This window comes from Mycobacterium sp. (assembly GCF_032159565.1).
Taxonomy (GTDB): domain Bacteria; phylum Actinomycetota; class Actinomycetes; order Mycobacteriales; family Mycobacteriaceae; genus Mycobacterium.
Map to the genome: position 1 here is coordinate 1 of NZ_JAVHWR010000142.1, position 55115 is coordinate 55115.

Here is a 55115-nt window from a genome sequence, read left to right on the forward strand (position 1 = left end):
GCGGCTCCTGCACCTGGCCCACACCGACCTGCCCTGGAGCACCACCATCGCCGACCCCACACCCACAACCTGCCGCGGCGCGGCCACCCCGACCGCACCCGACCTCGAACCGGTTATCGGTCAGGCAGCCCGGCTACACACCGACGTGCTCACCGACCACCTGCGCGACGCTCTCACCCGTCGGAGTGCCCTCCTGCGCGAGCATCAACGCGCAAATGACACGCACCGCGCGGCCAGCTGGATGCGCAGCCGCGAACGCTCCGCCGCCGACAACCTTCCCCCCGACCATGATCTGGGTCTGTAAATCCGCTACCACTAGGCCTGATTTTGGCCTGGTGGCAACAGAATTCAGGCGGGCTTGGAAGTCGGCGCTAGTCACCTATAGATGCCAATGATCGACTTCATGCACAGCTATGGGCAGGTGCGCCATGTTCGTGCCGGTACCACACAGGCGCATGCGAGCGCAGGGCCCCGCAGTGATTCACGATGAATCACCCGACGGAGTATCGCGTCTGAGATGTCGCGACGGGTATCGCAGCCAATGCTGCGGCTGATATTGCAGCCAGCGTCGCGGCAGACAGCACAGCGCGCTAACCCGCGAGCTGCACGAGGAGACCGGCCTGGTGATCACCGCCGCCCATGCGCCGCTGCTATTGGGTCCAGACGGTCGCTTTCCCCAGTACGCAGGAGCACGGCTATGCGGAGCTCGGCTGGAAAGTACTCGCTAAGCTGGTGGCATCAGAGCTGGCGACAAAGACCGACTCGGACGTGATCCAAGTGATCGCTGAACATGCCGCTCTGGGCGAACAAGCCACTGATGAGGGAGGGCCGAGCGTTGGCTCAGAAGGCGACGCCTGAACCAAAGGGATGGGCCGACGTTCGCAAGGCGGCTGCGCAAGCAGCAGTAAAGGCGAGCGAGAAGACCGGACGTCCGGTCGATGAACGTGTGAAGAAGCTCGCCGAGAGCTGACCGAATCCAGCCCCAAGTCAACTGACCGGATGCGCCTCCGTGATGGAGCCCTCGGTTGCAGCCGGGGGCTTCGCTCTTTGGTGAGCCCGGAATCAAACGCTGATCTGTGGCCGGTGCCTGGTCGGTGGATCCGCGACACGCCGTGGTTTCGGGTGGTTGCCGAATGGCGTCATATCACCAGTTCAGAGCCCCTTTCGGGATTACGACTAGGAAGGCTTGCTGGCTCTCCTAAAGCCTCATTAGAGGAGCTAGAGGCAACGCCGGCGAGGAAGCTGTAGCTGTTTGGCCGGGTATCGGCGGCTCGTTCCAGTCGTCGTTCAATCGTCCAAAATGGTCGGGAATCGACAGGAATCAACGGGCCTTACCGAGCACGACGAGACGCTGAGTTCGCGTGCCGTTCACGCGAGTACAGCATGTAACAGGATCTCCTGAGGCTCGTAGGCTGCTACTCCCTAGGTCTACCGGGGCCCGAACGATATGACGCGAACTACACGTTGGATTCAACACGGCCGGCCGAAAAGGGTTGAATTTGGCCTTATTTGATGAATCTGTCGTCGAATCTCGGTGCTGTTGTAGACGGTTCGAATCGGTCGGTCCTACCGTGACAAACGTGGAACACCGTACGACAGAGCATCACAGGGCGGCCGGCCGCGCGATGCCTTCCACCACACCGCAAGCATGAGTCGGAAAGCCCTCATCGAAGAAAGGTAAATCAATTGGAAACCAACGTCTTTGACCAACTGCCGCTACTGCTTGCAGTCCCCCGCGCTGCAGCCATCCTGGGCATCAGCCGCGCAGCAGCGTATCGACTCGCAGCGGCGGGCGAATTGCCGGTGCGCAGGCTCGGCGGCCGTGTCTACGTCGTCACCGCCGAGCTTCGAGAGCTGGTCGCATAATGAAACGATCGGTCTATCTGAGTGGCACCCATTATCGGCAGTTGGCCGGTGGCGAGGAATCGGCTCGATTTCGTACGTCCCAGCACTGTCGCCGGGCAGATCGCAGTAGTCAGTGTCGTGGTGGGCAAGATGGACACGCGGATTCGGGACGGCCCTGACGGCACGCCCGTCCGCGAGACCGTTCCCGGCATCGGCAGGCGGATCACGCTGTCGGGCCACCCGTTCGTCTATGGCGTACGGGCAATCAGGACCGCCGATGGCCCCAGGTCGTGGAGCTGCAAATCGACTCGCTGGAGCACGATGTTCCGCTGACCCCTGACGCCCTCCGCAAGCTTGCGCGGTATCTCGACCGGCTCGCGTACGCCGCCGCCGAAACGCCGGGGCGGCGTGGGCACTAGGACAGCGTCTACGCCGACATAGCCGAGTTCGCCAAGCAAGCCCACCGTGACCGCCATATAGGACCGTCCTGAGTGTTCGTGCAGCGATCGCAGCGAAACACAACGTCACACCTCAGGTTGCGAACAATTGGCGCGCCCGCGCACGTAGGACCGGCCACCTTCAAGCAGGAGACTCGGCAGCAAGCCGAAACCACGTAAGGACACAACGAGATGATCACTCCCACAGGGGAAGCGCCAAAGCGACGCGGCGAGCGCACCGACAACTCAGTCAAGAAGCTGCCCAACAGCAAGGGGTGGCGCGCCCGGCCAACGCTCGGCACCGATCCGGTGACCGGAAAGCAAGTCCGGCCAACCAAGGTGTTCGCGATCAAGAAGGCAGCTCAGGATTGGGTCACCGAGCAGCGCAGCCAGTGGAGTACGGCGGCATGGACACCCAAGTCCACGCGCACGTTCGATGACGTCGCCGATCACTGGCTAACGCTGCGCGCGGCCGATCCGTCAGTCGGGCCGAACACGGTGCGCGCGGACCGCGAGTCGCTGGCTTATGCCCGCAGGGCATTCGGAGCGGTGCCGGTGCAGAAACTCACGCCCGCCGCCTTGGCCGAGTGGTCGGCCAAGCTGACCGGCAAGGACGGCAAGGTGCTGGCACCGGCCACGAAACGCCGCGCGATCGTTCGGGTCAAGTCGGTCATGGTCCATGCGCGCAAGATGCGCTGGCTGACCTATGACCCCGCGGCTGATCTTGACTCGCCCGAACAGAGGGCGGTCACCGCGACCGCGGCCGACGACATATGGACACCCGCGCAGATGGCCAAGTTCCTCGATCACGTCACCACCCACCGCCTCGGCGGGTGCTTCGCGTTGACGCTGCTGGGGTTGCGCCGTGAAGAGGTCGGTGGACTGCGCTGGTCGGACATCGAACTAGACACCGGCGCGCTGCACATCCGTCGGGCCCGCGTCGACGTGAACGGCCGCGACACCATCGTGCCCACCAAGACTGAGCGCAGTGCCCGCGGTCTCCCGGTGCCGCCGCGAGAGCTGGCGATGCTCAAGGCGATGCGCTCGGTACACCTGCGCGAGCGCCTGACGGTGGGCAGACCACTCACCGACGCCGACCTATTGCTGTCACGCGTCGATGGAACGTGGCTACCCGTGCGCGATACTCGCGCGAGTTTGCAACCCAACGCACCGCGGCCGGGCTCGAGCCGATCACGCTCGGCAAGCTGCGGCACAGCAACATCTCACGGATGCGCGCGGCAGGCATCGCCGCCGATGTGGTTGCGGCCTGGCACGGCCATACCGAGCGCATGACCCAGGCCGTCTATGGGCGTGTGACCGACGACCGCCTGACCGCAGCCGCGGACGTCTTCTCCTCAGCCGTAGGACAGATTTAGGACACAAGGCGTCCTGCGGCTCGATCCGGCTAACAAGTAAAACCCGCCCCGACACTGGTCAGAACCGGGTTCTCAACGTGGAGCTAAGGGGACTCGAACCCCTGACCCCCACACTGCCAGTGTGGTGCGCTACCAGCTGCGCCATAGCCCCGTGATGTTGTGCCCATCGAAGCTACACCACCTGTAGGAAGCGTTCAAAACCGCTGGTCACGGCACTTCGCCGCCGGCCTCCGGGCCGATCGCACGCATGGGCGTCGGGTGAACGGGCGGTAGCCCCCGGGTCTCCGGCGCGAACACCCACCCGACCGCGGCCGCTAGCAGGATGGCGCCGCTGACCAGGAACGCCGACGCGAATGACGCGTGTTCGGCCACCTGACCGACGGCCAGCGATCCGACGATCGAGCCCAGATCGGCCATCATCTGGAACGTCGCCACCGCCGTGCCGCCGCGGGCCTTGTTGCCGACGATGTCGGCCACCGCGGCCTGCTGCGGAGAGACGAAGACCCCGGTGGCGGCGCCCGTCACTAGGGCAGCCGCCAGGAATACCGTCAGCGACGACGTGTACCCGACGAGAACTGTGGAAATCGCCGACACCGTCAGACCGACGATGAGCAGTTTGCGGCGCCCGACCCGGTCGGACAGATACCCGCTGGGGATGACTGCCAAGATGTTGCCGATCGCGAAGGTCGCCAGTGCCAATCCCGCGAAGCCCGCCCCGTAACCCAGTCCTTCGACGACGAACAGCGGCACGAGCGCGATTCGCAGGCCGAACGCCGCCCAGCCCGTAGCGAAGTTGGAGAACAGTGCAGCGCGATATGCGCTGTGACGCAACACCGTCCGCACCGAGACAGCGGGCTCCGTCGTCGCTTCCGGCAGCGCCACAGCGGAATTGCACAGGCTCACGAACACCACCGTCGCGGCGACAAGCAGTGCCGCCCCATAGATCAAGAACGGGACGGCCAGGCCAAATCCCGCGGTCAGGCTGCCCAGCACCGGCCCTCCGACAGACCCGATGAGGAACCCCGACGAGAACATGCCCGCGACGCGGCCACGCGCGTCCGGCGGCGAAATCCGGATCATCAGACCGAGCGACGACACGGTGAACATCGCCGACCCGAGGCCGCCGAGCGAACGGAAAAGCAGCAGCTGCCAATATGTTTGGGCGAAGGCACATGCACCAGTCGATAGCGCCACGATCACCAGACCGCTGACGTAAACCCGCCTCTCCCCCACCCGTTGCACCAGTAATCCGGCGGGCGGGGCGGCAACCAGTCGCATCAGCGCGAACGCGGTGACGACGAACGTCGCCGCGCTGATGCTGACACCGAAGTGCCGCGCGTACTGCGGAAGCACCGGGGCGACCACCCCGTAGCCCAACGCAACGACGACGTTCGCCGCGATCAGCAGCCAGACTTCACGCGGCAGCGGCTCCTTGGCTTCAGTTGTCGGACTAGAACAGTCGCCCTCCGTCACGAGATGACCTTGTTCACCACTTCGCGTGCCGCTTCCTGTACCTCGGCAAGGTGCTCGGGTCCCTTGAACGACTCGGCGTAGATTTTGTAGACGTCCTCGGTGCCCGACGGCCGCGCCGCGAACCACGCGTTCTCCGTCGTCACCTTCAAGCCGCCGAGGGGTGCGCCATTGCCGGGGGCCGTCGTCAACTTGGCGGTGATCTCCTCGCCGGCCAATTCGGTGGCCGTCACCTGCTCCGGCGACAGTTTGGCCAGCCGCGCCTTCTGCTCGCGGTCAGCAGGCGCATCGACACGCGCATAGGTTGGCGCACCGTACTTTTCGGCCAGCGCTTCGTAGCGTTGCGACGGTGAAGACCCCGTGACGGCGAGAATCTCCGATGCCAGCAGCGCCAGGATGATGCCGTCCTTGTCGGTGGTCCACGTAGATCCGTCGCGGCGCAGGAACGACGCCCCCGCACTCTCCTCACCGCCGAAACCGATGGTGCCGCTGATCAATCCGTCGACGAACCACTTGAATCCGACGGGCACCTCGAGCAGCTTGCGGCCCAGACCGGCGACGACCCGGTCGATGATCGACGAGCTGACCGCGGTCTTGCCGACGGCCGTCGACGAGGGCCACTCCGGACGGTTGGTGTAGAGGTATTCGATCGCCACCGCCAGATAGTGGTTCGGATTCAGCAGGCCGCCGTCGGGCGTGACGATGCCGTGCCGGTCAGAGTCGGCGTCGTTGCCGGTCCCGATCTGGTACGACTCGCGGTTGGCGATCAACGAGGCCATCGCATTGGGCGAACTGCAGTCCATCCGGATCTTGCCGTCGGTGTCCAGCGTCATGAACCGCCACGTCGCGTCCACGAGCGGGTTGACCACCGTCAGCTCGAGGTTGTGCCGTTCGGCGATCGCACCCCAGTAGTCGACGCTGGCCCCACCCAATGGATCGGCGCCGATGCGGATCTTCTCGGCGCTGATGGCGTGCACGTCGACCACGTTCGGCAGGTCGGCAACGTAGGCGTCCATGTAGTCGTGGCGCTGAGCGGTCTGCAGGGCGCGAGCCAACGGCACGCGCTTTACCGCCTTGAGCCCGTCGCGCAGGATTTCGTTCGCCCGCTTGGCGATCACGCCCGTCGCGTCGGTGTCGGCGGGCCCGCCGTTGGGCGGGTTGTATTTAAATCCCCCGTCGCGCGGCGGGTTGTGCGACGGGGTGACGACGATGCCGTCGGCCAGATCACCGTCGCGGTCTCTGTTGAACGACAGAATCGCGTGGCTGACGGCGGGCGTCGGCGTGAAGCGGTCGGCCGAGTCGATCATCGCCACGACGTCATTGGCCGCCAACACCTCGAGCGCCGACACCCACGCCGGTTCGGACAGCGCGTGGGTGTCGCGGCCGATGAACAGCGGACCGGATGTCCCCTGCGCCTTCCGGTACTCCGCGATGGCCTGCGTGGTGGCCAGGATGTGCGCCTCGTTGAATGCGGCGTCCAGGCTTGACCCGCGATGTCCGGAGGTACCGAAGGCCACCTGTTGGTCGATGTTGTCCGGGTCGGGTTCGACGGTGTAGTACGCGGTGACCACCTGGGCCACGTCGATGAGATCTTCGGGTTGCGCCGGCTTGCCGGCGCGGGGATTGGCGGCCATGCTCTGTGATTCTGCTCCTCCGTATTTCGTGCCGTACGCGGGTCCGAAAGCTTGACGGCGTTACTTTGGCTTGTGTTCAGTTTCGATGGACGTGAGTTGGCCGCGGTTTTCGTCGGCGGAGCGATCGGCACACTGGGCCGGGCCGGGCTGGAGACGGTTGCCGCGCCCGACCCTGGCCGCTGGCCGTGGCCCACGTTCATCGTCAACATCGTGGGCGCATTCCTGTTGGGGTATTTCGTCACCCGGCTGCTGGAGCGTTTGCCGACGTCAAGTTATCGACGCCCGCTCCTTGGCACCGGCCTGTGCGGAGGCCTGACGACGTTTTCCACCATGCAGGTGGAGACCATCAAGATGCTCGAGCACCGCCACTACGGTCTCGCCGTCGGCTACACCCTCGCCAGCATCACGGCCGGCCTGCTCGCTGTCTACCTCGCGACCGCCATGACGCGACGTGTCAGGGTGCGCCGATGACCGTCGCCGTCTGGATCGGCGTGATGCTGCTCGGCGGGGTCGGCGCGGTGGCGCGGTTCCAGCTCGACCGTGCGGTGTCCAAGCGGGTCGGCAGGCCGTTTCCGTTCGGCACCCTCGTGGTCAACCTCAGTGGCGCGCTGCTGCTCGGCTTCTTCGCCGGGCTCGCGCTCAGCCCGCACGTGGCGCTGCTGGCCGGTACCGCATTCGTCGGCTCGTACACGACCTTCTCGACGTGGATGCTGGAAACGCAGCGGCTCGCAGAGGAGCGCCAGGTCGTTGCGGCGTTCGCCAACATCGCGGTCAGTGTGGTGCTCGGCCTTGCCGCAGCGTGGCTGGGTCAGTCGATCGGAGCCGCGCTGTGACCGACTACCTGAAGCTCACCTCCTATTTCGCCGAACGGCTGCGGCACGGCGATCGCTTCCTCTCCGACGCCCTGCTCGATCTCTATGGCGACCAGGCGGTTGCCACCAGCGTCGTGCTGCGCGGAATCGCCAGCTTCGGCCCGCACCACGAAATGCGAAGCGACGAGTCCCTCAGCCTGTCGGAGGACTCGCCGATTGCAATCGCGGCGGTGGACGTGGCCGACAAGATGACCGGGCTAGCCGACCGGGTCTGCGCGATGATGTCGCGCGGCCTCGTCACACTCGAACGCGCGCACTTCGGCGGTTCAGCGACGCCACCGGATGCGGCCAAGCTCACCATCTACGTCGGCCGCCAGGATCGCGCCGACGGACGGCCCGCGTACCGGGCGGTTTGCCAGGTGTTGCACCGCTTCGGATTCGCCGGTGCGTCAGTCTTTCTCGGTGTCGACGGCACGACGCGCGGTGACCGGAAGCGGGCCACCTTCTTCAGCCGCAATACCGGTGTGCCGGTGATGATCATCGCGGTCGGTACCGGCAGCCAGGTCGCCGACGCGCTGCCGGAACTCGAAACCCTCTTGCGGGAACCGCTTTTCACGATCGAACGGGTCCAGCTGTGCAAACGCGAAGGCGAGCTCATCACCCGTCCGGCGGCGCTGCCTGCGACCGACGACCAGGGTCGACCGCTGTGGCAGAAGCTGATGGTGTACACCTCCGAGGCAGCGCTACACGACGGCGTGCCGATCCACCGTGCGATCGTCCGCCGCCTGTTCGACTCACGGTCGGCCAGTGGCGCTACGGTGCTGCGCAGCATCTGGGGATTCCGCGGCGACCACGCACCGCACGGCGACAAGTGGCTCCAGCTCGCCCGCCGAGTGCCGGTGATCACCGTCGTCGTCGATGCCCCCGACCGCATCGCGGCGAGCTTCGAGATCATCGACGAACTCACCCGCGAGCACGGCTTGGTGACCAGCGAGCTAGTTCCGGCCATGGTGTCGATCGACGACGGTAGGCGCGTCGGAGGCACCGGGCTGGCCGAATTTCTGTACTGACCCACGTTTCGGGCTGCACCGATTCGGAAAACCTCAATATCATGCATGAGCTGCTCGAACGCGAAGACAAATGGGAGGTCGACGACCATTTCGTCTTGCCGCGCCTGCACGACCTGGTCGACGGCGGCGACATCGATCGCAGCACCGTGCACCTGGAAAGCGTGTACTACGACACTGCCGATCGTGACCTGCAGTCTCACGGGATCGTCCTTCGACGACGAGATGGTGACGACGACATTGGCTGGCAGCTCAAGGTTCCCGACGTCGATGGCCGTATCGAGATCCGCACCCCTCTGGCAGAGATGAGCCACCGTCTGAACTGAAGGACTTGCTGACGGGGCTGCGGCTGGGTAAGCCGCTGGTCAGCGTTGCTACCCTGCGCACCGAACGCACCCGGTCCCGCATCCGGCAGGACGAGCGTCTGTGTGCAGAGCTCGCCGATGACCACGTGCACGCATCGGTCGATCACCGCCTGCTGGCCTGGCGAGAGATCGAGGTCGAGTACGAATCGGACGGCCAGAGGCTGTCTCGCCCCTTGGCCCATCGGCTCAGCAAGGCGGCCGCGCGCCCGTCGCGGTACAGGTCGAAGCTGGACCACGCGCTGGGCGCCGCTGACCCGCCTGCCATCGACAACGCCGCGCTGCTCGCGCTCACCATTTACGTCGCCGATCAGATCGACGCCCTCTTCGAAGGCGATCTGCAGCTGCGGCGGGCACAGGATCCGATTCACGACACCAGGGTCGCGATCCGTCGGCTGCGCAGCACGATTCGGGTGTTCGGCAAGCTGCTCGACCGGCCGGCCACCGAACACCTCGACGAGGAGCTCAAGTGGTTCGCCGGACTGCTCGGTGAAGTTCGCGACCGCCAAGTGCAGCGCAACCGCTTCCGCGAGGTTCTCGACGACTGGCCACCCGAGTTGGTGCTGGGACCCGTCGCCAATCGAATAAACACCGACCTGCATTCCGAGCAGCTGAAGGCACGAACGGCAGTTTCCGAAGCCATGGACTCGCAGCGCTATCTTGATGTCCTGGCGACGCTGCAGCGCTGGCGGGCGGACCCTCCCCTCGCGACCCGGCCCACCGCCAAGAAGTTGCACAAGCGAGCGGCGAAGGCCGAGCGCAAGGCCGACCGACGACTCTCCGCGGCGATTGACAACGATGATGGCGCGCTGCTGCATCGCGCCCGCAAGGCGGCCAAGCGGGCACGCTATGCGGCGGAACTACGGCGGCCGCTCGAGAAGTCAGGTGCCGTCAAGAAAGCGCAGAAACACTACAAGCGAATCCAGCGGGTGCTGGGCGATCATCAAGACAGCGTCGTCGCGTCGGATGCATTGCGTCGGTTCGCATTGACGGCGGGAACGACGCCGGGCGAGAACGGATTCACGTACGGCCTGCTGTATGCCCGGGAGCAGCAGATCGCCGAAGCCGCGCGTGCTCAGGCGCGTGACCTCCTGGGGTAACCCAGGGTCGTCATCCAATGATCGGCCAGCCCGCTCACCCAATCGGCGGCGACGCTCGCATCCTCAGGTGGGCCCTCGACCAGCACGAGTTCGTCAACACCCGATGCGGCAAGCGGTGCGACGTCATCGGGCGTGAGGTCGCGAAGCGCCACGGCAATCCGTAGCTCCGCGGGATCCCGGTCCTGCTCTTCGCACAATCCGCGGAGGAAGGCCACCCGCTCGGCCACCGCGTCGACGCTTTCCACGTTGAAGCCGTACCAACCGTCGCCCCACGCCGCCACCCGGCGCAGGGCTCCGTCGCTGTTTCCGCCGAGGACTATCGGAATGCGCCGGTCGTGCACTGGTTTCGGATTCACGCGCACCGCGTCGAAGTGGACGAATTCGCCGTCGAACGCCGCCACGTCGTCGCGCCACAACGTGCGGATCGCCTCGACATACTCCTTGGTGCGCGCACCCCGACGCTCGAACGGCACACCGAGCGCGTCGAATTCCTCACGTGACCAGCCGGTGCCGATGCCGAGCGTCAACCTGCCGCCGCTGAGCGAGTCCAGCGTCGCGGCTTGCTTGGCCACCAGAACCGGATTGTGCTCGGGCAGCAGCAGCACGCCCGTCGCGATCCGAATTGTCGAGGTGGCGGCCGCTGCGAAACTCAACCCGATCAACGGGTCGATCCAGTCGGCCTCCGCGGGTACGGCGATCCGGCCGTCGTCGGAGTACGGATAGCGCGACGCCGACTCATCGACCATCACCACGTGTTCGCCCGACCACAGCGTCGCGAACCCCGCAGAATCGGCAGCGGCTGCTACCGCGTCGATTACAGCGCGGTCGGCGCCGTTGCCGATGCCAAGCGCATGCAATCCCAACCGCATCGGGCGATGGTCTCACGCCATGAGCAGCAGAACGCCCGCGATGAGCAGACCCGCGACCTTGACGAATTCGAAGCCGACGTACACCCAGTGCGCGTGCGAGCGCCGTCCGTCGCCGCCCGCCAGTACCGCATCGGATCGCCTGGCCAGCTTCGGCCGCACGAGCAGCACCTGTGCAAGAAGTGCGACGACGGCGACACCCGCTGACACTGCCGCCCAGACGGTCGGCGGCTGGACGACGAAGGCGACCACCAACACTGCGGCAAGTACAAGTTCGCAGCCGTTGAGCGCACGGAAGACGACGCGGCCGATGCCGAGACCGATCTGCATGGTGACCCCGGGTGCACGGAATTTCAGCGGAGCCTCGAGGAAAGAAATCGCCAGCACCATACCCAGCCACACGAAGATCGCCGCAACAGCGGCGGCCGGTGCCGGGCTCCCACTCATCGAAGTGGAATCGTAGAAGCATGGGCAGCGATCGGGTCGCAGAACTCCAACGCTGGGAGGACTCCGGCGCCATCTGGACGGTGGTCATCCGGAAACATGACCAGGTGACGGTCGCGCTGTTGCGATGCGACGGCGGCGAGGAAGTGGACCGGTTCACCTCTGATGACCCGCGGCTGCTCGAATACATCGGTGAGCGGTTCAGCAGCACGGAGGGATAGGCGTGGACAAGGTGGAGCTCGGAATGCTGACGTTCGTACCCGTCGGTGAGGCGATGGGCCTGGTCGGCGATCCCGTCCGCCGCTACATCGAACAGGCCGGCGCCGACGGGCTGTGGGTCACCGAGATCGACCCGGACCTCGCCGATACCGCGGCCTTCTGCGAGCACTACGGCATCGGTCTCGATGCCTCGGCGAACTGCGTCGTCGTGGAGGCCAAGCGCGCCGACCGGGTGTGGCACGCGGCGTGCATGGTGCTGGCGACCACCCGCGCCGACGTCAACGGCATCGTGCGCAGTCACGTTGATGCGCGCAAGATTTCGTTCGCCTCCATGGACACCGCGGTATCGTTGACCGGGATGGCGTATGGAGGCATCACCCCGGTCGGGCTGCCTGCCGACTGGCCGATCCTGGTCGATCAGAATGTGGCGGACCAGCCGCAGGTCATCATCGGAAGCGGCATCCGTGGCTCGAAACTGCTTGCCGCAACGTCGGTAGTCGCCGCGCTGCCTGCGGCCGAGGTGCTGGCCATCACCAAGGTCCCCTAGTCGGCGGTCACTACGAGCGCCGCCTCGTTGTACGGGTGCAGGCGATACAGCAGCTTCCCGGAAGTCACCAACGGTTCGCCCTCGGCCTTGCTCACCATGCGGGGGTTGCCGACCTGCACCGTCTTCCCGTGCTTGTGAACCGTGGCCGAGCCACCGGCCAGGACGTTCTTGACCCAATGAGATCCGGTTCCGTATCCGATCAGGATGACGTAGCCGTCGTCGGTGTCGAAGATGTTCAGCGGCGTTCGGTACCGCTTACCCGACTTGCGCCCGACATGCTCGAGTGTGCCGATCGTGGGCGCCCAGCCGGCAAGCGCGAGCGCCATGGGATTGGTGATCCGGCGATTGAATCTCGCCACCGCTCGAGGGACACGCACGACTGACCTCCCCTGGTCACGGTAAGCCCGACTTCTGCATGAGGGCTGTTGTCTTCGCCAATCTACGACCCTAGTGCAGAAATGGCGCTTCGTTTCGATCCTCAAGGCGGGCGCCCGCCGACACGACGTCAGACCCATGCGCAGACTCAGCGCGTCGCTGACCTGAACGCCGCCACCAGCTCCGAGAGCTGTTCGCTCGCCTGGTGCAGGTCCTTTGGTAGCGAGCCACTGAAGCGGATGTCGGTGGCGCCTGCCGCCACCTGCTTCGCCACCGGGGCGAGGGATGCGCCCACGTCGATTGCGCCGTCGGCATCCCTCTTCAACACGGTGGCGCCCTGCACAGCCAGATCGGTCGGGTCGCCCCCCACGTCGGCGATCGCCTTCTTCATCGCGGGGATGGACTCCTCGAGGTTGCTGATCGCCGGACCCCAAGGGATCCAGCGCGTCCCGAAGTTGCTCAACCGGCGCGCCACCCTCTTGTTGACGGTGCCACTGATCCAGATGGGTATGCCGCCCGGCTGCAACGGTTTCGGCATCTGGTGGATGCCGTCGAACGACAGTTCCGGTGAGTCGTAACGGGCGCGCTGTTCGGTCCACAGGAGTCGGCAGACCTCCAGGGTGTGGTCAAGCAGGCGTCCTCGATCCTCGAACGCCAAGCCGACCGCGTTGTACTCTTCGCGTTGCCAGCCGACTCCGACACCGAGGTCGACGCGACCGCCGGACAGGACGTCCATCGTCGCCAACTGCTTGGCCAGCACTGCCGGACGCCTGAGAGCCGCGAGCAGCACCGCGGTTCCCAGCCGGATATGGGTGGTCTTGGCTGCCACCGCCGTCAAGAAGACAAGCGGCTCAAGCCAATTGCCGTCAGGACCTGTCGGCTGCCGCCCACCCGCGGTGCCACCGACTGCGGGATTGCCGTAAGCATCCAGGTTCTCTCCGAAGACCAGGTGATCCGAGACGACCACGCGATCCACCCCGGCGGCATCCATGGCGCATGCCATCTCCACGGTTGCGTTCCAGTCCTGGTTCGCATCGTCGCTGAAAGTGCGCAGCATCAGCGAGATCTCGGGCTTAGGCGTCATGGCTGGCCGGTTTGGCCGCTGGGGCGATGCGGGACATGCCACGAAGTATCCATGGTGTCCTCTTGGCCATCACCGCCACCGCGCGGTCCGAGCGTCGCATCGTGGAGCGGGCGCCAGGCGTTGGCGCGGAGGCCAGCTTCGCCTCGGCCGAGCCGGCTTGCGCACCATCGCGATCGACCGTAAGCAACTCCCATTCACCTGGCACTCCACGCAACTCGACGACCCCCCGTTCCTCGAAGCCGGTTTGATATGCCAGGCTGAGATCGCCGCAGGGTGCGTACGACGTTTCTGGCACGTCGTTGAGCGTAATTGACGCATGTGCGACAGTTCGGGAGATGACAGGACGCGTTGCCGTGATCGGGGCGGGACCCGGAGGTCTCGTCGCGGCGCGGTGGCTGCTGTCGCAAGGGTTCGAGCCGACGATCTTCGAGCAGAGTCATACGCTGGGCGGGCAGTGGACGGGGTTAGAGGGCATCAGCGGCGTGTGGCCGACCATGCACACGAACACCAGTCGGATACTGACGTCCTTCAGCGACTTGGAGCACGCGAGCGGTCATGTCTTCCCGTCGAACCGCGACATCCTCGCCTACCTGCACCGTTATGCCAAGACATTCGCCCTGGCGTCTCGCATTCGGTTCGGCACCCGGGTCGAGAACCTGAGCCGAGGCGAAGGCGGCTGGGTCATCGGGCATTCCGGCAGGACCGAGACGTTCGAGCGAGTGGTGGTGGCCAGTGGGCGATTCGAATCGCCATGCATCCCTTCGGCTCCGGGACTGGACACGTTCACGGGATCGGCCGGCGCGATGTCCACTTATCGATACCGAAACTCGACGGCCTACCTCGGAAGACGTGTCCTCGTCGCCGGCGGCGCCATCAGCGCGCTCGAAATCGCCTCGGAACTCGCCCAACTCGGCGCGGCCGTCACGGTCACCCAGCGACGTCAGCGGTACGTGCTGCCGAAATTCGCTGCAGGCGTCCCGTCCGACTCCCGCATCTTCACCCGCTACGGAACTCTGGCGAACGAGTCTCTCACCGCGCAAGAAGTTGACCGGCAGCTCAAGGAGATCGTCGTCGAGGCCGGTGGCAGCCCTGAGCAATACGGGGCCCCAGCACCCGATGCGTCTCTCTTCACCGCGGGCGTCACGCTGGCCCAGCAGTACCTGCCGCTGGTGGCGGAGGGCCGAATCACGGTGCGACCGTGGATGATCTCGGTCGACCGGAGAACCGTGACCTTCGCCGACGGATCGACTGAAGCCTTCGACGGAATTCTGTTCGGCACGGGATTTCAACTCGATCTGCCGTACCTGAGCGACGAGATCAGCGCAATCCTCGGCCTCGACGCCGTGCATCTGAACGCCGACCGCTTCACCTTCCATCCCGATCTACCCGGCCTGGCGTTCGTCGGCATGTGGGACCAGTCCGGCGGGTATTTCGTGCCGCTGGAACTTCAGGCCCGGTGGATCGCCTACACCTGGGGTGGCGTGGTTCCGCAGGCCAGCGAAGCCGAGCAGCGGGCGGCGATCGACGCCTACCGCGCGCGTCGCGGATTGCCTCAGAAAAGCCGCATGAACCTGGTTGCACTGGCGTTCGCCAGGGCTGCGGGTGTCGAGCCGAATCCCGACCAATGGCCGCATCTGCGCCGCGCCCTGTTATTCGGCCCGTTGGCGCCGAGTTGCTTTCGCCTGCAGGGCCCAGACGCCTTGCCCGACGCATCGATTCGCTTCGTACGGGATGCGGCCGCCTTCGGCGCGATCACATCCAACGAGCTGACCGATCGGGAAGAGAACTATTGGTCGATGGTGGAGTCCGCACGAGCTAGGCGTTGAGCGCGGTTTCGCCGATGACCCGGCTTGCGCGCAGTTCGTCGATTTCGTCGTCCGTCAAGCCGAGTCCGTGCAGGATCTCCGCGTTGTGCTGCCCCAGCGTCGGCGGCGGCAACCGGTGATGCCGGCGGGGTCCCGGCGTCACCGTGAACGGCCAGCCCGGATACCGGTGCGGCCCGGTGACCGGGTGCTCAACCTCTTGGTAGAAATTCCGCGCATCCAGCTGGGGCAGGTCGTACATTCGCTCGACGGTCAGCACCTGCTCTGCCGGAATCTGATGTGCCCTCAACGAATCGACGGCTTCTGCGGCGGTTCGCGTCCGCGCCCACTCGGCTACAGCGGCGTCGAACTCATCGTGGGCCATCCCCCACTTCAGATCGGGGCGTGACAGGACCGCACCGAGCCCGGTCAGATCGGTGTCGTCGCGAACCGAAACCGCAACCCAGTCATCCTCGGCGGCGGTCGAATACACGCCCTGCAGGCACCCGCGGGTGTGATTGCCTTCCCGTCCTGGCACGACCGAATTCATCGAATACTCGATCACCGGTTCCGCGGCGAGACATGCCGCCACCTCGATTTGGGCCACCTCGATCAGTTGGCCTTCGCCGGTCCTGCGCCGGTGCTCGAGCGCGGCGAGCAGTGCCGTGCCCGCATGCACCCCGACGATCGGATCGGCCGGTCCCTGAATGTTGCACGGCGGCCCGTCGGGATATCCGGTCACCGCCGACATGCCCGACGTCTGTTCGATGTTGAGTGCCCAGCCGACGTAGTCGCGCCACGGACCCTGCAGACCGAATCCAGGCATCCGCACGCAGATCACATCGGGCTTGATGGCCTTCAGCGATTCGTAGTCCAGTCCGAACTGCTCGATCACCCGCGGCGAAAAGTTCTCGACGACGACGTCGGCCTCGCGGGCGAGCAGTCGGACGAGTTCACGCCCGCGGTCCGACGTCAGGTCGAGAGTGATGTCGCGCTTGTTGAGGTTGGTGCCCTGCCAGATGCCGCTGCGCTCATACCAACGGTCCCCCTCATAGGACCAGGCGCCGGAATAGCGATGACCGTCGGGCCGCTGGATCGACTCGACCTTCATGATGTCGCCGCCGAAAGCCCCCAGATAGCACGTCAGGTAGGCGCCGGCCCAGAACGTGCTCAGGTCGAGGACTCTGATGCCGGCGAACGGCGTGGACGGATCACATGCCCCCTCGAACTCTCGGCGCGTGGTTGTGGTTGTGGGTGCGGACGCCGCCGCACCCAGGCGTGGTGCACGGCGGGGTGGCCGAACCGGTGTGCGGGACAGCCGAAACGGCGCACCCGGGCGAAGGATTGCGTCGCCGCCGCCGGCCACGAAGAATCCGCGTTCGGCGTATTGAGGACAGTGCGGTGCGGTCGCGCCGTCATTCACCGGGGCGGCGGGAATCCGCATCGCCTGGCTCAACTCGAGGATCTCGGCAACGGTGCGCTCGTCGAGCCACGGTTGCGCCCTTGCGAAGAACTCGCCGCGTTCGGGGCCGCCGAGCATGATTGCGATCTGGGCGTCGCCGTACTCGGGCAGCCCGAGCATCGCGCAGACGTCGAGCCAGTGCTGACCCGTGAGACAGTTGATTCCGATCCATCCGTCGGCGGCACGGACGATGCCCATCATCGGTGCCGCACGAGTGTTGGTGGGCAGGCCGAGATTTCGCATCCTCTCGGCCATCAGCATCGGATACGGAAGCGTGCACAGCAGCGACTCCAGCACCGACACGTCCACCTCGACAACTCCCGAATCGGCGGATGCGTTCCGCAGAGCGGTCAGCGCGCCAAGGGCGGCGTACCCACCGGCGACGTACTCGGATATCCGCGCGCCTGCCTGCACAGGAGGCCGACCGGGTTCCCTGACGTTGGTCCAGCCGGACGCCGCCTGCATCGTGAACGGTGTGGCGACGCGGTCTCGCAGCGGTCCGTGTTGACCGAAGTCGGAGATGCGGACGACGACGAGGCCGGGGCTGAGCTCTGCCAACGCCTTCCCATCGAACCCGTAGCCGTCGAGCTTTCCCGGCGGCAGCGCCTCGACCAGCACATGTGCGCCCGCGAACAGCCGCCGCGCACAGTCGACACCATGCTCGGCCGTCAGATCGATTGTCGCTCCGCGTTTCCCGGCGTTGAGATACTCGAACAGGCCGGATCGTTCCGGGTCTGCCTTCCCCTCGGGGAACGGTCCCCAATGACGGAGTGGGTCACCGGCCGGCGGCTCGACCTTGGTGACGTCGGCACCGAGATCGACAAGAAGCTTGGTGCAGTACGGGCCTGCGATGTCACCGGCGATCTCGACGACACGCAAACCGGCGAGCGCGTCGGTCATGTGGGTATTCCGATGGCCTTCGGCTCCATGTACTGGTGAAGTCCACGCAGGCCGCCGCCCTCGCGTCCCAACCCGCTCTGGTTGAACCCGCCGAACGGCGCGTCGCCCGGGATGCAGCCGTTCACGGCGATCTGTCCGGTTCGGACACGGCGTGCGACCGCAACGGCGCGGTCGACGTCGGCGCCCCACACCGCGCCGGACAAGCCGTACTGCGAGTTGTTGGCGATCGCGACCGCGTCGTCATCGTCGCGGTGGCGCAGGACTGTCAGCACGGGCCCGAACACCTCCTCCTGCGCGATTCGGGAATCTGGGCGGACGTCGGTCAGTATGGTCGGCTCGTAGTAGAAGCCGCCGTTCAGGCCGATTGGCCGTCGGCCACCGGCAGCCAGGGACGCCCCGTCATCGAGCGCGGCAGCCACGTGTGCTTCGACGCGGTCTCGCTGCTCGGAGCTGATGAGCGGGCCCATCTGCACGTCCGGCCCCGTCGGATCGCCCACCTTTATGCGCTGCGCCGCGTCGACGAGCCGGTCCACGATGTCGTCGTGCAGCCGCTCCGGGAGAAGGAGGCGGCTCTGCAGTATGCACGCCTGCCCGGCGTGCAGGGAGCAACCGTCGAACAGGATCTGTTGCAGCAGTTCGTCGGTCACTTTTACATCGTCGAGGAAGATCGCCGCCGACTTGCCACCGCACTCGAGCAGGATGCGCTTCATTGTCGCTGCCGCTGCGGCCATGACTTCCCTGCCGACCGCCGAGCTTCCGGTGAAGCTGACCATGTCGATTCGCGGGTCGGTGGTCAGCAGCTTGCCGGCGTCGAGACCTCTCGGAGTCACCACGTTGACCACTCCAGCGGGAATGTCGGTGTACTGGTCGATGATTCGGCCAAGTGCCAGCCCGGCGAGTGGCGTCAGCGGCGATGGCTTGAGGACGACGGTGTTACCCGCGGCCAGCGCTCTGGTCACCTTCATCACGTTGAGGCTGTGCGGGAAATTCCACGGCGTGAGCACCGAAACGACGCCGAGGGGCTCGTGGCGAAGCAGCGTGGTCCCCGCCGCCCCGTAGGCATCGATCGGTTCGTCGCTCAGCTGAGCGGCCAGTTCGCCGGCGCGCAGCGCCATGAAGGCCGGCCCGTCGACCTGCATCAGCCGCTCGTTGGCAATGCATCCCCATTCGGCCTGGGACAGCGCGAAGAAGTCGTCGGCGTGCTCCAACAGCGCGTTGCCCAGTTGACCGAGGCACCGTGCGCGCTCATCGGCAGCGGCGGCACCCCACGGCCCGTCGTCGAAGGCCTGTCGCGCTGCGCCTATCGCGGCGTCGACGTCGGCAAGGTCTGCGTCGGGAGCCTGGGCGATGGTCTTTCCGGAGGACGGCGATACGTCGTCGTAGCGCCCGCTGCGTGGCTCGACCCATTCGCCGCCGATGTACAGCGAGTAGTCGTCAACCAGACGATGCGGGTCGGCCATACCGGCTCCTCACTGAGCTCAGTGGATCAACACTTGGTGTACACTTGTCGGACCGCGATCGTCAATCGTCGAAGCCAACCCGGTTGTCAAGCAACAGATCGCCCGCTATTGACACCGTAGAGACGCGCGAGTAGACACAAACGTAATCGAACAGATCTGCCTAGTCTGTCCGACAACGGTGTCGAGGGAGGCCGTAGTGCCTACAACGTTCCCGCTGCATTCCCCCGACTTCTTCATCGGCGATCCGTACCCCGCCTATAAGGAACTGCGGGCCACTGCACCTGTGTGCTGGAACGACGTCACCGAATTCTGGGCGCTGCTCAAGTACGAGGACATCCGGTACGTGTCGACCAATCCGAACACGTTCTCGTCCACGAAGGGCATCACCATTCCTGATCCGGTGTTGCCGAACCCGGTACAAGAGGGCAACCTCATCTTCACGGATCCGCCGCGGCACCGGCAGCTGCGCAAGCTCATCAACACCGGATTCACCCGACGGCAGGTGGCCATCCTCGAGCCGAAAGTGCGCGAGATCGTTTACGGCATTCTCGATGACGTCAGGTCCGGCTCCACCCACGAGTTCGCCGAAGAACTCGCCGCGCCGCTGCCGACCCGGATGATCGCCGAGCTGCTCGGAGCGCCGCCCGACGACTGGGAACAGTTCCGCCGCTGGTCCGACGCGTGCACAGGCAACGCCGATCCCGAGATCGTGATGGATTCGATGGTCGCCATCGGTGAACTGTTCGGCTACTTCCAGCAGCTGATCGCCGCACGTCGTGCCGAGCCGCGAAGCGACATGCTGTCGGTGCTGACCACCGCCGAGGTCGACGGAGCCAAGCTGACCGACGACGACCTGCTGAACTTCGCGTTCCTCCTTCTCGTCGCGGGTAACGAGACCACCCGTAACCTGATCGCGCTCGGCACGTTGGCGCTCATCGACCATCCCGGGCAGTGCCGTCGGCTCGTCGAAGATCCATCGCTGATTCCTGCCGCAGTGGAGGAAATGCTGCGCTGGACGACGCCGGTGACGCACATGGCGCGGGTGGCAACGGTCGACGTCGAGATTCGCAGACAGCGCATTCGCGAGGGCGACGTCGTGGTCATGCTCTACGGTTCCGCGAACCGGGACGAGGAGATATTCGGTTCCGACGCCGAGGATTTCAGGATCGACCGACATCCCAACCCTCACATCGCATTCGGCTGCGGCGAACATTCGTGCATCGGAGCCCAGCTGGCCCGGCTGGAAGCGCGCGTCTTCTTCGAGGTGTTGCTTGGGCGGTACCCCGAAATCGAGCTTGTCGGCGACGTCGACCGGATGAGGGCCACCATGGTGCCTGGCGTCAAGCGGATGCCCGTGCGACTCGGATCGGGGGGCTGAACAGTGCACCTGGACTTCACACCGGAACAGAAGCGGCTGCGCAGCGAAATCCGAGCCTCGCTGGAGGCGGTGATGACGCCTGAGCGCATCGCCGCGGTCGCAGGACGCATGGAGGACGCGGACGTGAGGAGCACCGGCGAGGGTGGCGACGCCGTCAAGGAGTGCGTTCGAGCGCTCGGCGCCGCCAACCTGCTCGGCGTCGGCTGGCCCAAAGAGTATGGCGGCCATGGGTTTACCGCCCTCGAGCAGTTCATCTTCTTCGAAGAGGCACAGCGGGTGAATGCACCCATACCGCTGGTCACCCTCAACACCGTCGGGCCGACGCTCGCGCACTCTGGTACCGAGGAGCAGAAGCAGAAGTTTCTGCCGTCGATTCTGGACGGCACGGTCGAGTTTGCGATCGGCTACTCCGAGCCGTCCGCAGGAAGCGATCTGGCTTCGCTGCGCACCGCGGCCGTGCGCGACGGCGACGACTACATCATCAACGGCCAGAAGATGTTCACCAGTGGCGCGGCTTACGCCGACTACATCTGGCTGGCGGTGCGCACGGATTCCACGGTCAAGAAGCACAAGGGCATCTCGATCTTCATCGTCCCGACCTCGTCGCCCGGGTTCTCGTGGAAGCCGCTGCACACCATGCCCGGTGTATCCACGTTCTACACGTTCTACGACGATGTTCGGGTTCCTGCGTCCTCCATTGTCGGTGGCGAGAACGGGGGTTGGCGGCTGATCACGACGCAGCTGAACTTCGAACGCGCCGCGCTGGGAAACATGGGCGCGTTGGAGCCGCTGTTCGAGAAGACGTTGAACTGGGCCAAGAGCACCGAACTCGACGGCGGCGCTGTGATCGACCAGCCATGGGTGCAGCAGGCGCTGGCCCGAGTCGAGGCGCAGGTCGCCGCCTACAAGATCATGAACCTGCGCGTCAACGCGGCGATGACGAAAGGCGCGCTCGGGATGGGCGAGGCGTCGGCGGTGAAGGTGTTCGGTACCGAGCTGACGCAACAGGTGGCCCGTGAGCTTCTCGAGGTGTTGGATCGCGGCGGCGTCCGGAAGGGCGAGGACGCGCCGCTGCGCGGCGCACTCGAATCGGCGTACCGGGTCGCGGTCATCAACACATTCGGTGGTGGCGCCAACGAACTTCAACGCGACATCATCGCGATGGCAGGGCTTTTCATGCCTCGCGCGCCACGTGACCTTCGAGCAACGCAGAATGGGGATGCGAAGTGACACAGACGTCCGACAAGAGTCAGTTTCGCGAGAAGTTGGACGCGCTGATCGGCAAGCCGACCGGCGGATCCGGTAAGCCGACCGTAGCCCCGGACCCGGTGAACCAGCCGATGATTCGGCACTGGGCCCATGCGCTCAGCGACATGAACCCGGTCTATCTCGATCCCGAGTTCGCCGAGAAGTCGAGGTTCGGCGGCATCGTCTCTCCACCGGTGATGCTGCAGGCCTGGACCATGCCCGCGCCCAAGATCGAGGGAATCGCCGAACGGGGCGGGGTGCCGATCGAGATGGGCCGCAATCCCGCATCGCTCATCGAAGAGGCCGGTTACACGGGCATCGTCGCAACCAACTCCGAATTCGAGATCGAGCGCTATCCGCGTCTCGGCGACGTCATCTCGGTGACACAGGAGTTCGAGCACATCTCCGACGAGAAGAAGACCTCCTTGGGCACCGGCTATTTCGTCACCTGGCTCTCGACCTACACCGACCAGCACGGCGGAGTCCTCGGCAGGCAACGGTTCCGCGTGTTCCGATTCAAGGCGAGCAGTTGATGGCGACGCGGCTGGCGCCGACGGTCAGCCCGGACAGTGAGTTCTTCTGGAACGGATTGCGCGAGAATAGACTGCTGATCCAACGGTGCGCAGGGTGCCGGGCGCTGCGCCAGCCAGCGCGGCCGATGTGCCCGGCGTGCAATTCGCTGGAATGGGACACCGTCGAGTCCACCGGTCGCGGCACCGTGTACAGCTACGTGATGCCGCAACATCCTCCGATGCCGTTGATGGAGTATCCCTACATCGTCGCGCTGGTCGAACTCGACGAAGGAGTGCGGTTGGTGTCCAATCTGCGCGAAATCGCCTCTGCCGACGTCGAAGTCGGTATGCCCGTCGAGGTCTTCTACGAGACGTTCGACACCATCGACGGGAAAGACATCGTGCTGCACCAGTTCCGGCCGGTCCGATAATGGACTTCACCTTCACCGAAGACCAGGAGACGATCGGCAAGGTTGCGCGTCAGCTCTTCGAGCACCGCGCCACCCCCGAACACCTCACCGAGCTCGAAGGCGGCCAGGTGCGTCACGACGCCGACCTGTGGCGCGAACTGGCGACGGCCGACCTGCTCGGAATATCGTTGCCGGAGAACGTAGGCGGCAGTGGCCGGGGCTTTGTCGAATTGGCACTGCTTCTCACAGAGGTGGGTTGGAGCGTCGCGCCGGTGCCGGCCTACGCCACCCTGCTTCTCGGCGCCGACACCATCGCCCGCTACGGCGATGACGCACAGCGGGAGCGGTACCTTCCCGCCGTCATCGACGGCTCATGGCTACTCACAGCCGGATTGGCGGAGCCCGGCCGTTCCGACCCGACCCGACCGGCGACGACGGCGCGACGCGACGGCGGCTGCCGGCGCCTCGACGGCACCAAGGAGCTGGTACCCGCGGCCCAGCTGGCCCGCACCATCCTCATCCCAGCCTCGCTCGGCGACGGCGACATCGGCGTCTTCCTCGTCGACGCGGACTCCGACGGTGTCGAGATTCGCAACGTCGTGACGACCAACGGCGAACCGCACGCCGACGTCGTCCTCGATGGTGCGGCCACAACCGACCGACTTGCCGGCGACGGCCGTGAGATCCTCGAATCACTCTATGCGCGTGCACTTGTCGGGCTGTGCGCGATCCAACTCGGCGTGACGGAGCGCGCGCTCCGGATGGCCGCGTCCTACACCACCGAACGCGAACAGTTCGGAAGGCCCATCGGCAGCTTCCAGGCCGTGCAACAACGGATGGCCGACGCGTTCATCGACGTCCAGGCCATCCGGTGGACCATGTGGCAGGCCGCCTGGCTCCTCGAGCAGGGTGGGCCACCGGGCCGCCAAGCAGCCATCGCGAAATTCTGGGCGGCCGAGGCCGGCTCGCGCGTCGCGGCGACCGCCCAGCAGGTGCACGGGGGAATCGGCATCGATATCACCTATCCCCTGTTCCGCTACTTCCTGTGGGCCAAACACAACGAGCTGGCGCTCGGCTCGTCACCGGCGCAACTTGCACGCCTCGGCGCGACATACGTAGGAGGAAACCTGTGACGACCACGAAGTTCCGCACCACCACACTGGACTGGCACGACATCAACGTCGGCGACGAGGTGGCTCCGCTCGAAATACCCGTGACCGCAACGGTCATCGTCGCGGGAGCCATCGCGTCGCGCGACTTCATGCCAGTGCACCATGATCCGGAGTTCGCGAAGAAGCAGGGCTCGCCCAACATGTTCATGAACATCCTCACCACCAACGGGCTTTGCGTGCGGTTCCTGACCGACTGGGCCGGTCCGGAAGCGATGGTGAAGCGGCTGGCGATCCGGTTGGGTGTACCCGCGTTCCCCAACGATCCGCTGCGGTTCGCCGGCGCCGTCACCGGCAAGACCGATGGCGCTGACGGCGAGGGGCTCATCGACGTCGAGTTCAGAGGCAGCAACAGTCTCGGCGATCACGTGTCGGGAACGGCGACCGTCAGCCTTTTGGATGACCGGGCCGACGCGTGAGCCCCCTCTCGGGAGTGACCGCCATCGCCGGCATCGGCCAGACCGAATTCTCCAAGGAGTCCGGCCGAAGCGAACTCCAACTCGCCTGCGAGGCGGTCAAAGCCGCGATCGACGACGCCGGCCTGCAGCCGAGCGACATCGACGGCATGGTCACCTTCACGATGGACTCGAGCGACGAGATCGAGATCGCGCGAAACGTCGGCATCGGCGACCTGACGTTCTTCAGCCGCGTGCACCACGGCGGTGGGGCTGCGGCGGGCACGGTGGTGCAGGCCGCCATGGCGGTGGCGACGGGTACGGCCGACGCCGTGGTGTGCTACCGCGCATTCAACGAGCGATCCGGGTTCCGGTTCGGCGGTTCGGGGGCGCGCCCGACGGGTGAAACCCCGTTGTTCATGGCGAACTACGCGCCATTCGGGCTGTTGACGCCGGCAGCGTGGGTCGCCCTGCACGCTCAGCGGTACATGTCGACCTACGGCGTCTCCAATGAGGACTTCGGAAGAATATCCGTCGTCGACCGCGCGCACGCGGCCCGCAATCCCGACGCCTGGTTCTACGAACGGCCGATCACGCTCGAGGACCATCAGAACTCGCGGTGGGTCATCGAACCCGTGCTGCGCCTGCTCGACTGCTGTCAGGAGAGCGACGGCGGCGTCGCCATCGTCGTCACCAGCACCGAGCGTGCCCGCGATCTCGCCCAGTCCCCCGCGGTCATCACCGCCGCGGTCCAGGGCGCGGCCGCTGACGGCGAGATGATGACGAGCTATTACCGTGACGACATCACGGGCCTACCGGAAATGGGTGTGGTCGCGGAAAAGCTCTGGCGCGATTCGGGACTCAAGCCCACCGATATTCAGACCGCCTTCCTGTATGACCACTTCACCCCCTTCGTGTTCGCACAGTTGGAGGAACTCGGGTTCTGCGGTCGCGGTGAGGCCAAGGACTTCGCGACGATCGAAAGGCTTTCCCTCGGCGGGGAACTGCCGATCAATACGAACGGCGGTCTGCTCGGCGAGGCCTATATCCACGGCATGAACGGCATCACCGAGGGAGTTCGGCAGGTGCGAGGCACCTCCTACAACCAGGTCGACGCCGTCGAGCACGTCCTGGTCACATCCGGAACGGGTGTGCCGACGAGCGCGCTGATCCTCGCGGCGGACTGACAGCGCCGCCATGACTTCGGCATCGACCGCGACAGATACCCGCGAGCTCATCATCGAGTCCGCGTTCGACTGCTTCCGTCGGCACGGCCTGGACAAGACGACCATCGTCGACATCGCACGGGCCGCCGATGTCTCGCGCAGCACGGTGTACGAGTACTTCCGCGACAAGGCTCAGATCGTCGAGGCCTGCGCGGAGGGCGCTTCGCAGAAGTTCTATCGAGAGATGGCCTCGGCGATGCGTAAAGGCGAGACGCTGGAGGACCAACTGGTCCTGGCGGGAGTGTTCGTGACAAGGGCGCGACGCGTGATCGAGCCGGAAGACTACTTCGACGAAGACGAGGTGAGCCTGCTGCTCACCAAGAATGCCGCCGTGCTGCTGCGCGAGTGCACGCAGTTTCTCGCTCCCTATCTCGCCGCGGCGAAGCTCACCGGCGAGGTGCGAAAAGATCTCGACGCGGTTGCCGCAGGCGAGTGGTATGCGCGGATATTGTTCTCGTTGTTCAGCACCCCGTCGGCGTCGTTGGACATGGACGACGCGCGCGTCGTTGCCGAATTCGTACGCGCGCATGCCGTGCGCGGGTTCGCGCCGGACCGGCCGGCCCGCGGCCGTCTTGTTCCCTAGAAAACGAGCAGAAGCGCAGAAGTCATGACCATGACGGCGGCGGTGAGGCCATGGACTCCCCAGGCGATTGACTTCGGGCCGCCGTTGCCGAGCACGATGGCCGCGTCGGCGAGCGGAATGATCGTGGCGGCCAGTATCACCCAGCCGAGCAACTGCGTGGCGCCGGCCGCCATCAGGATGAGGACGAACAGTCCCGACGCGATGTCGCGGACGCCCTTGACGCTCAAGTACGCGCCGGCGGATCGCTGACCAAGATCTGGTTGCACACCGTAGCCGGCCGCGGCGGCGCGCGGCGCGACGATAAACCGTGCACCGACGAAGATAATGCCCGCGGCTATGAGTCCGGCGAGCGTGTAGGCGACGGTCGTGGCGGTCATGTCGAACACTCCTGGGTTGTCAGCGGATCGGTGAGAATGATGTCGGGTCAAGCAGCACCGACTGAACGTCGACGATCTCGTTGACATCGAAGCCGGCCATGTCGGCGGCGAATTCCGGGCTGGTCATGATCTGCCGCGTATGTTGTTCGGGGTCGGCGCTCGGTGGGTAGCTGATCAGCGCGACGAGCCGATTCGCGCCGCCGCTTCGCTCGGTCCACACACCGTGGACGGTGACGCCGAATGTCTTGAAGGTTGCCGAGTGGCGATCCCAATGAACCGTCGCGTACTGCTGCAGAGCCTCGCATGATCGCAGGGTGTAGATCCTCAGCTGAAACATCAGATCGCCAGCACCACGCACAGGGCGGCCAGTGCCAGACCTTGCAGCACGGCGCGAGCGTCGATGATTCGGTCCCACTTCGTCTGCAGCGCATGCCCATTCGGCAGCGGCTGGCCGGCGTCAGCAGCTGCTGTCAGCTGTCGATTGATTGGTGCGCTCACCCGTGCGTAGAGCGCGACCCAGACCAACAGCAGGACCACGGCGGCGGCCGCGGCGATCGCTTGTGCCCAGTGTGCGGCCACCGCGGCCAGCACTGCGCTTGTCGCGGTGGCCAGAACCCCGAGCACCCCCGGCACAGGCATTCGCCGGTCTCCGTATCGATGCACGCTTCCCATGACCTCGACCAGAGCACGCTCGTCGACCACCGCCAATGCCGGTCGCAGCACGATCGCGGAGAACACGTCGGTGCCGTAGACCACCGCGGTACCCAGCACCGCGATCAGCGCGGCGGCACGTGAAATGAGGTCCAACGCCATGTCGTGGCTCCCTTCGGGCGAAACTGCTAGCAACGCTAACCCCCGGATCGACATGCGTCAATAGCAGTGCTAGAACTCGTAGCGGTGCTATCATCCAGTGTGGCCATCCAAGATCGCCGCGGGCGTGAGCGAGCCGCCCGCCGACAGCTGATCGTCGCGACGACCCGCAAGCTGGCCGAGGCCGAAGGCTGGGACGCCGTCACCACCCGTCGGCTGTCCACCGAGATCGAATACAGCCAGCCTGTCTTGTACAAACACTTCGCGGGCATGGAGCAAATCGCTGAAGCCGTCGCAATCGACGGGTTCGGCGAGCTCGCCGATGTGATCCGGGCCGCCCGCTCCGACACCGACACGGCCGGCGACGCCCTGACCCGGGTCGCACACGCCTACCTCGACTTCGCCCGCGACAACCCGGCGGTTTACGACGCGATGTTCACCAACGCGACCACCTTGCGCTTCGCCGCCCTGGACACACCGCCTCAGCTGACGGCGGCCTTCGCCGAGTTACGCCAAGCGGTCGGCCTCGTCGCCGACGAGCAGGACGCGGACGCGCTCACCGAGGTGTTCTGGGCTGCAGTGCACGGACTGGTCACCCTCAGCCGTACTGGCCGCCTACGCCCTGGCTATGAGTCCGAACGTCTCCAACTGCTCGTCGATCAGTTCACCAGTTAGACCGACCCGTGCAGCTCGGCCAGTGCGTGGGTCTGCTCGAGGTAGTGCTCGAGCGAGTGGTGGATGAACCTGGCGGAGATGATCGTCGTCCCCGCGGCTTCCATGGCCGCCAGCGTCTCCATCGTCGCCTCGGGTTCTTTGATGGGGTCAAGCGGTTGGTCGGCGGGCAGTACCACCTCGAACCCGGGCGGAAGTTCCCGCGCGCCCAGCCACTCCGCGGCGGTGTCGAGCGAAATACCGAACGGACACCATCCGTCGGCCAGGGTGACCGCGCGGCGCAACGATCGCTTGGTGCGCCCACCGATCCAGATCGGCATGTGGGGCTGTAACGCGCACGGATCGACGGTGAGTCCGCCGAACTCGTAGTACTTGCCTGCATAGACCGGTTCGCTACTCGCAAGCGCGGCACGCAGAGCCCGAAGCGCGTCGTCGGCGCGTTCACCGCGGTCCTCGAACGGTGCGCCGAGGAGGTCGAACTCCTCTTTGAGCGTGCCCACCCCGACGCCGAGGATCACCCTGCCACCGCTGACGTGATCCAGTGTGCCGTAGCGCTTCACGATCGCGAGTGGGTGATGGTAGCCGAGCACCAAAGTCAGCGTGAGGAGCCGGATCTGTTCGGTGCGTGCCGACACATAGCCGAACGTGGCAAGAGGGTCCCAGTACCGTGAGCCGCGCCGCCCCGCTTCGGTGGCAGGGATGCCGATGTGCTCGCTGCACGTGAGGTGGTGGTAGCCGAGTTGATCCGCCGCCTCGGCCACGCGCCCGATCTCCTCGATCGACGCGTCTCTCTCCCATGTCAGTGGCGCCCCGGCGACGTTGGTGACGACCGGCGTGGCGATGGCAAGTTTCACTGCAGCGGCTCTTCGCCCGCGAGAATCGTGCGGTGCATCAGGCGGCCGCTGTCGACGGAATACTCCAGCACCCGGTGCATGGTGCCGGTGTTGTCCCAGATGAGTAGGTCGCCGGGTTGCCACTCGTGCCGGTAGACGTACTGCGGCTGCGTGGCCCAGTCACGAAGGCGGGCAAGCAGAGCGCGGCTCTCCTCGACGGGCATCCCGACCACGTAATCCGCTGTCGCGCCGAGCAGCAGCGATTTGCGCCCCGACTGGTGCGTCCACACCATCGGGCACGCCTTCGTCGGCGACTTCTGCCAGAACGTGATCTCGTCGTAGCTCATCTCCGGGCGGACGTAGTACTGCGACCGCTCCGCGCTGTGGACGACGCGCAGGTCGGCGATGTAGTCCTTGTCCGACTGGGGCAGATCGTCGTATGCCGCGTAGGTGTTGCAGAACTCGGTGTCACCGCCGGTATCCGACAGCGTGATGGCCCGCAACAGCGTCGCGAGATTCGGGTAGGGCTGCAAAGAGCCGTCGAAGTGCCAGAACATCGAGCCTTTCAGATACTCGGCTCGCTGGTTGACGCTCTTGTCGAGGGAGACCTTGTAAATGCCGCCCTGGCCCTCGTTTTCGGGGATCGCACCGAGGGTGTTGGCGATCGCGACCTGTTGTTCGTCGTCGATCTCCATGCCACGAAAGAAGACCACGCCGCGCTGCTCGAGCGTCGCCCGGATGTTCTCGGCTTCTCGCCCACTCACAAGGGTCTCGAGGTCGGTCCTGATCTCACTGCCGATCCGCGGGGTGAGATCGACGATGTCCAGCCGTGCGGAGGTCAGTCCCATGACGTCAGCTCACTCTCGTGAGAATCGTGGTGGCCGAATGCTTCACGCGCGGCTGATTCCACAGTTCGACCGCCAGTGAAACGGTAATCAGCGAGTAGAGCAGGTTGCGCAGATTCGCCACGTCGTCGGGAAGCGGTTCGGAATAGTCGAACTTGTCGATGTAGGCGACCGCTTCCTCCGCGACAGGAAAGACTTCGTCGTAGAACGCCTTGATCTCGTCCATGGAGCTGTTGACCCGCTTCACGTAGCGCTCATGGCCGTCTTCGATCGCCCACTCTTCGACCAAGTGATCGAGGTGCGAGAACTCAGGCGGCAGAGTCGCATTCATCGTCCCGCCTCCCCCGCCTCGACATAGTCGGCCACCGTCTTATGCAGATGGCGCAGCAGGATCTCCTCGTCGTTCATGGTGAAATGCGTGAGGGCTCCGCTGTTCAGCATCGCCTGCAAACCTTCGGACGGGCTGGCGTCCTCCAGGATGATGTCGTTGAGGAATGTCATCGTCAGCTCCTGGCCCAATCGCTCCTTGTGGGTCGTGGGTGGCTGGTAATACGCCTCGGTTTCGAAGATGTGCGAATGCGGTCCGGTCGGCCAGTGCGTGTGCACCGTGAAGCCGGACGCACCGAAGATCAGCACGAAATTGGGGAAGAACTGATAGGAGTCGAAGCCGTACTTGTCGGACCGGGTGGGGTTGAGCCCGGCAGGCATCGGCCCGCGCTCGACCTTCTTGTTCCAAGGGCCGGCCGCGCTGGCCTCGAATACGCACTCGATCGGTTTCGAGTACGGCGTTTTTCGAGACGGCTCGCCGGAGAATGAGAACATCCGGTGCGGACCCTTGAGCTGATATGCAAGCGCGTCGGTGAATGGGTTCGGTTGATCGAACGCCTCTCTTGCCTCGGCTGTCAGGGCGCCGAATGAGGACGCGTGCAGGTACGGCCCGTGGTAGCTCTCCGCGAAGCCGTCTAGGAAGATCTTCCAGTTGCACTGCAATTCGGCCTTGAACCGGTAGACCTGGTGCGGACCCTGGAAGGGATAGCCCTCAATGCCGTGCGCCAACTCACCGAGGAACGACCGCAACGGTTCGGTGTTGGCCGGGTTGAGGTTGATGAAGATGAAGCCCTCCCACACCTCGCACTGGATGGCAGGCACCCGGCAGCTGTCGGCGTCGAAGTCGAGCAGTAGATCCTTGCGGGTGGCGGAGTGCAGGGAGCCGTCCAGCTTGTAGCGCCAGCCGTGGAAACGGCAGTAAAGCAGCGGCGCGCGGCCCTGTACCTCCTCGAACGGGTCGTCCTCCCAGAGCATCTTGTTGCCGCGGTGAGGACAGATGTTGTGGAAGGCGCGAATCACGTCGTCCTTGCCCCGCACGATGATGATCGAGGTGTTGAGAAACCTCAGCTCGCGGGTGAAGTAGCTGCCCGACTTCGGCACCCGCTCGACCCGACCCATGTAGAGCCAGGTCTTCTTGAAGACGTGTTCGCGTTCCTTTACGTAGAAATCCTCGGAAACACAGTCTTCGAGCGACACCGGGCCGCGGCCGAGTTCGGGATATGCGTCGGTCCAATGTCCGCTTGCAGGTTTGGTCACCAGGCTGTTGTGACTCATGAGGCCCACCTCCTGGCCGAACGTAACAGCTGGTGATTTGCTCGAAACAGATGCAAAACTTCAACACCCTGTTGCATATTTGGAACGATGCCGGCGGACGCGAGGAGCAAAACAGCCCAGTGGAACAGAACCTGCCCTTCGACCTGGACGCCCTGCTGGTATTCGGCAAGGTGGTGGAGAATCGCAGCCTGTCGAAGGCGGCCGCGCTGCTCGGGATGCCCAAGTCGACGGTCAGCCGAAAGCTGACGAAGCTGGAATCCGACCTCGGCATCAAGCTGCTGCGCAAGAACACACACCAGCTGACCGTCACCGACCTCGGTGAGCAGATCTACGCCCACGCGGTGAACATCCTGACCGAGGCCAACGGTGTGCGCGCTCTGGTCGAGGGCAGCAGGCAGGAGCCGCAGGGTGAGCTGAAGGTCGCGATACCGGTCTTCGTCGGTGTCGACTATGCGTCGAGGGTCGGCGCCACCTTCCTTCAGCGCTATCCCCACTCACGCCTCGACATCCGGCTGGTCGACACCATGGTCGACCCCATCAGAGACGGATTCGACGTGGTTTTCGGAACCGGGCCGCTGCAGGACTCGACGCTGATCGCCCGCAAGGTCTTCGATCTGGAGCTGTTTCTCTGCGCGTCATCGGACTTCGTGCGGGACCTGGACGAGCCGATCACTGTTCCGACACAGCTGAATACGTTGCCCTTCATCGACTTCGGCTTCGCAGGGCCACGCAGGCTGACGGTGTCCAAGCAGAAGCGCCAACACGAGCTTGCACCCATTGTGCGGGCGCGCGCCAACAACTTTCAGGTCTGCAAGCAATACATCCTTGGCGGCCTCGGCATCGGCGCCATGCCCACGCAGATCATCTGCACCGAAGAACTGCGTGACGGCAGCCTCGTGCCGGTGCTGCCGGAGTGGAAACTCGAACCGCTCGAGGTACACATGATCTACCCCTTCGAGCTGTCCTTCTCGACGCTCATCAGCGCGTTCTACGAGGCGGCGCGAGAAATCATCGTCGAGAACATCGCCCGCGCCTAGTTCCCTCACCGCGGCGATTTCGGCGCGCTAATCGACGCTCCGCGCACGAAAGCGCGCCGAAATCGCAATACGGCCATACCCGTCATGATCTCCCAAACGACGATCGAGTACACCGAACCGCGCTCCACCACTCCGACGGGAAGAAGCCGAGACCCGTTCAGGCCGTCGATGATCAGTACAAGAAGGCACGCGATCCCGACCACGCCGATGAGGACACTCGCGCGACGATAACTTCGTGGTGCACCGAACCGGCGACTGACGATTCCGACGATGATCACCGCGATGTTCCCGCCGATGATCGCCATCCCGGCACCGATCACGTGCCAGTTGATGTGCGAGGTTGCTCCGGCAGCACCGCTTCGGAACGTGCCGACCAGGATGTTGCCGATCGCGTTCGCTGCCGCCGCAAGCACGAAACCCCAACCGGCCCAGCCCAGAGTCGGGCACGCACGTGCGATGACAACGGCGCCTGCGAGAAACAACGAGCCGTGCAGCATGAACGCCCCGATGTTCATGATCGCCACGGACCCGAGGTCGCTGATGTAGTCGGCGACGTAGCTGTAACCGGGAACGCTCGCGGCTGCGATGGCCTCGCTGATCAGGTACACAGCCGCGCCCGCCAACCAGATACCAGCAGCTGTGCGCGCCGCGCTCACGCCACCCACAACCCCCGCCGCATCACGCCCGTCACGGTAAGTTGCGCGTCGAGCACCACCAAGTCGGCGCCGGCGCCTGGCGTCAATCCCGAAGACGAAAAGCCCAGCGCCCGTGCGGGATTGATCGAGACCTGACGCACCGCAGCCATCAACGCGTCGTCGCGCGGTAATCCAGCATGCTGCACGGCGAACCGGAACTGGTGGTCCATCGTCGCGGTGCTGCCCGCGATGGTCTCCGTGCCCGCGACCCGCGCCACCCCGCCGACGACGTCGACGGCCAGCGGACCAAGCCGGTATCGACCGTCGGACATGCCCGCGGCCGCCATCGAATCGGTCACCAACGACACCCGATCCGGTCCGGCGCTACGGCAGACATGGCGATACAGAGCCGGGTCGACATGGACACCGTCGGTGATCAGTTCGACCGTCACCCTCGGGTCTTCCAGTAACGCGATGACCGGGCCCGGTTCGCGGGTGTTGATCGGACGCATCGCGTTGAACAGATGCGTGGCCACCGTCGCGCCCGCGTCGATCGCCGCGCGGGTCTGGTCATAGGTCGCCTCGGTGTGGCCGACGGCGGCCACGACGCCCGCATCGACGATCTGCCGGGTCGCGGCAACGGCGCCGTCCCGTTCGGGCGCCAACGTGATCATGCGGATCGCGCCGCCGCCCGCCCGAAGGACGCGATCGATCTCGGCTGGGTCGGCATCCCGCATCAGGGACGGCTGGTGCGCACCGCACCGCAGCGTGGAAAGCCACGGGCCTTCCAGGTGGATTCCGTCGAGCAGGCCGGAGCGGACGTCGTCGGCCAATGCCTCGACCTGACGCAGCAGGTCATCCGGACCGGCAGTCACCAGGGACGCGACCAGCGTCGTGGTGCCGTGGCTGCGATGGAAGTCCACGGCGGTGGCCGTGTCGGTGTGCACCGCGGTTGAGAAGTTCGCGCCTCCCCCGCCGTGCAGATGGGTGTCGACGAAACCCGGCACCACCGCCACCGCGCCCAGCTCCCGGTCCGCGGTACGGGGTGCCGGACCCGCCCCTGTCGCAGCCACCAGACCGTCGGAGACCTCGATCCACGCGGGCCGCAACAGCTCTCGGCCTGTCAGCAGAGTGTCGATGGTGATCAGCATGACAATGTCTCAGATGCCCTGCCATTTCGGCTTCGAGAGGTAGGTCTCGCGGTAATAGTCCACGAGCTGAAGCCGGCGGCCGGCGGCGTCGTCGAGCAGCACGGTGACATGCGGGTGATGCTGCAGGATGGTGGCAGGCCACAGCGCGCTCACCGCGCCCTCCACCAAATGGTGCACCGCCTCGGCCTTGCTGCGACCGGTTGCCACCAGGATCAGATGGCCGGCCTCCATGATGGTCGCCAGCCCCTGGGTCAGGCAGTGGGTGGGCACCGCGTCCAGGTCACCGTCGAAGAAGCGGGCGTTGTCGACCCGCGTCTGCCGGGTCAGCGTCTTGATCCGGGTCCGTGACGCCAACGAGGATCCCGGCTCGTTGAAGGCGATGTGACCGTCGGTGCCGATCCCGAGAATCTGCAGGTCGACGCCGCCCGCCGCCTGTATCGCGTGCTCGTATGCCGTGCAGGCAGCCGGGATGTCGGTGGCCGAGCCGTCCGGGCCCTCGACCGCTCCGCGCGCGAAGTCGACCCGCGACACGAAAACGTCCTCGATGACGGTCCGGTACCGCTGCGGGTGGTCGACGGGCAGCCCGACGTACTCGTCGAGGGTGAACCCGCGCGCCTGCCGAAACGAGATCGTGCCCGCGTCGCAGCGCGCCGCCAGCTCGTCGTAGATCGCCAACGGCGACGACCCCGTGGCCAGCCCCAGCACGGCGTCGGGTTTGCGGTCGAGCAGAGCGGTGATCGCGTCCGCGGCCACGCCGCCGATCTCCTTGGCGTCGGGCAGGATGATGACTTCCATTACTTGTTCGCAGTGAAAAGGTCTGCGCCCGAAGCAATGTCCGCGCCCTCGGCGACGGCTTCCGATGGGACCACGTTGTCGGATTCGCGTTCGTCCATGACCACGACGGGGACGATCGGATTGAGCCCCTTGGCTTGGACAGCGGGCACATCGTAGGTGATGATGAGCTGTCCCGCGGTCACCTCGTCGCCCTGGGTGGCGTGGGTGGTGAAGCCCTCACCCTTCAGCGCGACGGTGTCCAGACCGAGGTGAACCAGAACACCGACGTTGTCGGGTGTCATGACGATGTAGGCGTGCGGCATCAGCTTCAGCAACTTGCCGCTGACCGGCGCGACCGCCTCGACCACACCGCGCGGAGGGTCCACCGCGGCGCCGTACCCGACCATGCCCTGGGAGAACACCGGGTCGGGAACGTCCTCGAGCCGAACTGCGCGCCCTGCGACAGGGGCCTGAACCAGCATCTTGCTCACCCTCCAAACAATACGAGTGTGCCCGCAACACGGTCCAAACTTCGCCTGTTCTCGTCTAAGCTTCCGCTCAGCTTCAGCGGCAGTGAATGTTTGCGGCAGAGAAGGGTGACCGGCAATGAGTGACGCGGCGAAACCTCAAGCGGTTCAGCGAAAGTCGGGTAGGCACCTTCCCGGGTTCGCCCAGCTGCAGCGGCTTGGCAAGAGCCTCATGCTGCCAATCGCGGTGCTGCCGGCGGCCGGAATCCTGCTGCGGCTCGGCCAACCCGACCTGCTGGGCAGGATCGAGGCGCCCGTCATCGGGCCGTTCTTCAAGGCGATGAGCGCCGCAGGCGATGCGCTGTTCACCAATCTGCCGCTGCTGTTCGCCGTCGGCGTCGCGATCGGTTTCGCCAGGAAGGCCGACGGTTCCACCGCGCTCTCCGCTGTCGTCGGCTACCTGGTGGTGCAGGCGGTGTTCAAGACGATGTCACCTATCGTCCTCGCGGGCGAGGTCGACAAGGCGGGCGAGCAGGCCCAGATCAACTACAGCGTGTTCGCGGGCATTGTGGTCGGCCTGGTCACCGCGTGGCTCTTCGACCGCTACCACACCATCCAACTGCCGTCCTATCTCGGATTCTTCGGCGGCAGGCGGTTCGTCCCGATCGTGGTGTCGCTGGCGTGCCTGTTCCTCGCCTTCGCGATGAGCTACTTCTATCCGATCTTCGACGCCGGCCTGACGGCGCTGGGCGAGTTCATCGGCGGCGCAGGTGCTCTCGGCGCGTTCGTCTACGGGTTCGCCAACCGCATGCTGATTCCGCTCGGGTTGCACCACATCCCGAACTCCTACATCTGGTTCCTCTACGGCGACTACCAACCGCCCGGCGGCGCGCCCGTGACCGGTGAACTCACCCGGTTCGCCGCGGGCGACCCCACCGCGGGCATCCTGACGTCGGGCTTCTATCCGATCCTGATGTTCGGGCTGCCCGCAGCCGCGCTTGCCATGATCCACGTGGCGAACAAGAAGCAGCGCAAGGTGGCTGTCGGCATCCTTGCGGCGGCGGGTCTGACCGCATTCCTGACCGGGGTGACCGAACCGCTGGAGTTCGCGTTCATGTTCGTGGCGTTCCCCCTGTATCTCATTCACGCTGTGCTGACGGGACTGTCGCTGGCAATCGCGTACTTGCTCGACATTCACCTGGGCTTCTCGTTCTCGGCGGGCCTCATCGACCTGCTGCTCTACGGCACGGCCCCGGCGGCGAAAAACATCCCGCTGCTGATCGCCATGGGTGTGGTGTTCTTCGCCGTCTACTACCTGCTGTTCCGGTTCGCGATCACACGGTGGAACCTGCGGACGCCGGGCCGTGAACCGGAGGACGAGTTCGAGGCCGAGGAGGAGGCCAACCTCGGCGAGGGCGCCGACTCCGCCACCACCGTGAGCCCAGCCCGGTCGGGCGCGGCCACCGCGACGGTGGTCGCGCCGGTCGCAGCCGACAGCAAGGCAGAACAGGTGATCTCGGCGTTCGGCGGCCGGGACAACCTTGTGAACGTGGACGCCTGCATCACCCGGCTTCGCGTCGAGGTCAACGACAAGGACAAGGTCGATCAGGCGCGGCTGAAGCGCCTCGGGGCGGCCGGTGTGATCGAGGTCGGCAACAGCGTGCAGGCGGTGTTCGGAACCGACGCCGAAGCTTTGAAGAGCGACATCAACGACATTCTCTAGGACTCTGAGCCCGATTAAACGACCGCGAAAAGCTCCAACTGGATGTTGTCAGGGTCGCGGAAAACCAGTGTCGCATAGGGAAATGGCTCGTCGCCGGTCCTGATGCCGGAGTGCTCGATGTCGAGTTCGCCGAGCCACGCAGCCCACCGCTCCAACTCCTCGCGACCATCCACGTTGAAACCCACATGGTCGAGCCCCGTTCGAGCCTCGTCGAACTGAGCGCCGTCGTTGCCGGTGTTCGTGTGCAGCCCGATCGCCAGGCCGGAGCCCGGCTCGAGGAGCAACACCCCGTAACCGGTGTCCTCGCGTTCGTAATGCGGAAACGTCATCGGCACCCGTTGCGCGCGAAACACCCGCTGATACCAAGCCGCGCTGGTTTCGATGTCGCAGACGGTCACGGAGAAATGATGGATCCCAGTAATCGCTGGGGCGGTTCCCTCGGTCACGTGCAAGATGGTGCCATGAGCAATGACTCGGCGGCGGCCATCAGACAAGAGCGCCGCAACTGGATGGCCAAACACCGCGACATCTACCTGCAATCGGGTGGCACGCAGGGCCACATCATGGACATCTCCGAGGTCGGCGGCCATGCCTTCACCACCCACTGCCTGATCAGGGTTGCGGGGCGCAAGTCGGGAAAGACGCGCATCGTTCCACTCATCTACGGTGACATCGGCGGCGAGGTGGTGATCGTCGCGTCGAAGGGCGGCGCCGACACGCACCCGGATTGGTACCTGAACCTCCGCGACAGCGAGCACATCGACGTGCAGATCGCCACCCAGGCATTCCGGGCGACGTGGCGTGAGCCCGAAGACGTTGAGCGACACAGGATCTGGGACTTCATGGTCTCGGTTTACCCGCCGTATCTGACATACCAGAGGTCGACGACACGGCACATTCCCGTCGTCGCGCTCGAGCCTGTCGAAGCCATCGAGATCTTCCGGGAGTCAGACATCCAGTCCCCGTAAACCAGTTCGGCGCATCTCGCCGCCTGGCCCCATCGGCGAGTCGTACTCCACCACCGAGCACACCGGGTTGCTGTGCCCGGCCTATGCCGGGCCACACGATGCGCCGGGGCGGGTTCCGGACACCAGGAAGCCGGTGTACGAGGTGAAGAACCGGCCTGCCGCGTCGACGGCCCGCAATTCGTTTTTCCAGCGCTCGACGTCGTCTGCGCCGATGGTTGCGGCGTCGACGAGGCCGTCGGCGGTCGCGAAGAAGCTGAACACCCGGTCGGCGACGTCGAGGTCGCTGCATACCAGTGTCTTCGGATGGGTCTCGACGTCCTCGAGGCCTGCTTCGAGGAACAGCGCGACCATCCGGCGGCCGATCGATCCCGAAGGGAATCGGTCGCACCAGGCATTCAGTACTGTGCGCGTCAGCGCCTTGTCCGCCGAGTCGACCGTCAGCGTCTCCCAGTCATTGTCGAACGCGACCAGGACACCGCCGGGACGCAACACCCGAGCCATTTCGCGGATCGCCGCTGGGGGATCGGGTACATGCTGCAGCACCCGGTCGATGCGGCAGCCGTCGAACGTCTCATCGACGAAGGGCAACTGCGCGGCGTCGGCGATGTCGAACGACAGGCCCGCGATGTCGCTGTGGCGCCTGCGGGCCGCGTCTACCATCGCCTGGCTGCCGTCGACAGCGACCACCGAACCGCCGGGCGCGACGCGCCTCGCCAGCGCCGCCGCGTCGTCCCCGAGCCCGCATCCGACCTCCAGGATGCTGCTACCCGGCCGGGCGGCGAGCAGGTCATAGCTTTCGCGCTTGCACTCCGCGAAGAACGGCAGCGAGTCGATCAGCGTCAGGCAATCCCCTAGCAAGCTGTGGGCCCAGGCGAACACCTCGAAATCGGAAGCGCGATCGACACTCTGGAATCCCGCGGCGAGATCATCGGCCATCGTCGTCCAATAACCTGTGCACCACGTCGGCGGTGGCCGGATACAACTGGCGCCGTGTCCGGTAAAGGTCGTCGCAGCGAGCCTGGTAGGCCGGCTCGGACGCATGTCGATGCCGAGCAGAAGCTCCACGACGCAACGATAACGCTTAGGGTGCCGGATCGGTGAGATAGTGCGTGAGAACGGGTTTGAGCCAGCCGGCGAGCGTCTTGTCGTCCATGTCGACAAGCGGTGGAATTCCGATGATGTAGCGGGCGACCGCGATTCCGAGCAGCTGGGCACCGATGAGAGCGGCCCGTTCGGCAGGCCGGTCGATCGCCACGTCGGCCAGCGCGGGCGCGACCTGCCGGGCGAACACGTCGAGCAGCGCGTCGGCCGCCGCTTGGCTCGACGCCGCCGCCCGCAGCAGCGGAAGGAACGGCCCGTCGGGTCCCCACACCTCGACAAACAGCGGCAGCATGACGTCGGCGACGTCCCCCGGCGCGATCCCGGACAGGTCCGGAGGCGAGATGTCGAGGCGCGACACCTCACCGAAGAGGCCGTCCTTGTTACCGAAGTAATGCATCACCAAGGCCGGATCGACACCCGCCGCGGTCGCGACCGACCGGATCGTCGTCTTCTCGAATCCGCTCTGGCCGAACTGCATCCTCGCCGCGGCCAGGATGGCGGCCTTGGTGGCGGCTGGGTTCCGTGTCCTCGAAGCCATGCCGCCAGTGTATTCAACAGTTGTTGACAAGTCTGCATCCGCGGCCTAACGTCAGTTCAACAAGCGTTGAACTGAAGGAGTGCGACATGACTGTCACCGCTATCCAGATTGGGCTGCACCCCGACGCCGTCGACTACGAGTCGGCCGACTTCTCCCAGTTCAAGGGGCTGTCCCGGAAGGGACTGAGCAGGGCCAACACCGACAACGTCGCCGGGTTGCGCTCGGCGGGCTACGAGGTGGACAACTGCCTGATCGGCACCGGCGAGGCGGGTGCCGAGAAGGCCCGCGCATGGCTGTCCGCGAAGCGATACGACGCCGTCCTCATCGGCGCAGGCGTCCGACTCGTCGCCAGCAACACCCTGCTGTTCGAGGCGATCGTGAACGCGGCGCACGCCGCCAACCCGGGATGCCGGTTCGTGTTCAACTACTCGGCGACGTCGACACCCGACGACATCCGCCGGTGGTACCCCAACCCGGCCAACGTGACTCCGGCGGTGTGATCGTGGATGCCTCCGGCGTGGACGTCCTCGTCGTCGGTGCCGGCCCCGCCGGGTTGACCGCGGCGGGTGACCTGGCCCGGCGCGGTCGGTCGGTGGCAGTGCTCGAACGCCGGCCGAAGATGTACCCGGCCAGCCGCGCATTCGCCACGATGGCCAGGACCCTGGAGGTCCTCGACGCCCGCGGGTTGGCCGATGACGTTCTCGCACAGGCTCACCGGGCACCCGGTGTTGCTATCTTCGCCGGGGCGCGAATAGATCTGACACATCTGCGTTCGGCATACCCATTCGTCGCGATCACCCCGCAGACCAACGTCGACAGAGCGCTTGCGGAATACGCCGCGATGCAAGGAGCGGAAATCCGTCGCGGCTTCGAAGTCGTTGCGCTCGAACAGGATGCCGATGGCGTGACGGTCACGGCGCGACCGAAGGACGACGACGATCCGCAGCACCGACAGACATGGCGTGCGAAATACGTGATCGGCGCCGATGGCGCACACAGCACTGTGCGGGATCTCGTCGGCGCGGAGTTTCCGGGTAAGACGATCCTGTCGTCGGTGGTGCTGGCCGACGTGAAGCTGGCCGAGGGGCCGACCGGCGGCGAGCTGAACCTCGGCTGCACCCGCGACGTGATCGGATTTCTCGCACCGTACGACCGCCGCGACGAGGACGGCAGGTGGTACCGGGTGATGGTGTGGGACCGCGCGCATCAGGTTCCCGATTCCGACCCCGTTTCACCCACCGAGGTGATCGACGTGCTCACCCGGGCGATGGGACGCGACCTCGGAGCGCGCGAAGTCGGCTGGTTGTCGCGGTTCCACTGCGACGAGCGCCAGGTCGCCCACTACCGGCACGGCCGTGTCCTTCTCGCAGGCGACGCCGCCCACGTGCACTCGCCGATGGGCGGCCAGGGCATGAATACCGGCATACAGGATGCCGTGAACCTGGCATGGAAGCTCGACGCGGTTCTCGGCGGCGCTCCGGACGAGGTGCTCGACACTTACCAGAGCGAGCGCCATCCCATCGGTCGGCGGGTTCTGCTGCAGTCGGGCTTGATGGCCCGCGGTGTCACCTTGCACCCGCGAATCGCCCGCGCGATGCGAAACCTGCTGGCGCCGAGGCTGCTTCGCGTTCCACGGGTCCGCGACGCCGTCGCGGGCAGTTTCGCGGGCACCGAGCTGAGGTATCCGCATCGGCGTGGCGAACATCGGCTAGTCGGCACCAGGGCAACGGAGATCCCACTTCGCGAGGACCGGTTGACGCACGTGCAGCGCTACGCCGGGTTTGTACTCATCCGTGAGCATAAGGCGGTGGCGGTCGACGTCCCCGGCGTCGTCGAAGTGGAGCGCACCGACACCGGGCCCGCGGTTCTGGTTCGGCCGGACGGCTACATCGCCTGGGCCGGCGCCTCTTCGGATCGCGGAGCGCTGACAGCGGCTCTGAACCGCTGGATCGGGTCTAGTTCTCGGGAAGGAACACTGCAGCTGCGACCGCTGCGATGACGGTCAGCGCCAGGATGGTCCCCGCCACGGCGGGCCAGCCGTGCCCGTCGTAGGCCACGCCGCCGAACCAACCGAACACGCTCGAACCGCCGTAATAGAAAAGGTTGTACAACGACGATGCCTGCGCCTTGCCCGCCGGTGCCGACTGGCCGGTCCAGCCCGCGGCGATCGAATGCGCCCCGAAGAAGCCTGCGGTGCCGATCAGCAGGCCGGCGAGGACGACGAACACGTTGGTGCTCAGTGTGATTGCGACGCCGGCGGCCATGATCGCGACGGACACCAGCAGCACCGGTTTGCGGCCGAACCGGGTGGCTTCGGCGCCGGCGCGCGACGACGCCCAGGTCCCGGCGAGGTATGCCACGAACACCAGGCTGACAACGAACTGCGGCAGGAAAAAGGGCGCAGCGGTCAACCGGAATCCCAGGAAGTTGTAGAGCGCGACGAAGCCGCCCATGAGCAGGAATCCCTGCGCAAAGAGGGCGAGCTGGCGCGGTGAGTGCAGGTTGACGACCAGGCGGTGGGCAAGGCTCCCTTCGGGATTGGCGCCCGACTGGTTCGACGGAACGAAGCCCTGCGGTTGGGGGGCGAGTTTGACAAAGCTCACGGCGGCGAGGCCGCACAGCACCGCGACGGTGAACACGCCGATGCGCCATCCCGCGATCTCCGCGACGGGACTGGACACCAGCCGACCCAGCAGGCCGCCGATGGTGGTGCCCGCGACGAATGTGCCCGCCGCCCTCGCCGCGTGTGCGGGGTCGATCTCCTCGGTGAGGTAGGCGATCGCGATCGCCGGTACGCCGCCGATCACCAGCCCTTCGACGAACCGCCCCGCGAGCAACAGCTGATAGGTGGGCGCGAAGGGCACGAGCAGCCCGACCGCCGTTGCGACGGTGACCGACAGCGATATCGCCCTGACCCGACCGATGCGGTCGGCCAGCGTGGACCAGGGGATCACACCGATGGCGAGGCCCACGGTGGAGGCCGAGATCGTCAGCGCGGCGGCGGCCGCGCCGATGTGAAGGTCGGCCGAGATCAGCGGGAGAACGGCCTGCGGCGAGTAGAGCTGAGCGAAGGTCGCCACCCCCGCGCAGAAGAGCGCGACGAGCAGTCGGCCGTACGCGGTCGACCCGCGGGTATGCCCAGCCCACACCGGTGGGGCCGACTGTTCGATGGTCACTACACCGAAGCTAGGTTGCGCCTCTTAATGTGTCCAATGCATCGATATCGACATACTCATGTCTATATCGCATCACTGCTGAGAAAGTCCGCGAACCGCTTCGCCGGTTGCGGCAATTGCCGATTCCGGTCCCACGCCAAGCCCACATCCCGCTTGGCTCCCGCGTTGGTCAGCGGCACGTGGACGATCCGCGACTTGCCGCCATCGCGCGGAACTGGCACGACGGCGACCCCGAACCCGGCCGCGACCAGTCCTTCCACCGTGGGGATCTCGGTGGCTTCGAAGACGATGTCGGGCTTGACGTCATCTTCTGCGAGGAGTTGATCGGTGAGTTGTCGCAGACCCGCCTGGTCACCGAGTGCGATGAAGGGCTCGCCCGCGGCGTCCGACAGCCTTACCCTGGCGCGGTTCGCGAGCCGGTGTTCGTGCGGAACGGCGAGACACAGTTGATCGACATACAGTCGGCGCCAGGCCAGGCCGGGTGCATCGGGACGTGGCGCGGTGATCGCGATGTCGGCCTGTCCGTCGAGCACCCGCTGGGTGATCTCGTGCGCAGGTCCCTGAAGCAGATCGAAACCGATCGCGGGGGCCGACTCGCGAAAGCGCCGTAGTTGTTCGGGCACATACCAATTCGCCAGTGAATGCAGGAAGCCGAGCCGAACCCGGCCGGTGTCCGGATCGCGAAGCGCCGCGATGCGGTCGGTGGCAGACCTCATCTCGGCGATGCTGCGCCTGGCGTGCTCGAGCATGATCTGGCCATACGGGTTCAATCGGAGCCTGCGGTTGACCCGGTCGAACAGCGGTGTGCCCGCGTCACGCTCGAGTCGCGCCAAGGCCCGTGACAGCGTCGGCTGGCTGACGGCCAACTCGGCAGCGGCGTCGGTGACGTGTTCCGTCTCGGCGAGCACCACGAACCACCGCAGTTCCTCCAGGTTCACCGTTCGACCATAACGAAAATGCATGATGCGAAGAGATCACTTGCGATTCATGCATGACCGGTGCCGATTCCCTGCGTCGCTACACTGCCTGCATCCAACGTCGGGCGTGAATCAACGACGGTGTCCGAAAGCGGAGGGCTCAGTGACCGAGAACGACGAAAATCTCAAGCGCGCGATCCTGCGCGCGCTCGACGGCCTGCTCAGCTCACTGCAGCCGGAAGCGCTGGGCGGCGACCGCTTTCGCGTTCACAGCGAGGCGAACCGGTTCGGGCGCGTCTTCGGCGGCCAGATGGTCGCCCAGGCCATGCACGCCGCCGCCACCACGGTCGGTGAGAAGCCGCCGCATTCCCTGCACGCCTACTTCGTGAAGTCGGGCGATCCCGACCACCCGCTCGAAATAGCGGTCGAGCGGATACGCGACGGCCGGTCGATGGCTGCCCGCCGCGTCACCGTCACACAGGCCGGCGAACCGCTGTTGATCGCGATGGTGTCGTTCCACGACAACCCGAGCGAGCCGGGGTTCGCCGAACCCGCTCCGGCGGGGCCGACGCCCGAAGGCCTGCCGCGGCTGCAGGACTGGGTGAAGACCGCGCCGCCTGAACTCCAGGAGAGAGCGCGGACCTGGATCAGCAGGCCACCGCCTGCAGAGATCCGCATCGCCGAGCCGACCTACTTTTTCGGCGGATCCCGCGCGACCGGTTCGCGTTCGCATTGGATGCGGTTGCCGCGCGATGTCGGCGACGACCCGGTGCTGCACAGCGTTCTGCTCGCGTACGCCAGCGACTACCTCCTTCTCGACATCGCGCTGCGTTCGCATCCCGATCCTGTCAGCGTCGAGTCGTCGACGGCGTTCAGCCTCGATCACTCGCTGTGGCTGCACCGGCCGGTACGTTTCGACCGATGGCACAGCCACACCGCGGAACTGGTATCGGTCTCGGGTCATCGCGGGCTGGTGCGCGGCGCGATCCACGACATCGACGGGCATCTCGTCGCCAGCACCACGCAGGAGGTGCTCATCCGGGCCAACCGCTGAACCTCACCGCGGAACGCTCGAAGACGCGGGGACTGTGCGGATTTGGAGGTTTCGCGGCCGCATTGTCTCCAGAATCGCACAGTCGACGGCTATCGCACGCCGTAGCCTGCCATGTGCAGTGCCGCCCGGTGGCTGAACAACAGCGAGGCGCCGATCGGGTTCCCGCCACCCGGGTACGTCGTACCCGACACCGCGGCCATGGTGTTGCCGGCCGCATACAGACCGGGGATCGGCCTGTCGTCGACGTCCAGCACACGCGCGTCGACGTCGGTGCGCAGACCACCCTTGGTACCGAGATCGGATACCCCGAACGCCGCAGCGCGGTAGGGCGGGGTGTCGATCGGCACCAGCGGCGACCCGCCGCCGGTGAATGTCCGGTCGAACGATTCGCGGCCCCGACCGAAGTCCTCGTCGTCGTCGCGCTGTGCGAGTTCGTTGAAGCGATGCACCGTGGCGATGAGATTGTCTGCGGGAACTCCGATTTGGTTCGCGAGTTCGGCCACCGAGTCGGCCTGTAGCCACAGCCCGGCGGAGACGTACTCACTCGTCGGTGAGAACGGCACGTTGGGCGCCATGACGGGCGGTTGGTCACCCGCTCGGCTGTCGTAGATCATCCAGTACCGCGACCCGACGGTGCCGTCGTCCATGGCGCGAATGATTTCGCGGCCCGCTCTGTCGTAGGCGGCGGACTCGTTGACGAACCGGCGTCCCGCCTTGTCGACGAAGATCCCGCCGGTGAAGCACAGCGCGAACGCCGCTCGGCCGTCGGGATGGACCAGACCCGGCGACCACCACGCTTGGTCCATCAGGTCGGTGCTTGCCCCGACAGCGATCCCCGCACGGTGCGCCAAACCGACATTGCCGGGCGCGCCCATGGTGTCCGATGCGGCTCCCGGAACGCCGTATCGGTCCCGCATCGCGTCGTCGTGTTCGAATCCGCCCGCGGCGAGCAGCACGCCTCGACGCGTCCTGATCGCGCGCATCCGACCGTCGCACTCGACTCCAGCACCGACGACGTGGCCATCATGGACGATCAGCTCGACGAGGCTGGTGTTCAGATGTGCGGTCACCGCGGGACTGTGGGCCATCGCGGAGAGGAAGCGGCCGACCAGCGCACGGCCGCCGGTGAGCAGATCCGGCTGCGGTACACCGAGTCGCTGGTGATCCAGCGGCCCACCGACCAATCCCTGGAACCGGCCGAGGCGGTTGTCTGGCACCGCCCTCGAGACGATGTGGCGCATTCCGTCGTTGCGTGCGCCGACCGTCGAGCTGTAGTAGTCGGGCCACGGCAGGACCTTGAACGCGAAGTGCTCATCGGCCTCCAGGTATTCGATGAGCGCCGCGCCGCCGCGCACATAGGTCTCCTGGAGCGCGGCGGGGGTGCGCTCTCCGACGACGTCGCGGTAATACCGCAGTGCCTCGTCCATGGTGTCGTCGCTGCCCGCCCGAACGAGCACCGGATTGCAGGGGAACCACATACCACCCCCGCCGGAATAGGCGAACGTACCGCCGAACTGATCGCCCGCCTCGACGAGGGCAACCGAAAGCCCCTCGCGCGCCGCGGTATAGGCACCGGCGATACCTCCGCCAGAGCCTGCGACGAGTACATCGACCGTCTCGTCCGGCGGTGAGAAGCGCCAGCCGCCGCCAGCTTTCGTGCCGCGGTCGGCTGGCGGGCCAGACAGTGTTTCCGGGTCGTCACCGGTCATAGCGACGGACCCTACGCGGCGTGCGGAAGAATCGCGTCTGACATGACCGACGACGACGGCTTCCCCGCCACCTTTCGACGACGCCACATCGTGCGGCTCGCCCTCTTCGCGGCGTTGCTGCTCGGGCTCTTCTATCTGGTCGCCGTCACTCGGGTGATCGACCTGGAAACCGTCCGACGCACCGTCGCCGCGACGGGTCCGGCCGCGCCACTCACCTATGTCGCGGTGTCGTCGGTTCTCGGCGCGATCTTCGTGCCGGGTCCGATCCTGGCGGCGGGCAGTGGGGTGTTGTTCGGACCTGTCCTCGGATTGTTCGTGACGCTCGGGGCCACCGTCGGGACGGCGGTCATCACCGGCTTGATCGGCAGGCGCGCAGGCAGGCAGAGCGCGCGGGCGCTGTTGGGAGCCGAGCGCGCCGAGCGCGTGGACCGGCTGATCCGGCGGCGCGGGCTGTGGGCGGTGGTCGGTCAACGGTTCATCCCCGGGATTTCGGATGCGCTCGCCTCGTATGCCTTCGGCGCGTTCGGCGTCCCGTTGTGGCAGATGGCCGTCGGGGCGTTCATCGGGTCAGTGCCGCGGGCGTTCGTCTACACCGCTCTCGGCGCGTCAGTCGGCGATCCGTCGTCGCCGCTGACCTACGCGGCCATCGCGATCTGGTGCGTGACCGCGATCATCGGCGCGTTCGCCACCCACCGCGGCTACCGGCATTGGCGTGGGCGTCATCGTCAGCCGACCGACGGACCAGGTACTGTCCCACCAACGAAGGGTGACCTAACACCCGAGAGGGAAGGGCAGTGACAATGGACGGTCGACGGACGGACGCCGCAGGCCTTCGCCTTCTCGTGGTCGGCGCCTCGTCCGGCATCGGCCATGCGGTCGCCGAAAGCGCCGCCGGACTCGGCGCCAAGGTGGCGGTGGCGGCGCGGCGGATGGACCTGCTGAGCAAGCTGGCCGACTCCGTCGGAGGCACCGCGTTCGAACTTGACGTGGAGGACGCGTCGGCGATCAACACCGTCGTCGGTGACGCTGCCGAAGCGCTCGGCGGCCTCGATGCCGTGGTGTTCACCAGCACCGTCGTGCCGTTCGCCCACATCGAGGACACCGACGTGACGACGTGGGTGCACGCGTTCGCCGTCAATGCGGTCGGCGCCAACAACGTGCTGCGGGCCGCGCTGCCCCATCTGTCCGACAACGGTGTGGTGCTGATCGCGTCGAGCCACGACGTCGGCCGCCCCAGGGCCGGGGTGTCCGCGTACAGCGCGAGCAAGGCCGCGTTGGACGAGATCCTGCACTCGTGGCGCAGCGAGCACCCCGAACTGTCGATCGTGCGCGTCGGCATCGGCCCGACGGCCGACACCGAGATCCTCCGCGGCGCGGACCGGGATCTGCTGTCGCTGCTCTTCCGGTCGTGGGTCGAGCACGGCCAGCTTCCCGCGCAGATGTCGGCCCTCACCGACGTCGCCAACACGTTGGTGTCCCTGGTCGTCACGGCTCATGCGAATCCGAGCGTGGTGCCCGAGATCGTGCAGTTGTCGCCGCGCACCAGGCCGACTACCTGAGTTCAGTCCACAAAACCCAGGAATACACCCCGCCGAACGTTCGTTACCCGTCGAAGATCTGCAGGATTTTCGATCGGTACGGAACGTTCGCGGGAGGTTTGATGACCACCACTGCCATCGAGAGGCCGTTTCGAGGGGTGCGGCTGCGATACGACAGCGCCAAGAGCTACCACGAACTGGTCACCGCGCTACTCGCCGACATCGGTGACGAACCCGTGCCGATCAACGACGTCGCGGCCGGATCCGACAGCTGGGAGTCATACGAGCGAGAGGTGCAATCCCACGCCGGACCCAGCGGCTTCATGCTCTTCGCCTTGATCGACCACGGCTCATGGCTCGAGAAAGCCGGCATCGACAGGAAGGTGCTCCGTGTCCTGCTCGGCAACCCGCTGATCGCGGTCACGATGCTGCGACACGATGTGACCGCGGGACTCTTTGCGCCCGTTGAACTCCTGATCACCGACGAAGAGGACGGCACGAGCGGCCTGTCCTATGTGGTGCCGTCGTCGCTGATGGTCGTCGAACCCAACGAACCGCTTCGCACTGCGGCACTGAATCTGGACGCCAAACTCGCGGCGCTGGCCGCGTCGGTGACGGGCTAGTCGGCGCGTTCGACAGTTGCCACGTCGGCGAGACCACTGATCGTCAGCACCGGCAACAGGATTGGGTTGGCGATCAGGCGCATGCCCTCTGCGTGGGCGAACAACACGTTGATGGCGCCGCTGTCCAGATACTCCACACCGCTGAGGTCGACCGTCGTCGCCTCGCCGTCGGTCTTCACCGTCGACAGGGCTCCGGCGAACGAATCGACGTTGCTCATATCGATCTCCCCCGTCGCGGTCACCACGACCGTCCCGTCGTCGCGGCGGTCGGTCGCGATGCTCAGCGGCGTGGCCATCACGCGATCCGGGTGTGCATGTGCACCGTGGTGCCCGTGGCGCGCTGCTGGATGGTGACGTCCTGCATGAGGGCCCGCATGAGCGCGATGCCACGGCCGCGGTGGGCGGCGGCCACCGGCGGCTTCCACGAGCCGGCGTCGACGACGGTGACATGCACCCGATCGGCGAGCGCGATCGCACGCAGGCTGATGTTGCCCTCGGTGGGTAGGCGGTGCCCGTGCTCGATCGCGTTGGCGAGCGCCTCCCCGGTGGCGATCAGCACCTTCAGCGTTTGATCGTCATCCATGCCGGTTCGGGTCAGCCATCCTTTGAGCGCAGCTCTGGTGGGGGCGAGATGGCTTGCTTCGGCGGGAAAATCCACCTCGAGAGGGGCGGGCTGGCGGTACAGCAGCAGGGCGACGTCGTCCTGATAGCCACCGCCGGGTGCCAGCCGCGTCATCACCTGCATGGCGAGGTCGTCCAGCGCGCTTGCGCGATTCTCCGCAACGAGGTCCACGGCGCGGGCGATACCGGTGTCCAGCGACTCCCTGCGCCGCTCGACCAGACCGTCGGTGTAGAGCATCAGCGTCGCCCGCGGCGGCACGGTTTCGCGTTGTTCGGGCCGAGACCGGTCGAAGGACAGCCCGAGCGGCGTGGCGCGCGCACCGTCGAGAAATCGCGTGGTTCCGTCGGCCAGCACCATGATGGGGGGCGGATGGCCTGCGCTGGAGTACACCAGCTCACCGGTGTCGGGGCTGAGCACCGCGCAGAATGCGGTGGTGCATCGCGCGCCCGGCAGCCGTGCGGCGAACTGGTCCATCGCCGCCAGTGCGGCGCTCGGGCTGGCATTCTCCAAAAGCAATGCGCGACAAGCACTTCGCAGCTGTCCCATGACAGTCGCCGCGGCCAGGCCGTGCCCGACGCAGTCGCCGACGATGAGCGCGATGCGGCCGTCGTCGAGGTCGACGACGTCGTACCAGTCACCGCCGACCTGAAGCGGACGGGTGGCTGGTTGGTAGCGCACGGCGAATCCGGTGGGCAGGTTCGCCGGACCGAGGATTGCGTTCTGCAGCGCCAGTGCCGTCTCCCGCTGCTGGTCGAGTTGATGCACCCGCTGCAGTCCCTGGCCGAGTCGGCCCGCGAGCACCGTGAGCAGCGTGTGGTCTTCGGACGTGAAGAGTCGTCGTTCGGCCAACTCGATGTGCAGCACGAGGACACCGCGGGGATGTTGTAGCGCGACGCCTGCCATTCCAGGCTGCGATGTGTCGGGTGTGAGCAGATCACCATCGGCCAGCGACCTGACCATCTGTTGCGTACGCGGCGGCAGATAAGACCACTGCGTCGGCTCACCGACGCACATGAACTGCGGCGCACCGGTTTCGGCGCTGTCGGGCGACAAGGTGACGGCCGAGACGCGGTGGGCGCGCCACACGTTTCGCAGTTCTTCGGCTGCCGCACGCACAGCGTCGTCGAGGGTGTCGGCCTGGGCGAGGTGCTGGTTGAGCGAGGCCAGCGCGCTCTCGCGTTGCACGGTGTAGTGCTCGGCGGTGACGTCGCGGAACGTGCCGACCGTGAGGCGGCGTCCGGTATCCGGATCGTCGGCGTGGTTGAAGTTGACCGTCACCCAGAGCCGGTGTCCGTCGCGGTGGTTGACCGGAACCGTGAATGTGCCGTGCTCGTCGTTCACCAGTTGGGCGAACGCCGCTTCGATCTGCCTGCGCGCCTCTGGATCCGCGTCGGCCGACGGCCACCACGGGAAGGGAGGCCGGTAAGGCAGCGGATCCGAGCCGTACCCCATGATGTCGCTGAACGCGGCGTTGATCTCGATCACCGCGCCCTGCTCATCAGTGACGAAGAACGCCTCTTGCAACGAGTCGACGAGAGCCGTGCGCCAACGTGCGTGGTGATTGCGCAACCGCGCCAGTTCGATGATCCCACGCACGCGGGCCAGCAGTTCGGCGGCTGCGAACGGCTTGACGAGGTAGTCGTCGGCGCCGGCCTGCAGCCCTTCGATCGACGCCTCCTCCCCGGCGCGCGCGGACAGCAGCAGCACGGGCACCGCCGCGGTGCGCGGATCGGACCGCAGCGCGGCCACCAGCTCCAGCCCGTCCAGCCGGGGCATCATCACGTCGCTGACGACCAGGTCGGGCATGTCGGCGCGGACTGCCTCCAACGCATGCCGGCCGTCGGTGACCGCTTCGACGCGGTAGCCTTCGCCGGTCAGCAGGCGTCCCAGGTATTCGCGCATATCGGCGTTGTCGTCGGCGATCAGCACGTGAGCCGTCGGCGCGGCCTCCGGGGCATGAACGACGGTGGTGTCTGGAAGCAGTTCGACCACGACTTGGGTGTTCTCGGCGGCGGCATCGCCGGGCATCCACCGCAGCGCCTCCTGGACGTACGGTTCGGCGAGCCCGGAACCCGCCCGCGTTCCTGTGGTCGAGGTGACGGCGTCGGCTGGCAGGTGGTCGGCGCCGAAACGCAGACGGATCTCAAATGTGGTGCCTGCATCCTCGGTGCTCTCCGCCGTGATGGTGCCGCCGTGCAGATTGACCAACTCCTGCACCAACGCCAGACCGATACCGCTGCCTTCATCGGAACGCGCGTGCGCGGACTCGATGCGATGAAATCGTTCGAATAGCCGAGGCATCTCCTCGGCGGCCACACCGATTCCGGTGTCGGCCACGGCGACGACGGCGTCGCTGCCCTCGCGGTACACCCGCACGGAGATGGACCCGTCGAAGGTGAACTTCAGCGCGTTGGACAACAGGTTGAGGACGACCTTTTCCCACATGTCGCGATCGACGTAGACGGGTTCGTCGAGCGCAGGACAGTCGATGGTGAACCGCAGCCCGGCGCGATCGACAGCAGACCGGAAGATGCTGGCCAACTCGGCTGTGACGGCCGCGAGATCCACCGGCTCGTAGTGCGCCTGGGTGCGGCCCGCCTCGATGCGGGAAAAATCCAGCAACGTGTTCACCAGCTTGGTGAGCCGTAACCCGTTGCGCCAGACGATGTCCAGGTCCTCGCGCGTCTGGTCGTCCAAACCGCTGGACCGGCCGCGCAGCTCGGCAATGGGATCGAGAATCAATGTCAGCGGGGTGCGGAACTCGTGGCTGATATTGGAAAAAAAGGTCGTCTTGGCGCGATCGAGCTCGGTGAGCTCCTCGGCCCGTCGCTGCTGCGTTCGGTAGCTGCGGGCGCTGCCGATTCCCGCGGAGATGTGCGCCGCGGCGAGCCTCACGAAGCCCGTGTTCTTCTCGTTCAGGGGGCGATACCGGTTCAGCGCGGCTACCAGGAACCCGCGAGATGCGCCGCCCTGCTCCATCAACGGAACAACCATTGCCTTCAGCGGTGGCTCGGACCAATCTCCGGTCGGCAGGTCCGAATAGGGAGCACCATCGAGTTCGATCAGCACCGATTCGCCGCGGGCGGCCTGCTGCACCGGCCAGATGGCGTTGCCGTCGGCTGGTAGCACAGTGGGAGCAGCCGGATGCCCTGCGGCGATCCCGCTCGTTCCGGCCAGACGCGCGTCACCTCCCTCGTCGAAGAGGTAGGTCAGCGTGAACGGAAGGTCGCGCAGATTCTTGTCGAGCTGACGGTGGTGAAAGCCCAGGCTTTCTTCTTCCGTGCGCAGCACGGAAGGGTCTGAACCCAGAAGCCGCAGTGTCGCCATCCGTCGCTCACCGATGACCTGGTGCGTGTCCTCACTGACGACGCACAGCATGCCGACGACCTGTCCGTGATCGTCGCGCAGCGGGCTGTAGGAAAACGTGTGGTATGTCTCCTCCGGGTAACCGGAGCGCTCGAGGAACAGCAGCAGCCCCACATCCCAGGTGGCCTGTTCGGTCGACAGCACGCGATCGATCCGTGGACCGATGTCGTCCCAGATCTCCGACCACACCTCAGTGGCCGGTCGGCCCAGCGCCCACGGGTATTTGCGGCCCAGGGTGTCGCGGCGGTAGGCGGCGTTGCAGAAGAAGGTCAGCTCCGGACCCCATGCCATCCACATCGGGAACCGGGACGACAACAGGATGCTGACCGCGGTCTGCAGGCTCTGCGGCCAGTCCGATGGCGATCCGAGCGGCGTAACCGCCCAATCGACCTGGGCGAGGTCGCGGCCGACATCGGGGTCCGCACCGAAAACTGCTGACGGTAAACCGCTTTCAGCGTCCCCCGTCATCGCTGTCCGTCAGTGCTGCCGAGCGCCTCGGTGACGGTTCGGTAAGGCTTGAGAACGCTGTCCAGCTTGGTGACCTCGATCGGCATCATCACTTCGGCGTTGCTGGCCACCAGGCGAACCGAGATACCATCGGCCAGACCACGCTCGAAGCAGCCGAGGACGGCGTTGAGCCCTGCACTACCGAAGTACGTCACATCGCCCATCTCGAGCACGAGCACTCTGGATGGATGCTCCGAGGCAGCCTCGAGGGCGGCATCGAGGTGAGTGGTGAGCGTGTCGACGGTGCCGGAATCGATCTCGCCGCCGGCGGAGACGATGACAGCCGCGTCGCGAACGTCTTGCTTAACTTCCAATAGCGGCACCCGTTCGATCACCTCCGTTCGCCGGTCGGCGCATCCTCCGAACGCAACCTCAGATTCCACATTAAGCCTTATGACCGGCGCAGGCGTGGCCGAAACCTGCATGTTTGTCGCGCATTGGCTAAGAACTCGCCGCACCGCTAGCGGTCGCGGGAATGCCCGACGCGGTCGTGCACGGTCAGCAGCAGGTGGTCGAACTCGCGTCGCAGACCGTCCGGCTGATACCGCAGGGTGTCGAGTTCGGCGACCACCTGACTGGCCAGCGCGCGCAGCTTGGTGTTGGTCTGCTGGGAGCGCCACAGCAGGATCTCGAACGCGGCGTCGGCGTTGATGCGGTAGACGAGCATCAGCGCGCCTTTGGCCTGTTCGATTGCTGCCCGTGCCTCGAACAGCTCGGGCAGCGAGTCGTCCAGTACTTGCCTTCGGGCTTGACTGAACGTGTCGGTGAGGTCGATGTAATAGCCCTCGCTGCCCACCACGGCACCGCTGTCGTCGAGCATTCGGTCGGCGAGCACGATGACGGTGTGCTCGCCGCCCGAGGTGTCGATGAACCGGTGCCTGCTCGAGAAGGACCCGCCGAAATGCAGCAAATGATCGAGGAGGTCCTGCACGTGCTGTCGGTCGTCGGGATGTTTATGGGACAGCAGCAGCTCGGTGGTGGGCACGACGGAGCCCGGTTCGTAGCCGTGCATCCGGGCCACTTCGTCGGACCATTCCCATCGTTGTCCGACGAACCAGAAGCGGAAACTGCCCACGTTCAGGTGAGAACCGGCGGCGGACAGCTCGAGCTCTGCACGTCGGGCCGGATCCGGCTTCGTCATGAGTGGGATTGTTCCATCAGCTCGGTTGCCGCGAGCGTCCTTTGACGCGCTGCGCCAAGAGCACGACCCCGACGACGACGGCCCCGATGGCCAAGCCGATCACTGCAGAAACCGCGGTGTTGACCGACCAGGCCAGCACACCCCCCACGCCGCCGATGTGGGCGACGGCTTCCTCCCAGCGGTGAACGACACTGTACGGCGCGTGCCAGCCGAGATCGTCGGTTCCCACGAGGAGGATGTGGCCGCCGACCCACAGCATCGCCAGCGTGCCGATCGTCGAAAGTGCCGAGAGCAGTTTCGGCATCCCGGCCACCAGCCCGCGGCCGACGCGTTGCGCGAGCGCCGACCCGCGTTGGGTCAGGCTCAGCCCGAGGTCGTCCATCTTCACGATGCCTGCGACCACGCCATACACGACCGCGGTGATGACCACGGCGACGATGACAAGGATGATCAGCCGCGGAAGCAACGCCTGGTCGGCCACTTCGTTGAGGGCGATCACCATGATCTCGGCCGACAGGATGAAATCCGTCCGGATCGCGCCGGTCACCATGTATTTCTCGGCATCTTTGCCCTGCTCGGCGACCGGCACGGCGTGCGCCTCGTGGCCTCGTCTATTGAGAAGCGCCCCCAGTACCTTCTCGGCGCCTTCGTAGCACAGGTAGGTCGCGCCGAGCATGAGGATCGGTGTGAGCGACCACGGCAGGAACTGACTGAGCAGCAGCGCAGCGGGCAGGATGAAGAGCAGT

At 65.8% G+C, this 55115-nt stretch carries 61 protein-coding genes and 1 tRNA gene (1 of these 62 running past the window's edge); 30 read left to right on the forward strand and 32 right to left on the reverse strand.

What is annotated here, in order from left to right:
• The 4 genes from QOC76_RS19080 to QOC76_RS19095 all read left to right on the forward strand — a co-directional run.
• Nucleotides 1–304 (forward strand): hypothetical protein (locus QOC76_RS19080; RefSeq protein ID WP_526359223.1); only part of this gene is annotated, 304 nt, incomplete at its 5' end.
• Nucleotides 305–1686: 1382 nt separating this feature from the next.
• The gene (locus tag QOC76_RS19085; RefSeq protein ID WP_526359225.1) at nucleotides 1687–1866 is read left to right on the forward strand and encodes a helix-turn-helix domain-containing protein; all 180 of its coding nucleotides are present in this window, start codon (nucleotides 1687–1689) and stop codon (nucleotides 1864–1866) included.
• A gap of 21 nt (nucleotides 1867–1887) precedes the next feature.
• Nucleotides 1888–2178 carry a hypothetical protein gene (locus tag QOC76_RS19090; RefSeq protein ID WP_526359227.1) on the forward strand — a complete coding sequence of 97 codons (291 nt, stop codon included), beginning with the start codon at nucleotides 1888–1890 and terminating at the stop codon, nucleotides 2176–2178.
• A 296-nt stretch (nucleotides 2179–2474) separates the two neighbouring features.
• A complete protein-coding gene (locus tag QOC76_RS19095; RefSeq protein ID WP_526359229.1) occupies nucleotides 2475–3575 on the forward strand; it encodes a site-specific integrase in 1101 nt (366 codons plus the stop codon).
• A gap of 161 nt (nucleotides 3576–3736) precedes the next feature.
• Here QOC76_RS19095 and QOC76_RS19100 read toward each other — a convergent pair.
• The 3 genes from QOC76_RS19100 to pgm form a co-directional block, all read right to left on the reverse strand.
• Nucleotides 3737–3809, reverse strand: a tRNA-Ala gene (locus QOC76_RS19100).
• A gap of 56 nt (nucleotides 3810–3865) precedes the next feature.
• Nucleotides 3866–5131 (reverse strand): MFS transporter, encoded by a 1266-nt coding sequence (locus QOC76_RS19105; RefSeq protein ID WP_526359231.1) that lies wholly within the window; start codon nucleotides 5129–5131, stop codon nucleotides 3866–3868.
• Nucleotides 5128–6762 (reverse strand): phosphoglucomutase (alpha-D-glucose-1,6-bisphosphate-dependent), encoded by a 1635-nt coding sequence (gene pgm / locus QOC76_RS19110; protein ID WP_526359233.1) that lies wholly within the window; start codon nucleotides 6760–6762, stop codon nucleotides 5128–5130. The genes QOC76_RS19105 and pgm overlap by 4 nt, the downstream gene beginning before the upstream one ends.
• Before the next feature lie 72 nt (nucleotides 6763–6834).
• On the opposite strand from pgm, the gene crcB (QOC76_RS19115) reads away from it, so the two are divergent.
• From crcB (QOC76_RS19115) to QOC76_RS19135, 5 genes are read left to right on the forward strand one after another with little or no spacing between them, the layout of a single operon-like run.
• Entirely contained in the window at nucleotides 6835–7233 is a 399-nt protein-coding gene (gene crcB, locus QOC76_RS19115; protein WP_526359235.1) for a fluoride efflux transporter CrcB, read from the forward strand.
• The gene (gene crcB / locus QOC76_RS19120; protein ID WP_526359237.1) at nucleotides 7230–7595 is read left to right on the forward strand and encodes a fluoride efflux transporter CrcB; all 366 of its coding nucleotides are present in this window, start codon (nucleotides 7230–7232) and stop codon (nucleotides 7593–7595) included. The genes crcB (QOC76_RS19115) and crcB (QOC76_RS19120) overlap by 4 nt, the downstream gene beginning before the upstream one ends.
• Nucleotides 7592–8644 carry a putative PII-like signaling protein gene (locus tag QOC76_RS19125; protein WP_526359239.1) on the forward strand — a complete coding sequence of 351 codons (1053 nt, stop codon included), beginning with the start codon at nucleotides 7592–7594 and terminating at the stop codon, nucleotides 8642–8644. Before crcB (QOC76_RS19120) ends, QOC76_RS19125 begins: the two co-directional genes overlap by 4 nt.
• A gap of 41 nt (nucleotides 8645–8685) precedes the next feature.
• The gene (locus QOC76_RS19130) at nucleotides 8686–8967 is read left to right on the forward strand and encodes a CYTH domain-containing protein (RefSeq protein ID WP_526359241.1); all 282 of its coding nucleotides are present in this window, start codon (nucleotides 8686–8688) and stop codon (nucleotides 8965–8967) included.
• A 5-nt stretch (nucleotides 8968–8972) separates the two neighbouring features.
• On the forward strand, nucleotides 8973–10103 hold the full coding sequence (locus tag QOC76_RS19135) for a CYTH and CHAD domain-containing protein (protein ID WP_526359243.1): 1131 nt from the start codon (nucleotides 8973–8975) through the stop codon (nucleotides 10101–10103).
• Here the strand turns inward: QOC76_RS19135 and QOC76_RS19140 are convergent.
• Nucleotides 10079–10972, reverse strand: coding sequence for an LLM class F420-dependent oxidoreductase (locus QOC76_RS19140; RefSeq protein WP_526359245.1), 894 nt, complete (start codon nucleotides 10970–10972; stop codon nucleotides 10079–10081). The genes QOC76_RS19135 and QOC76_RS19140 overlap by 25 nt on opposite strands.
• A 12-nt stretch (nucleotides 10973–10984) precedes the next feature.
• A complete protein-coding gene (locus tag QOC76_RS19145; protein WP_526359247.1) occupies nucleotides 10985–11416 on the reverse strand; it encodes a hypothetical protein in 432 nt (143 codons plus the stop codon).
• A gap of 20 nt (nucleotides 11417–11436) precedes the next feature.
• Between QOC76_RS19145 and QOC76_RS19150 the strand changes: the two genes are divergently transcribed.
• Nucleotides 11437–11634, forward strand: coding sequence for a hypothetical protein (locus QOC76_RS19150; protein WP_526359249.1), 198 nt, complete (start codon nucleotides 11437–11439; stop codon nucleotides 11632–11634).
• Nucleotides 11635–11636: 2 nt separating this feature from the next.
• Nucleotides 11637–12179, forward strand: a complete 543-nt coding sequence (locus tag QOC76_RS19155; protein ID WP_526359251.1) for a YbaK/EbsC family protein — start codon at nucleotides 11637–11639, stop codon at nucleotides 12177–12179.
• Here QOC76_RS19155 and QOC76_RS19160 read toward each other — a convergent pair.
• From QOC76_RS19160 to QOC76_RS19170, 3 genes are all read right to left on the reverse strand, one after another.
• Nucleotides 12176–12556, reverse strand: coding sequence for a nitroreductase family deazaflavin-dependent oxidoreductase (locus QOC76_RS19160; protein ID WP_526359253.1), 381 nt, complete (start codon nucleotides 12554–12556; stop codon nucleotides 12176–12178). The genes QOC76_RS19155 and QOC76_RS19160 overlap by 4 nt on opposite strands.
• Nucleotides 12557–12702: 146 nt before the next feature.
• The gene (locus QOC76_RS19165) at nucleotides 12703–13638 is read right to left on the reverse strand and encodes a TIGR03619 family F420-dependent LLM class oxidoreductase (RefSeq protein WP_526359255.1); all 936 of its coding nucleotides are present in this window, start codon (nucleotides 13636–13638) and stop codon (nucleotides 12703–12705) included.
• On the reverse strand, nucleotides 13628–13933 hold the full coding sequence (locus QOC76_RS19170; RefSeq protein WP_526359257.1) for a hypothetical protein: 306 nt from the start codon (nucleotides 13931–13933) through the stop codon (nucleotides 13628–13630). Before QOC76_RS19170 ends, QOC76_RS19165 begins: the two co-directional genes overlap by 11 nt.
• A 40-nt stretch (nucleotides 13934–13973) precedes the next feature.
• Between QOC76_RS19170 and QOC76_RS19175 the strand changes: the two genes are divergently transcribed.
• Nucleotides 13974–15464 (forward strand): flavin-containing monooxygenase, encoded by a 1491-nt coding sequence (locus tag QOC76_RS19175; protein ID WP_526359259.1) that lies wholly within the window; start codon nucleotides 13974–13976, stop codon nucleotides 15462–15464.
• Here QOC76_RS19175 and QOC76_RS19180 read toward each other — a convergent pair.
• On the reverse strand, nucleotides 15454–17802 hold the full coding sequence (locus tag QOC76_RS19180) for a CaiB/BaiF CoA transferase family protein (RefSeq protein ID WP_526359261.1): 2349 nt from the start codon (nucleotides 17800–17802) through the stop codon (nucleotides 15454–15456). The two genes, QOC76_RS19175 and QOC76_RS19180, sit on opposite strands and share 11 nt — an antisense overlap.
• The gene (locus QOC76_RS19185; RefSeq protein WP_526359263.1) at nucleotides 17799–19262 is read right to left on the reverse strand and encodes an aldehyde dehydrogenase family protein; all 1464 of its coding nucleotides are present in this window, start codon (nucleotides 19260–19262) and stop codon (nucleotides 17799–17801) included. The genes QOC76_RS19180 and QOC76_RS19185 overlap by 4 nt, the downstream gene beginning before the upstream one ends.
• Nucleotides 19263–19476: 214 nt before the next feature.
• Here QOC76_RS19185 and QOC76_RS19190 point away from each other — a divergent pair, with 214 nt between their 5' ends.
• The 8 genes from QOC76_RS19190 to QOC76_RS19225 are packed head-to-tail and all read left to right on the forward strand — an operon-like array spanning nucleotide 19477 to nucleotide 26183.
• Entirely contained in the window at nucleotides 19477–20640 is a 1164-nt protein-coding gene (locus QOC76_RS19190) for a cytochrome P450 (protein WP_526359405.1), read from the forward strand.
• Nucleotides 20641–20643: 3 nt separating this feature from the next.
• A complete protein-coding gene (locus QOC76_RS19195) occupies nucleotides 20644–21870 on the forward strand; it encodes an acyl-CoA dehydrogenase family protein (RefSeq protein WP_526359265.1) in 1227 nt (408 codons plus the stop codon).
• Nucleotides 21867–22421, forward strand: coding sequence for an FAS1-like dehydratase domain-containing protein (locus tag QOC76_RS19200; protein WP_526359267.1), 555 nt, complete (start codon nucleotides 21867–21869; stop codon nucleotides 22419–22421). Before QOC76_RS19195 ends, QOC76_RS19200 begins: the two co-directional genes overlap by 4 nt.
• Nucleotides 22421–22831, forward strand: coding sequence for a Zn-ribbon domain-containing OB-fold protein (locus tag QOC76_RS19205; protein WP_526359269.1), 411 nt, complete (start codon nucleotides 22421–22423; stop codon nucleotides 22829–22831). The genes QOC76_RS19200 and QOC76_RS19205 overlap by 1 nt, the downstream gene beginning before the upstream one ends.
• Nucleotides 22831–23943 carry an acyl-CoA dehydrogenase family protein gene (locus QOC76_RS19210; RefSeq protein WP_526359271.1) on the forward strand — a complete coding sequence of 371 codons (1113 nt, stop codon included), beginning with the start codon at nucleotides 22831–22833 and terminating at the stop codon, nucleotides 23941–23943. Before QOC76_RS19205 ends, QOC76_RS19210 begins: the two co-directional genes overlap by 1 nt.
• Nucleotides 23940–24398, forward strand: a complete 459-nt coding sequence (locus QOC76_RS19215; protein ID WP_526359273.1) for a MaoC family dehydratase — start codon at nucleotides 23940–23942, stop codon at nucleotides 24396–24398. Before QOC76_RS19210 ends, QOC76_RS19215 begins: the two co-directional genes overlap by 4 nt.
• On the forward strand, nucleotides 24395–25561 hold the full coding sequence (locus QOC76_RS19220) for a thiolase family protein (protein ID WP_526359275.1): 1167 nt from the start codon (nucleotides 24395–24397) through the stop codon (nucleotides 25559–25561). The genes QOC76_RS19215 and QOC76_RS19220 overlap by 4 nt, the downstream gene beginning before the upstream one ends.
• Before the next feature lie 10 nt (nucleotides 25562–25571).
• Nucleotides 25572–26183 carry a TetR/AcrR family transcriptional regulator gene (locus tag QOC76_RS19225; protein WP_526359277.1) on the forward strand — a complete coding sequence of 204 codons (612 nt, stop codon included), beginning with the start codon at nucleotides 25572–25574 and terminating at the stop codon, nucleotides 26181–26183.
• Here the strand turns inward: QOC76_RS19225 and QOC76_RS19230 are convergent.
• The 3 genes from QOC76_RS19230 to QOC76_RS19240 are packed head-to-tail and all read right to left on the reverse strand — an operon-like array spanning nucleotide 26180 to nucleotide 27373.
• Nucleotides 26180–26560, reverse strand: a complete 381-nt coding sequence (locus QOC76_RS19230) for a DUF4267 domain-containing protein (RefSeq protein WP_526359279.1) — start codon at nucleotides 26558–26560, stop codon at nucleotides 26180–26182. The genes QOC76_RS19225 and QOC76_RS19230 overlap by 4 nt on opposite strands.
• A 19-nt stretch (nucleotides 26561–26579) precedes the next feature.
• Nucleotides 26580–26897, reverse strand: coding sequence for an NIPSNAP family protein (locus tag QOC76_RS19235; RefSeq protein WP_526359281.1), 318 nt, complete (start codon nucleotides 26895–26897; stop codon nucleotides 26580–26582).
• On the reverse strand, nucleotides 26897–27373 hold the full coding sequence (locus tag QOC76_RS19240; protein WP_526359283.1) for a DUF1772 domain-containing protein: 477 nt from the start codon (nucleotides 27371–27373) through the stop codon (nucleotides 26897–26899). Before QOC76_RS19240 ends, QOC76_RS19235 begins: the two co-directional genes overlap by 1 nt.
• Nucleotides 27374–27472: 99 nt before the next feature.
• Between QOC76_RS19240 and QOC76_RS19245 the strand changes: the two genes are divergently transcribed.
• Nucleotides 27473–28045, forward strand: coding sequence for a TetR/AcrR family transcriptional regulator (locus QOC76_RS19245; protein WP_526359285.1), 573 nt, complete (start codon nucleotides 27473–27475; stop codon nucleotides 28043–28045).
• On the opposite strand, the gene QOC76_RS19250 is transcribed toward QOC76_RS19245, so the two are convergent.
• From QOC76_RS19250 to QOC76_RS19265, 4 genes are read right to left on the reverse strand one after another with little or no spacing between them, the layout of a single operon-like run.
• Nucleotides 28042–28896, reverse strand: coding sequence for a TIGR03619 family F420-dependent LLM class oxidoreductase (locus QOC76_RS19250; RefSeq protein WP_526359287.1), 855 nt, complete (start codon nucleotides 28894–28896; stop codon nucleotides 28042–28044). The genes QOC76_RS19245 and QOC76_RS19250 overlap by 4 nt on opposite strands.
• Nucleotides 28893–29723 (reverse strand): TauD/TfdA dioxygenase family protein, encoded by an 831-nt coding sequence (locus QOC76_RS19255; RefSeq protein WP_526359289.1) that lies wholly within the window; start codon nucleotides 29721–29723, stop codon nucleotides 28893–28895. The genes QOC76_RS19250 and QOC76_RS19255 overlap by 4 nt, the downstream gene beginning before the upstream one ends.
• Nucleotides 29724–29727: 4 nt before the next feature.
• The gene (locus tag QOC76_RS19260) at nucleotides 29728–30051 is read right to left on the reverse strand and encodes a hypothetical protein (protein ID WP_526359291.1); all 324 of its coding nucleotides are present in this window, start codon (nucleotides 30049–30051) and stop codon (nucleotides 29728–29730) included.
• Entirely contained in the window at nucleotides 30048–31322 is a 1275-nt protein-coding gene (locus QOC76_RS19265) for an aromatic ring-hydroxylating oxygenase subunit alpha (protein ID WP_526359293.1), read from the reverse strand. Before QOC76_RS19265 ends, QOC76_RS19260 begins: the two co-directional genes overlap by 4 nt.
• Nucleotides 31323–31441: 119 nt before the next feature.
• Between QOC76_RS19265 and QOC76_RS19270 the strand changes: the two genes are divergently transcribed.
• A complete protein-coding gene (locus tag QOC76_RS19270; protein WP_526359295.1) occupies nucleotides 31442–32359 on the forward strand; it encodes a LysR family transcriptional regulator in 918 nt (305 codons plus the stop codon).
• A gap of 5 nt (nucleotides 32360–32364) precedes the next feature.
• Here the strand turns inward: QOC76_RS19270 and QOC76_RS19275 are convergent, their stop codons facing one another.
• Genes QOC76_RS19275 through QOC76_RS19290 form a run of 4 tightly spaced genes read right to left on the reverse strand, consistent with a single transcriptional unit; the run spans nucleotide 32365 to nucleotide 35401 of the window.
• Nucleotides 32365–33015, reverse strand: a complete 651-nt coding sequence (locus QOC76_RS19275) for a DUF998 domain-containing protein (RefSeq protein ID WP_526359297.1) — start codon at nucleotides 33013–33015, stop codon at nucleotides 32365–32367.
• The gene (gene nagA / locus QOC76_RS19280) at nucleotides 33012–34145 is read right to left on the reverse strand and encodes an N-acetylglucosamine-6-phosphate deacetylase (RefSeq protein ID WP_526359299.1); all 1134 of its coding nucleotides are present in this window, start codon (nucleotides 34143–34145) and stop codon (nucleotides 33012–33014) included. Before nagA ends, QOC76_RS19275 begins: the two co-directional genes overlap by 4 nt.
• A gap of 9 nt (nucleotides 34146–34154) precedes the next feature.
• Nucleotides 34155–34940 (reverse strand): glucosamine-6-phosphate deaminase, encoded by a 786-nt coding sequence (gene nagB / locus QOC76_RS19285; RefSeq protein WP_526359301.1) that lies wholly within the window; start codon nucleotides 34938–34940, stop codon nucleotides 34155–34157.
• Nucleotides 34940–35401 carry a PTS sugar transporter subunit IIA gene (locus QOC76_RS19290; protein ID WP_526359407.1) on the reverse strand — a complete coding sequence of 154 codons (462 nt, stop codon included), beginning with the start codon at nucleotides 35399–35401 and terminating at the stop codon, nucleotides 34940–34942. Before QOC76_RS19290 ends, nagB begins: the two co-directional genes overlap by 1 nt.
• Before the next feature lie 124 nt (nucleotides 35402–35525).
• On the opposite strand from QOC76_RS19290, the gene QOC76_RS19295 reads away from it, so the two are divergent.
• Entirely contained in the window at nucleotides 35526–37109 is a 1584-nt protein-coding gene (locus tag QOC76_RS19295) for a PTS transporter subunit EIIC (RefSeq protein ID WP_526359303.1), read from the forward strand.
• A 14-nt stretch (nucleotides 37110–37123) separates the two neighbouring features.
• Here QOC76_RS19295 and QOC76_RS19300 read toward each other — a convergent pair whose 3' ends face one another.
• Nucleotides 37124–37555, reverse strand: coding sequence for a VOC family protein (locus tag QOC76_RS19300; protein ID WP_526359305.1), 432 nt, complete (start codon nucleotides 37553–37555; stop codon nucleotides 37124–37126).
• A 15-nt stretch (nucleotides 37556–37570) separates the two neighbouring features.
• Between QOC76_RS19300 and QOC76_RS19305 the strand changes: the two genes are divergently transcribed.
• The gene (locus QOC76_RS19305; protein WP_526359307.1) at nucleotides 37571–38077 is read left to right on the forward strand and encodes a nitroreductase/quinone reductase family protein; all 507 of its coding nucleotides are present in this window, start codon (nucleotides 37571–37573) and stop codon (nucleotides 38075–38077) included.
• Nucleotides 38078–38158: 81 nt separating this feature from the next.
• On the opposite strand, the gene QOC76_RS19310 is transcribed toward QOC76_RS19305, so the two are convergent.
• The gene (locus QOC76_RS19310) at nucleotides 38159–39142 is read right to left on the reverse strand and encodes a methyltransferase domain-containing protein (RefSeq protein ID WP_526359309.1); all 984 of its coding nucleotides are present in this window, start codon (nucleotides 39140–39142) and stop codon (nucleotides 38159–38161) included.
• A 16-nt stretch (nucleotides 39143–39158) separates the two neighbouring features.
• Nucleotides 39159–39716 carry a TetR/AcrR family transcriptional regulator gene (locus QOC76_RS19315; RefSeq protein ID WP_526359311.1) on the reverse strand — a complete coding sequence of 186 codons (558 nt, stop codon included), beginning with the start codon at nucleotides 39714–39716 and terminating at the stop codon, nucleotides 39159–39161.
• Between the two features lie 86 nt (nucleotides 39717–39802).
• Here QOC76_RS19315 and QOC76_RS19320 point away from each other — a divergent pair, with 86 nt between their 5' ends.
• Both QOC76_RS19320 and QOC76_RS19325 read left to right on the forward strand, forming a co-directional pair.
• Nucleotides 39803–40216 carry a hypothetical protein gene (locus QOC76_RS19320; RefSeq protein ID WP_526359313.1) on the forward strand — a complete coding sequence of 138 codons (414 nt, stop codon included), beginning with the start codon at nucleotides 39803–39805 and terminating at the stop codon, nucleotides 40214–40216.
• 2 nt (nucleotides 40217–40218) lie between these two features.
• Entirely contained in the window at nucleotides 40219–41715 is a 1497-nt protein-coding gene (locus QOC76_RS19325) for an FAD-dependent oxidoreductase (RefSeq protein ID WP_526359315.1), read from the forward strand.
• Here the strand turns inward: QOC76_RS19325 and QOC76_RS19330 are convergent.
• Nucleotides 41672–42892 carry an MFS transporter gene (locus QOC76_RS19330; protein ID WP_526359317.1) on the reverse strand — a complete coding sequence of 407 codons (1221 nt, stop codon included), beginning with the start codon at nucleotides 42890–42892 and terminating at the stop codon, nucleotides 41672–41674. The two genes, QOC76_RS19325 and QOC76_RS19330, sit on opposite strands and share 44 nt — an antisense overlap.
• A 62-nt stretch (nucleotides 42893–42954) precedes the next feature.
• Nucleotides 42955–43830, reverse strand: a complete 876-nt coding sequence (locus QOC76_RS19335) for a LysR substrate-binding domain-containing protein (RefSeq protein WP_526359319.1) — start codon at nucleotides 43828–43830, stop codon at nucleotides 42955–42957.
• Nucleotides 43831–43972: 142 nt separating this feature from the next.
• Between QOC76_RS19335 and QOC76_RS19340 the strand changes: the two genes are divergently transcribed.
• Entirely contained in the window at nucleotides 43973–44863 is an 891-nt protein-coding gene (locus QOC76_RS19340; protein WP_526359321.1) for an acyl-CoA thioesterase, read from the forward strand.
• An 89-nt stretch (nucleotides 44864–44952) separates the two neighbouring features.
• On the opposite strand, the gene QOC76_RS19345 is transcribed toward QOC76_RS19340, so the two are convergent.
• Nucleotides 44953–46572, reverse strand: coding sequence for an FAD-binding protein (locus QOC76_RS19345; RefSeq protein ID WP_526359323.1), 1620 nt, complete (start codon nucleotides 46570–46572; stop codon nucleotides 44953–44955).
• Nucleotides 46573–46614: 42 nt separating this feature from the next.
• Between QOC76_RS19345 and QOC76_RS19350 the strand changes: the two genes are divergently transcribed.
• From QOC76_RS19350 to QOC76_RS19360, 3 genes are all read left to right on the forward strand, one after another.
• The gene (locus tag QOC76_RS19350) at nucleotides 46615–47370 is read left to right on the forward strand and encodes a TVP38/TMEM64 family protein (protein ID WP_526359325.1); all 756 of its coding nucleotides are present in this window, start codon (nucleotides 46615–46617) and stop codon (nucleotides 47368–47370) included.
• Nucleotides 47371–47372: 2 nt separating this feature from the next.
• Complete coding sequence (locus QOC76_RS19355; RefSeq protein ID WP_526359409.1) at nucleotides 47373–48131, forward strand: SDR family oxidoreductase; 759 nt, start codon at nucleotides 47373–47375, stop codon at nucleotides 48129–48131.
• Nucleotides 48132–48232: 101 nt separating this feature from the next.
• Nucleotides 48233–48733 carry a DUF302 domain-containing protein gene (locus QOC76_RS19360; RefSeq protein ID WP_526359327.1) on the forward strand — a complete coding sequence of 167 codons (501 nt, stop codon included), beginning with the start codon at nucleotides 48233–48235 and terminating at the stop codon, nucleotides 48731–48733.
• On the opposite strand, the gene QOC76_RS19365 is transcribed toward QOC76_RS19360, so the two are convergent.
• From QOC76_RS19365 to QOC76_RS19385, 5 genes are all read right to left on the reverse strand, one after another.
• Nucleotides 48730–49029 carry an STAS domain-containing protein gene (locus QOC76_RS19365; protein ID WP_526359329.1) on the reverse strand — a complete coding sequence of 100 codons (300 nt, stop codon included), beginning with the start codon at nucleotides 49027–49029 and terminating at the stop codon, nucleotides 48730–48732. The two genes, QOC76_RS19360 and QOC76_RS19365, sit on opposite strands and share 4 nt — an antisense overlap.
• Nucleotides 49029–53189, reverse strand: a complete 4161-nt coding sequence (locus tag QOC76_RS19370) for a SpoIIE family protein phosphatase (protein WP_526359331.1) — start codon at nucleotides 53187–53189, stop codon at nucleotides 49029–49031. The genes QOC76_RS19365 and QOC76_RS19370 overlap by 1 nt, the downstream gene beginning before the upstream one ends.
• Complete coding sequence (locus QOC76_RS19375; protein ID WP_526359333.1) at nucleotides 53186–53611, reverse strand: STAS domain-containing protein; 426 nt, start codon at nucleotides 53609–53611, stop codon at nucleotides 53186–53188. The genes QOC76_RS19370 and QOC76_RS19375 overlap by 4 nt, the downstream gene beginning before the upstream one ends.
• Before the next feature lie 77 nt (nucleotides 53612–53688).
• Entirely contained in the window at nucleotides 53689–54369 is a 681-nt protein-coding gene (locus QOC76_RS19380; protein WP_526359335.1) for an ANTAR domain-containing protein, read from the reverse strand.
• Nucleotides 54370–54385: 16 nt separating this feature from the next.
• Nucleotides 54386–55115, reverse strand: the 3' portion of a protein-coding gene (locus tag QOC76_RS19385) for a DUF808 domain-containing protein (RefSeq protein WP_526359337.1). The gene runs 224 nt beyond the window's last position; only the last 730 of its 954 coding nucleotides appear in the window; its start codon lies off the right edge, out of view — the gene reads right to left on this strand; it ends in the stop codon at nucleotides 54386–54388.

What these genes read in the sequence shown, in the direction of transcription:
- QOC76_RS19095 (WP_526359229.1), top strand. Translation starts at nt 2,475, where the DNA reads ATGATCACTCCCACAGGGGAAGCGCCAAAGCGACGCGGCGAGCGCACC.
- pgm (WP_526359233.1), bottom strand. Translation starts at nt 6,762, where the DNA reads ATGGCCGCCAATCCCCGCGCCGGCAAGCCGGCGCAACCCGAAGATCTC.
- crcB (WP_526359237.1), top strand. Translation starts at nt 7,230, where the DNA reads ATGACCGTCGCCGTCTGGATCGGCGTGATGCTGCTCGGCGGGGTCGGC.
- QOC76_RS19130 (WP_526359241.1), top strand. Translation starts at nt 8,686, where the DNA reads ATGCATGAGCTGCTCGAACGCGAAGACAAATGGGAGGTCGACGACCAT.
- QOC76_RS19140 (WP_526359245.1), bottom strand. Translation starts at nt 10,972, where the DNA reads ATGCGGTTGGGATTGCATGCGCTTGGCATCGGCAACGGCGCCGACCGC.
- QOC76_RS19145 (WP_526359247.1), bottom strand. Translation starts at nt 11,416, where the DNA reads ATGAGTGGGAGCCCGGCACCGGCCGCCGCTGTTGCGGCGATCTTCGTG.
- QOC76_RS19150 (WP_526359249.1), top strand. Translation starts at nt 11,437, where the DNA reads ATGGGCAGCGATCGGGTCGCAGAACTCCAACGCTGGGAGGACTCCGGC.
- QOC76_RS19165 (WP_526359255.1), bottom strand. Translation starts at nt 13,638, where the DNA reads ATGACGCCTAAGCCCGAGATCTCGCTGATGCTGCGCACTTTCAGCGAC.
- QOC76_RS19175 (WP_526359259.1), top strand. Translation starts at nt 13,974, where the DNA reads ATGACAGGACGCGTTGCCGTGATCGGGGCGGGACCCGGAGGTCTCGTC.
- QOC76_RS19180 (WP_526359261.1), bottom strand. Translation starts at nt 17,802, where the DNA reads ATGACCGACGCGCTCGCCGGTTTGCGTGTCGTCGAGATCGCCGGTGAC.
- QOC76_RS19185 (WP_526359263.1), bottom strand. Translation starts at nt 19,262, where the DNA reads ATGGCCGACCCGCATCGTCTGGTTGACGACTACTCGCTGTACATCGGC.
- QOC76_RS19205 (WP_526359269.1), top strand. Translation starts at nt 22,421, where the DNA reads ATGGCGACGCGGCTGGCGCCGACGGTCAGCCCGGACAGTGAGTTCTTC.
- QOC76_RS19210 (WP_526359271.1), top strand. Translation starts at nt 22,831, where the DNA reads ATGGACTTCACCTTCACCGAAGACCAGGAGACGATCGGCAAGGTTGCG.
- QOC76_RS19225 (WP_526359277.1), top strand. Translation starts at nt 25,572, where the DNA reads ATGACTTCGGCATCGACCGCGACAGATACCCGCGAGCTCATCATCGAG.
- QOC76_RS19230 (WP_526359279.1), bottom strand. Translation starts at nt 26,560, where the DNA reads ATGACCGCCACGACCGTCGCCTACACGCTCGCCGGACTCATAGCCGCG.
- QOC76_RS19235 (WP_526359281.1), bottom strand. Translation starts at nt 26,897, where the DNA reads ATGTTTCAGCTGAGGATCTACACCCTGCGATCATGCGAGGCTCTGCAG.
- QOC76_RS19240 (WP_526359283.1), bottom strand. Translation starts at nt 27,373, where the DNA reads ATGGCGTTGGACCTCATTTCACGTGCCGCCGCGCTGATCGCGGTGCTG.
- QOC76_RS19255 (WP_526359289.1), bottom strand. Translation starts at nt 29,723, where the DNA reads ATGGGACTGACCTCCGCACGGCTGGACATCGTCGATCTCACCCCGCGG.
- QOC76_RS19260 (WP_526359291.1), bottom strand. Translation starts at nt 30,051, where the DNA reads ATGAATGCGACTCTGCCGCCTGAGTTCTCGCACCTCGATCACTTGGTC.
- QOC76_RS19265 (WP_526359293.1), bottom strand. Translation starts at nt 31,322, where the DNA reads ATGAGTCACAACAGCCTGGTGACCAAACCTGCAAGCGGACATTGGACC.
- nagA (WP_526359299.1), bottom strand. Translation starts at nt 34,145, where the DNA reads ATGCTGATCACCATCGACACTCTGCTGACAGGCCGAGAGCTGTTGCGG.
- nagB (WP_526359301.1), bottom strand. Translation starts at nt 34,940, where the DNA reads ATGGAAGTCATCATCCTGCCCGACGCCAAGGAGATCGGCGGCGTGGCC.
- QOC76_RS19290 (WP_526359407.1), bottom strand. Translation starts at nt 35,401, where the DNA reads ATGCTGGTTCAGGCCCCTGTCGCAGGGCGCGCAGTTCGGCTCGAGGAC.
- QOC76_RS19295 (WP_526359303.1), top strand. Translation starts at nt 35,526, where the DNA reads ATGAGTGACGCGGCGAAACCTCAAGCGGTTCAGCGAAAGTCGGGTAGG.
- QOC76_RS19305 (WP_526359307.1), top strand. Translation starts at nt 37,571, where the DNA reads ATGAGCAATGACTCGGCGGCGGCCATCAGACAAGAGCGCCGCAACTGG.
- QOC76_RS19315 (WP_526359311.1), bottom strand. Translation starts at nt 39,716, where the DNA reads ATGGCTTCGAGGACACGGAACCCAGCCGCCACCAAGGCCGCCATCCTG.
- QOC76_RS19320 (WP_526359313.1), top strand. Translation starts at nt 39,803, where the DNA reads ATGACTGTCACCGCTATCCAGATTGGGCTGCACCCCGACGCCGTCGAC.
- QOC76_RS19345 (WP_526359323.1), bottom strand. Translation starts at nt 46,572, where the DNA reads ATGACCGGTGACGACCCGGAAACACTGTCTGGCCCGCCAGCCGACCGC.
- QOC76_RS19350 (WP_526359325.1), top strand. Translation starts at nt 46,615, where the DNA reads ATGACCGACGACGACGGCTTCCCCGCCACCTTTCGACGACGCCACATC.
- QOC76_RS19355 (WP_526359409.1), top strand. Translation starts at nt 47,373, where the DNA reads ATGGACGGTCGACGGACGGACGCCGCAGGCCTTCGCCTTCTCGTGGTC.
- QOC76_RS19360 (WP_526359327.1), top strand. Translation starts at nt 48,233, where the DNA reads ATGACCACCACTGCCATCGAGAGGCCGTTTCGAGGGGTGCGGCTGCGA.
- QOC76_RS19365 (WP_526359329.1), bottom strand. Translation starts at nt 49,029, where the DNA reads ATGGCCACGCCGCTGAGCATCGCGACCGACCGCCGCGACGACGGGACG.
- QOC76_RS19370 (WP_526359331.1), bottom strand. Translation starts at nt 53,189, where the DNA reads ATGACGGGGGACGCTGAAAGCGGTTTACCGTCAGCAGTTTTCGGTGCG.
- QOC76_RS19380 (WP_526359335.1), bottom strand. Translation starts at nt 54,369, where the DNA reads ATGACGAAGCCGGATCCGGCCCGACGTGCAGAGCTCGAGCTGTCCGCC.